We start from the raw sequence: 55,098 nt of genomic DNA, 5'->3' as shown, positions 1-55,098 counted from the left end.
CTCAATGCCCTAAGCTTTTGTCCCTGCCTAACCGAGCGTCCGTCGGAAAGCATTGCGGTCTGGCAAATTGCACGGCGCGGGCGCCAGGGGGCGACTGGCTGTCATGCCGTTGGCCGCCGCCGCTTCATACAGCACCGTGTGCCGTGTGAATCCGCTTCCCTAAAAGGCTATCGTGTTTACGTGGTCTGAGGCAATCGGGCTACGTGTGCTGCCGAACGTGGATTGCAGGCGAATGAGAGCGCGCAGAAACGGGTACGCTGCCGTCGCCGAGATCCTGCGGCGTTATCGATGGCGACGTGGGAAGCGCAGGCGCGACGAGAGCACTGAGGGAGGAGGTTAGCGCAACACCGCGTGCGTGGACGCGCCGGGGCAGTTGTGGCCGATGCACCCCCACTTGTGCAAGGGGCCGTATCGGGCTGGCACCTGCCGTGCCCGGGCAGAACGCCGCGCCGGCCGTTTGGCAGGCGGCTGACCGCCTCGCGCCGTGCGGGGTTGCCGCCGCAGAAGCGCACGCTGCGTGTCGTGCACTCGTCTACGCTGAACCATTCCAGCGCGGCGTTGGCCGCCTCACCCCTCGAGTAGGTGCGTCGCCGCACACGCGTGGGCGGGCAGCGCAGAAATGGGTACGCTCCCCGGGCCTGTGCGCTTGTCAGTCGCGCGGCAGCGGTGCGCTAAGACCGGCGGCACCCTGGCGCCCGGCTGGTCGCGGGCCGCGCAGCAGCTGCCACAGGCAAGTCGCGGTGTCATAGAAGGTGCCGGCGCCGCGCAGGCCGGCTGCGCGCAGATGGTGCGCAAGGTCGTGCGGCAGGGCCAACAGCAGGAACATTGCCGTCTTCAGCGGGTGCTGCGGGCCATGGTCATAGCGCCGGCAGGCCACATACAGCCGTGAGGCGTCGCTGGCGGGGCACGGCCGGTCGGCCGACACCGACGGCAAGCGCTGGTTGACTGCGCTCGGGACCATCTCGATGCGGTAGCCGAATTCCTGCACCGCGCGGCCGGCCAGTTCCAGATCGTCGTAGCCGACGGCAAGGTGCTCGTCGAACGACAGGTTCTCGAACAGCTCGCGCGGGAACACCGCGCTGTGCAACAGCACCGAGCACAGGCGCTCGCCGCGGCGGTAGTCCAGCGTCGGGTGGCCCAGGAACGCCGGCTTGCGCGGAACGCCGCGCCGCCCCTGGCAGACCTCGGTCCCGGTCAGGATGAGCGGCGTCGCGCAGCCGGCAGTGGCCCGCCGGAGATGGTCGTCGGCAACGGACTCGGTCATCTGCTGCAGGAAGGTTGCGCCCAGCAGCGTCTGGTCATCCATGAATAGTACGTGCGAGCCGGTGGCCGCGCGCAGGGCGCGGTTGCGGTTGGCGGCCCTGGAGCGGCGCGGGCCTTCCAGGTAGGTGATGTCCGGATAGTCCCGGCGCATCATCTCGCGCGTGTCGTAGCCGCTGCTGTCGTCGGTGATGATGAGCTGGTGCGCCGGCATGGTGGAATCAGCGACCGATTGCAGCGTGTGCCGCAGCTGCTCGGGATGGTCGCACGTGGAGATGCACACCGAAACGGTGGGCAGGAAAGAGCTTGCCGGCATGGTGACCCCTCCAATGTTCGGCAGTGGCAGACACCTGCGCCGGCCCGTCTGATGCGGGCGCGGCGCAGGGTCCTGAATTACAGCACCGGGCTGGCGGCCTGGAACGCGGCGTCGCTGGTGCGGGATGCAACCACCGGGCGCGCGGTGCTGCCGCGCGTGAAGCGTTCATCGCCGCTGACCCACTCGAGCGTCGCGCCACGTTGCAGGGCGGCATAGACGGCCTCGCCCTTGTTGCGTACCTTCAGGCGCTGGTACAGCGTGCAGGCGTGACTCTTGACCGTGGCCACCGAGATATTGAGCATGCGGCTGACGGTCTTGATCGGGTAGCCGCGTGCCAGCAGCACCAGCACCTCGTACTGGCGCGGCGTGATCTTCAGCATTTCGGCTTCGTCGTAGCTGGGCTCTTCCTCGACCAGCGGCGCTGCGCTGGTGGCAGCCGGGGCCGACAGCGGCTGCCCCGGCCGCAGGCAGGTGAGGTCGCGCACCGCCACGGTGGTGCGTGCGGCACCAGGCGTGCCGGCGCATGCCACCAGCGACAGTTGCTCGCCTGTGAGCGCGTGCGCAGTGCTCAGCGGCAGCGGCGCGGCCGAGGCCAGCGACTGCACCGCCGGCATGGCCGAGCGCGACGCCGACGGCATGGAGCCGGTCTCGGCCGAGAACAGCAGCCCCTGCACGCCTGACACTGCCAGCCGGATGGCCGCCTCGATCACCGCCAGCGAAGCGGATTTCGGCAGGCAGCCGCATACGCCGCGTGCGCTGTCCGCGTTGGGCACATGCAACGGCAATATGTCTGCCAGGATCAGGATGCGCTGTGGCGACAGCGCTTCGCGGGCCTGTTCGAGCTGCGGCCAGCCAGACCCCACATCGGCGGGCATGCCGAATACCAGCAGGTCTGCATTGTGGTGCCGGGTGTCCAGCCTGGCGATGTCCGCGGGCGCAATGGCGGCAACCTGGGCGGACCCCTGGATGTTCTCAAGCATCTGCAACAGCCCGAGCCGGAGCAGTGGATGCTCCTCGATCAGCAACGCATTCATTGTCTTCACTCCCCGTTACTCGGGAGCGGACTGCGGGGCGCTTTGCGTATGGAGGGGCATTGCAGGACAGCAGTCACCCGCGGCGACTGGCTGCTTGTCTGACCCCCATGCTTCCATGCTCCCGCAGTCCCGTTCTTCTGGATGGAACTTGTCGGCGGCTGGAAGGTTGACCCGAACCCGAACCCGAAAGATTCTCGCTCCTAAATCGGCTTAAATTCATCTTATGGGCTGATTGAATGGAATGCAAGCAGGCTGGTTTGGGACGAGTAGGGGTGGGAATGAAAGGACATACATAATCCTTTCAAAAATCACCCAAACGCGCCGGTCCAGGTTCCGCAAACGCCGCGCTGATGCGGGGTCCAAGAGGTTTCATGGATGTGACATCCGAATTTAATTTGGTTGCAGCATTGAAACAGATAGCATTATCGGCACCCCCTGGAAGTAGTGTTCTTAACCCCATCGTGGGGTATCGGTAATATATCTGCGGCCGATTGCTCCAATCATGAAACGCCGGTTTCATATGTGTTTTTGAAATAGGCCTGCCTGATTTTCAGGCAGGTCGGGCGCATGGCCTAGTGCTTCTGGATGAGAGGCGTCTCCCACCTCGGGATGAGCCCTGCGGCGCCGGCTGCACCGGCCTGCACCGGGCTTGCCACCGCCTGCCGGGAGGGCAGGCGGCAGGTCCGCCCGCGGAGGCGTCAGCGGGCCCAGTGGCCGGGGCGCATGACCCAGCCGTGCGGGCCGCGCACCCAGCGCTCGGGCACATAACGGTAGCCTGCACGCTGCGCCTTCCAGTCGCCGCCGCGCCAGTCGTAGCGCCCGCCGGTGGCGGCCCAGTGGCCCGGCACCCAGACCTGGCCGCGGCGCGCGGCGGGGTGCGGCTCATAGCGCGGCGGCGGGGGCGGATGGCCATAGCCGTGGGCGACCACCACCGGATGGGCCTCGGCGGGGGCGGTCAGTCCGAAGGCGCCGCCCGTGGCGAGGACGGCTGCGGCAAGCAGGAGCTGGCGTTTCATGTGGATTCTCCTTGGGGCGGTTGGAAGCGGTTGGATCGATCAATAGCGGTCGTAGTGGTGGTAGCGCGGCGGCGGGCCGCCGCGCGGTGGCACTACGATGCAGGCGGACAGCAGGGCGGCCGTGGTGGACAGCAGCACTACCAGCGAGAGGGCGCGTTTCATATTGGCTCCTGGCGGGTTCGCGTTGGACACGGCTTCAATGTAGCGAGCCGGCCCCGCACCGCGTGCTTGCACTTGTAAGGCTGTCTCACATGGGGTTGTCCTGCTGGCACAGGCCTGCGCCGGGCGCGCGGCATCCCGGAAGCCCTTGCGTATCAAGGCGTTGCGCGCATGGCGGCAGGCCCATGGCGTGGTGTGCGTGCGCCGGGTCGGAGGTAATGTGACGTTACACCGGAAATAATTCTCGCAAGGCAACAGGCCCCGGCGCGGGCGCTGCACCCTTTGTGGGCGGCTTGGCCGGGCACGCAGAAACGGGTACGCCGCGACGGTGCGCGATGCCTCGGCATGGCCCGGCGGGGGGCGCACTGGCAGCGTCACGGCGCCATCATGGTGCCGTCACGGGCCTTCAGGCGCGCAATTCTGTGGGGCGGAAATGGCATGAAGCTTGCGCCATGGGCTATACCAGTCGGAAGTGGCCTCGTGTGCTTGAAGGAGGCGTCATGCCGGTCATGCTCATCGTGCTTGCCCTGCAATGGCTGCAGGGTCTGTCGCCGCCCGCCGCGGCGTTGTTTGCGCTGCCGCAGGAGATGGCGCCCGCGGATGCCGCGGCCATCGTCGATACGGCCCTGACACGCTGACATGGGCTGACGCCGGGGTGGTATGACCACCCTGCCGCCGTGGCAGTCCGAGTGGTTCCATCCAACCTACCACTGTCATGGAGTCAGCATGAACCGCAGCGACGTCACCGACCTCATCATTGAAGCCAAGGTCACCCGCGGCATTACCTGGGCGCAGGTGGCCGAACGCGTCGGCCGCAGCAAGGAATGGACAACCGCGGCGTGCCTGGGCCAGATGGCATTCGACGCCGCCGGCGCGCGCGCGGTGGTGGAGGTGTTCGGGCTGCCGCCCGAGGCCGAGCCCTGGCTGCGCGAGGTGCCGTACAAGGGCTCGCTGCCGACGCAGGTGCCGGCCGATCCGCTGATCTACCGCTTCTACGAACTCATCAGCGTGTACGGCACCACGTTCAAGGCGCTGATCCATGAAGAGTTTGGCGACGGCATCATGAGCGCGATCGACTTCCGCATGGACCTGCAGCGCGAGCCCGATCCCAACGGGGACCGGGTGCGCATCGAGATGTCGGGCAAGTTCCTGCCCTACAAGACTTACTGAGGCGCGACTGCGCGCACGGGCGGCAGCGCAAGGGACACGCCATAGCGCGCCGGGTCCAGGCGCATGGTCAGCACGCCCACCAGCGCGGCGCAGGCCAGGTGGTACCACCAGCCGGCGGCGAAGTCGCCGGTGCGTTCGTGCAGCATGGCGGTGATCCAGGGCGCCAGCGACGCCAGCAGGAAGCCGCCGCCCTGCATCAGGGCGCTCAGCGCGCCGGCGCTGTCGGGGTCCGGCAGGTGGTCCAGCGCCACCACCAGGTACAAGGCAAAGCAGCCACCCAGGCCGGCGCCGCCGATCACGGCCCACGCGTGCGGCGCGGCATCGGGCCACAGCGCCAGTCCGCCGAAGCCCGCCACCTGCATGGCCAGCGCCAGCGCCATCCAGGCGCGGCGGTCCAGGGTGCGCGCGGCCAGCACCGGCAGCAGCAGCGCCGCGGCGGCCTGCGCCACCGCCATCAGCGCCACCAGCGACCCGCTGGCCGAAGCGCTCCAGCCGTGGTCCTGGTAGAACGGCGCGAGCCACGCCACCAGCGACGCATAGCCGCCGTTCATCACGCCAAAGCAGGCCATCAGCAGCCAGGTGCGCGGACGCCGCAACAGCGCGCGCGTTGCCCCCGCCGGGCGGCTTGCCGGCACCCCGGGGCCGCGCGCCGCGGCGCGCGGCAGCGCCACCCAGGCCAGCGCCAATGCTGCCAGCGCAGGCACGGCCCACAGCGCCAGCGCATCGCGCCAGCTGCCGGCCAGCGCCGTCACGTAGGGCGACAGCTGCGCGCCGAGCGCGCCGCCGCCCATCAGCGCGGCGGAGTACAGCCCCATCACCGGCGCCACGCGCCCCGGGAATTCCTGCTTGACCAGGCCCGGGCAGGCGGCCTGCACCACGGCCACGCCCAGCCCGCACAGCGCGGCCGAGGCGATCAGCCAGGTGCCGTCCGCCACGCCCAGCCGCAGCGCGCAGCCGGCGCCCAGCAAGGCCAGCGCGCCCAGCACCGCGGTGCGCGCACCCAGCCGCTCGCGGATGGCCGGCCCGAAGAACGCGCCCACGCCCATCAGCAGCATTGGCAGCAAGGTCAGCCAGGCCATGCCCTGGTAGCTGAGGCCGGTGCCGGTGCGGATGGCCGGGGCCAGCGGCCCCACCGCGGTCAGGAACGGCCGCAGGTTCAGGCCGATGCCGGCAACCGCGGCCAGCACCAGCCAGCGCGGGGTGGTGCTGGCCGCACTGCCGGTGGCGCCGCGCACACCCTCAGCCACGGGGCGTGCGCGGGCCGTAGAGCTGCGCGGCAGAGAGATCGACCGGCACCCGCGTGAGCGGCAGCGGCGGCGGGTTCAGCGACAGGCGCAGCGCCTGGTAGGCGGCCTCGCTCGACATGCCATAGGGCGCGGCATCGTGGTTGTCGAAGGCGTAGTACACCGCCTGCACGCCGGCCATGGTCATCGCCGCCAGGCACATTGGGCAGGGGTGCCCGCTGGCGTAGACCACGCTGCCGCGCAGGTCGGGGCGGCCCAGCTTGCGCGCGGCGGCGCGCACCGCCTCCATCTCGGCATGGGTGGTGGGGTCGTGGCTGTGGACGATGTCGTTGACGCCGGTGGCGACGGCCTCGCCATCGAGCACCAGCACGGCGCCGAAGGGGCGCGCGCCACGGTCACGGTTGGCCGCGGCAAGGCGAACCGCCTCGCGCATGAATTCCTGGTGAGTGGTCATGGTTGGCAAAAAAGTGAGTGCATGCTCGCGAGCAGGGCGGCATGGGTCTTTGAGGGGCGTTCCCGGCGGCTGTAGGGCGCGGGCCGGGGCAGCGTGCCAACTGTACGCCGGGGCTTGGTAATTGGGAAATTAAATGATGAAATCGCCGGCAGTGGAAAAACCAATGGATAACCGGCCATGCAGGACCCTCGCCTCGATCCCGTGCTGCTGCAGAGCTTTGTCGCCGTGGCGGAAAGCGGCAGTTTTACCCGCGCCGCGCAGCGCGTGCACCTGACCCAGTCAACGGTCAGCCAGCAGGTGCGCCGGCTGGAAGACCAGCTCGGCTGCGTGCTGCTGGACCGCGGCGGCCGCTATGTCACCACCACGCCCGAGGGCGAGCGCCTGCTGGGCTACGCGCGCCGCCTGCAGCAGCTGATGGCCGAGGCGGTGGGGCAGCTGCGCCAGAGCGCCGGCCAGGGCGAGATCCGTATCGGCGTGCCCGAGGACTTTGCCGCGCGGCCGCTGACGCCGGTGCTGGCCGGGTTTGCCGATGACTGGCCGGGCATGCGGCTGGAGGTGACCAGCGGCATGAGCCATGAGCTGTGGCAGCGTTTCCAGGACCGGGAACTGGACCTGGTGCTGGTCAAGCAGCGGGTCGGCCAAGCGCCGGGGCTGGCCAGCTGGCCCGAGCCCCTGTGCTGGATCGACAGCCGCAGCCGTCCGGCGGTGGCGCGCGACCCGGTGCCGCTGGTGGCGTTTCCGGTGGGCGGGCTGTACCGCGGCGAGATGACGCATGCGCTCGACGCCGGCGGACGGCGCTGGCGTGTGGCCTTTGTCAGTGCCAGCCTGGCCAGTATCCTGGCCGCGGTGGCCGACGGCCTGGGCGTGACGCTGCTGCCGCGGCGCCTGGCCACGGCCCAGCACCAGGTGCTGGAGGACGACGGCTGGCCCGCCGCGGTGCCCGACGTCGAGCTCAGCCTGCACGCGCAGCCGGACCTGCCGGCCGCGGCGCGCGACATGGCAGCGCGGCTGGCCGCGCTATGCGAGACCGTGATGGGGCCGGGCGAGCCGCCCGCGGATCAGCCGAAGAACTCGTTGTAGTAGCGGGTGCAGGTGCCGGCCGGGCGGAAGGTGTATGGCAGCTCGGCCATTGCCGCGGCTTCCAGCGAGCCGAACGGGATGTCGGGCGCGGCCAGGGGGCCGGCTTCGGGGGCGGATTGGTGGTCGGGGCGCGCAAGCTGGGCGCGGGTGTTGGATGGCGAAGTCATGTCAGGCTCATTCTCAAGGGCCGGGCACTGCACCCGGCAACTGCGGATCGGCGTTGTCAACGCGTGCAGCCATCCTAATGCTGCAGCGCGGCGCAGTCAGCCACCCCAGCCTGAACACACTGTTGCGCAATCGCGCCCAATCGAGGCGACTTGCCCGGTGTTGCCCGCGCCTGGGTGCCGCCGGCGACTTGCGCCAACGCCGTCCGCGGCAGGGTCTATATTGGCTGAGGGTTGCCTGCGCCGCTTGCCTTGCGGACAGCGCGGCCTGAGTGCCGCCTACTTTCCGGAGCGTGCCATGTCGTTGCCACCATGCTTTGCCGATCGCCGCGAGGCTGGCCTGTACCTGGGCCGCCGCCTGGCCGAGCTGGGTTTCAGCGCCGCACAGCTGGGCCAGCCCGCGCTGGTGCTGGCGCTGCCGCGCGGCGGGGTGCCGGTGGCGTTCGAGGTGGTGCGCGCGCTCGACGCGCAGCTGGACGTGCTGCTGGTGCGCAAGATCGGCGCTGCCGGCTATCCCGAGCTGGCGCTGGGCGCGGTGGTAGAGGGCGATGCCGGCGGCGGCGGCCCGCACACGGTGGTCAATGACGATCCTTGGGCGCGCCGCGCCGTGGAAAGCGGCAGCTTCGATGCCGAGCGCGGCCGCCAGCTCGACGAGATCGCGCGGCGCCAGCAGCGCTATCGCGGCGGTGCGCCGGTGCCGGCGTGCGCCGGGCGCACGGTGATCGTGGTCGATGACGGCGTGGCCACCGGCGCCACCATGCGCGCCGCGCTTGAAGGCGTGCGCATGGCCGGGGCGGCGCGTGTGGTGGCGGCCACGCCGGTGGGGTCGGAGGAGGGGCTGGCCAGCCTGTCGGCCGCGGCCGACGAGGTGATCTGCCTGAACACGCCACCCAGTTTCGGCGCGGTTGGCGCCTTCTACCTGGATTTCTCCCAGACCAGCGACGAAGAGGCGCTGGCCCTGCTGCGCGCGGCGGCGGCGCCGCCGCCGCGCTGAGGTTCGCTCAGCCCTTGTCCCGCCTGGCCCTTGCCCAGGCGTGCCTTCAGGTGCGGCACCAGCCCGCCGGCGGCCAGGATCGCGCGCAGGAAGTCGGGGATGGGCTCGCACGCGACCAGGCTGCCGTCGTCCAGGCGCAGCTGTGCCGTCGCCAGGTCCAGCACCGTGTGCGCGCCGTCGGCCAGGCGGCTGGTGTCGGCGCAGACCAGCACCGGCAGGCCCAGGTTGATGGCATTGCGATAGAACAGCCCGCCGAAGGACTGCGCCACCACGGCGCCCACGCCCAGCTCGCGCAGCGCCTGCGGCGCCTGCTCGCGCGAGGAGCCGATGCCGAAGTTAGCGCCCGCCACCAGCACGTCGCCGGGGCGCACGCTGCCGGGGAACTCCGGGCGCAGCGAGGCCAGGCAATGCCGGGCCAGCACCGGCAAGGGCGATTTCATCAGCACGGCTGGCGCCATGGCATCGGTGTCGACGTTGTCGCCGAAGCGCCAGAGGCGGCCGGCTGCGGCGGGGGCGGGGGCGGAAGGGGAAGTCATGCAAACAGTCTGGCCCGCCAGGCGGGCAATAGTCTGGCCCGCGGCGCTAGGCCAGCAGGGTGCGCGGATCGGTGATGCGGCCGGTGACGGCGCTGGCAGCCACGGTCATCGGCGAGCCCAGCCACACCGCGCTGCCGGCGTCGCCCATGCGGCCGGAGAAGTTGCGCGCCGTCGACGCAATCGCGCGGCTGCCCGCCGGGAAGCGCGCCGCGCCATAGCCGGCGCAGGCGCCGCAGGCGTTGGGCAGCAGCGTGGCGCCGGCGTCGGTCAGGATGCCAAGCGTGCCCTCCTGCTCGGCCAGCAGCTGGTCGCGGCGCGAGGCCGGCGCCACCTGCAGCGTCACGCCCGCTGCCACGTGGCGCCCGCGCAGCACGCGCGCGGCCATGCGCAGGTCTTCCAGCTTGGCGCCGGTGCAGGCACCCAGGTAGGCGATCTGCACGGGCTCGCCGGCGGCCTGCCCAACCGGCGCGCTGTTGGCCGGAGAGTGCGGCGCCGCCACCTGCGGCACCAGTGTCGCGGCGTCGAAGCGGTGGGTGGCCAGCACCGGCGCATCGGGGTTGGTGCACCAGTGGGCGAGGTCGATCGCGGCCAGCGTCTGCGCCGGCACGCCGGCCTCGGCCAGCCAGCCGAGCGTGACCGCGTCGGGCGCCACCAGGCCGGTCTGCGCGCCCAGCTCGGCGCTCATATTGGCCAGCGTCATGCGCTCCTGCATCGGCAGCGCGGCGACGGCGCTGCCGGTGTACTCCAGCGCCTCATAGCGGCCACCGCCCATGCCGAGCGTGGCACACAGGAACAGCATCATGTCCTTGGCGCAGACGCCCGGTGCAAGCTGGCCGTCCCATTGCAGCCGGATGGTATGGGGCACGCGCAGCCAGATCTCGCCGGTGGCCAGCACGCCGGCCATCTCGGTCGCGCCCACGCCGAACATATAGGCGCCGAAGGCGCCGCCGGTGGGGCTGTGGCTGTCGCCGCCGACAATCAGGCGGCCCGGCAGCACATGGCCGCGCTCGGGCAGCACCACATGGCAGATGCCTTCGGCGTCGATGAAGTGGGCGCCGGACTGGCGCGTCCAGTCGCGCGTGAAGCGCAGGATCGACTCGGCCTGGGCATCGCCGCCCGGCACGAAATGGTCGGTCACCACCACGTAGCGCGACGGGTCCCAGACCCCGGTGCCAAGCTCTTCCAATAGCGGCGCCACGCGGCGCGGGCCGCTGGAGTCGTGCGACATCGCCAGGTCGACCCGGCAGATCACCACCGTGCCGATCTCCGCATGCGCCAGCCCGGCGGCGCGCGCCACCAGCTTCTGCGCCAGCGTGGCGGGGGTGTGGCTCATTCCGGCGAGGCTCCCGAATACTTGACCACGGCGGCCCAGCGCCTGACGTCCTGCTTCACGAACGCGGCGAAGGCGTCGGGCGGCGTGCCCATCGGCTGCGCGCCGTCGTTCTCCAGGCGTTTGCGCACGGCGGGCGTTTCCAGCCCCTTGCGCGCGGCCTGGTACAGCGCCTGCGTGACTTCGTGCGGCATGCCGGCCGGACCGAACAGGCCGAACCATGCGCTCGACTCGAACCCCTTCACGGTGGCGCCGATCGGCGCCGCGCCCGGGAACTGCGGCAGCGGCGCGGGGCTGGTCACGCCCAGCACCTTGAGCTTGCCCGCGCGCACATGCGGCAGCACGTTGATGGTGCTGGCGAACATCAGGTCGCACTGGCCCGCCAGCACGTCGGTCAGCGCGGGCGAGGTGCCCTTGTACGGAATGTTGACGATGTAGGTGCCGGTCATCATCTTGAACATGTCGCCGGCCATGTGCAGCGACGAGCCCACCGAGCCGATGGCAAAGTTCAGCTTGCCCGGTTCGGAACGCGCCAGGCGGATCAGCTCGGGCACATTGCTGGCCGACAGCTTTGGCGTGGCCACCAGCACGCTCGGCACGGTGGCCACCAGCGTGATCGGGGTGAAGTCCTGCACCGGGTCGAACGGCAGCTTCTTGTACAGCGTGGCGTTGATGGTGTGGCTGGTGAAGCTCATCAGCAGCGTGCTGCCGTCCGGCGCGCTCTTGGCGACCAGGTCGGCGGCGATATTGCCGCCGGCGCCGGGGCGGTTCTCGACCACCACCGGCTGGCCGAGCTCCTGGGACATTTCCTGGGCGATGGTGCGTGCCAGCGTGTCGGTGGTGCCGCCGGCGGGCGCACCCACCAGGATCCGGATCGGCTTGCCGCCGGCCACCTGGGGTTGCCCCTGGGCGGCGGCGGACAGCGGCAGGGCCAGCGCGCACGCGGCCAGGCTGGCCATGGCCAGGCGCTGCACCGCGGCGCGGCGGGGGATCGAAGGTAAACGGGTCGGGCTGGACGGGACCAGGCGGAACACTGGCATGGCGACGGCTCCTCGCTTGATGTGATCAGAGATGCGCAGTATCGCCCGGAACGTTACGTGGCGCATCCCTGGCAGCGCCGCCTGCGGGAAGTTGGCGGCGGTCCGCGGGGTCAGTCGCGCAGGCCCGGGCGGGACTCGCTTTCCACCCAGACGTTGGCGCTGTCCACGCCGGCCGGCGACAACTCCATGCGGTACTCATAGCGGTCCGGGCGGTACTGGCCGAGCAGCAGCTGCACCGGGCGCCCGGCCTCGTCCTTGACCACGCGGCGCACCGCCAGCAGCGCGCCGCCTACCGGCACGTCCAGCAGCGGCGCCACCACCACGTCGGCCAGGCGCGCGGACAGCACCTGGCTGGCACGGCCCAGCTTTACGCCGCCGGCCTCCAGCAGCCGCAGCACCGGCCGCTCTTCCAGGGACTGGCGCGTGATCGGCCGGCCCAGGTCGGCGGGCAGGTAGACCGTGATATGCGACAGCGGGCGGTTGCGGTAGTGGCGCACGCGCACGATCTTCACCACCGGATCGCCCGGCTCGATCTGCAGCGATTCGGCCACGTCGGGCGTGGCATGGACTTCGTCGATCGAGATCACCTTCACCGACGTCTTCTGGCCCATGTCGATGATGTTGTCGAGCAGGCTGGTGCCGCGTTCCTCGCCGGCAACCGCCGCCGGACGCACCGGATGCGGATTGACGAAGGTGCCAAGCCCGCGGTGGCGGCGCACCAGGCCCTCTTGCACCAAGCGGTCGAACACGCGCCGCATGGTCACGCGCGAGGCGTGGAACTGCTTGGCCAGGTCGATCTCGCCCGGCAAGGGGCCCTGGCCGAAGCGGCCTTCCACGATCTGCTGGCGCAATACCACGTAAATCTGGTGATACAGGGGAACGACGGCTTCACTCATGGTTTCCCTTGTGGAGAGATGACAAGTCTGTAATGCCTCTAATGTACTTTAAATCAGACATAGAGCCTAGCATGGATAGCCGCAGTGGCGCTTGCGGGACAACGCCGCCGGCGCAGTGTTGCAGCGACGCATCCCGTTTCCGCCAAGGTTCCTTGGCCGATTGCGCCGTGCGGGTGAAGTCGGTTCGGCGCCGCTGCATGCATTGCAGGGGCGGACAACGCCGGTGCGGTGGAGCGGGTTTAGGCCGGGCGGCGAGAACATGACATCGGGGCGCCGCTGCAGCAATGTGGGATGCCCCGCACGGGCGGCGGTGACGGCACCCTCGGTGTCGTGTTTCAGTCCCGATACGTAAGGCCGCGCCTCGGGAAAATCGTGAGCGCCCGCATAAAGCACTGAAAACTAAGGCGTTTTCCGACCACTCCGGCCCCCCCCCAGGTGGGCTGGGAGTGGCCGTGTCACAGCCGTGTGACATGTCGCTTGCCGTGCACAGCGGCGACGGCAGCGATGATCACGCAAAGCTGCGGAAAGTTCCCGCCAGAGTGCCGGGCAGGCCTTGTAATACAAGGAGTTGGCGCCGCAGGTGGCGAAGCTGGCACCGATTATGCGCAGGGGGAGTCTGGTTTGGCAGGGTGCCGGACCTGAACCTCCAGCCGTCGTTCCGGACTTGAGCGCCGGCCGGAGGCTGAGCCGCTGTAAAAATCTCCTGGGAGCTTACTTATGAACAAGACTCTACTTGCATCCGCTGCGGTCCTCGCCTTCGGACTCAGCGGGCTCGCGATGGCGAACCCATGCGGTGACAGTGACAAATCATGCAACCAGAAGGCCAATGGCAGCAATTCGCTGACTGCCTCGGCGAGTTCCACCCAGAGCGGCAACTCCGGACCAACCGCGAACGAAGTTTCCAGCCACTCGAAGGTTTTCCAGAATTCCTTTAACACCAGCAAGGCAATTGCCATCAGCAAGCTGGAGGGCGCCGTCACCAATATCCGAATTCATGACATTGGCAACACCGTGAAGAACTGGGGCGATGCCAATGGTGGTAGCGGTGGCAAGGGCGGTGCCGGTTATGGCGGCAGAGGCGTAGGCGGAAACGGCGGCAACGGCGGTAACGGCGGCAGCGGCGGCAGCGCCACTAATGGCAGCGCAACCGCGGGCGCAGCCTCCAATGGCGGCTCCTGGGCCGGCGATGGCGGCAACGGCGGCAACGGCACGGGTAAGGGCGGCGGCGCCCTCAGCGCCAGCGTAGGCGTGGGCGGCTATGGTGGAAGCGCCAAGGGTATCGGCGGCGATCCGTATGCCAACAGCTACGCGTCGAAGGGCGGTGCGGGCGGCGGCGCTGCCAGCGCGGCCGGCGGTTCGCTTGGCGCCAGCGTCGGCGTGGGTGGCGGCACGAGTGCGACTGGCGGCAGCGCCAATGGCGGCGGTAACGACACTAGTGGCTCCACCACCGCAGGTGCGGGTGGCGCAGGCACCGGCGGTGCAGTCAGTACCGCTGGCGGCACCTCTGGTGCAACTGGTGGCACGGGCGGTAACAGCACTGCTGCCGCCGCTGCAGGCAACGGCGGCGCAGGCTCGGGCACAGGCGGTGCTGGCGGCGCGGGCACAGGCGGTACCTCGGTCGCAGCCGGCGGCGCAGGCACGGGTACCGGTGGCGCGGGAGGTGCTGGCGGCAGCGCGAGCAACGGCGGTTCCTCGACCTCTGCCAGCAATGGTAGCGCAACGGCTGGCAACGGCGCGGTTGGCGCAACCGGCGGTACCGGCGGCGTTGGCAATGGCGGTACCGGCAACGGTGCGGTTGGCGGTGCGGGTGGTGCGGGTGGCTCGAACACCCTGAATGCCGGCACTTTCGATATGCACAACGCCATGACTGGCACCGCCCAGAATGCAGCCGGCGTGATGGTCATCAGCCAGAACAGCGGCTTGGCCTCGCTGGTGCAACAGGCGGTCACCGTTCAGGCCAACCTGACCGTCGGCAAGTAAGCCAGGCGCGCCTGCAACGCGAGGCGGGAGGATGGCCCGCTTCGCGCCGCGCTGGCGCCACCGCTTCGAGCCGAAAGAGGGACATCGCGCAGCGTGCGCCGCGCGATGTCCGCTTGACGGACGTCCAGCCGTCTCTGATCACGCTCGCAGGATGGGAAGGGCGGCCAGAGACCAAAGGAGGCAATACCATGCGATCGGTCAGAACCGCTGTCGGGGCTGTGTCGACAGCAATCCTGCTTTGGCCAGGCTTGCAGGCCTTGGCCGAACCGCAACCCTCCGGCCCCCCCGCTGCGCCGGTTGCGTCCAACGCCGGAATCGCCGCGCCGACCAGCGCGACGGCACCGGACCTTGCTCCTGCAACAGGAGCGCTATCCAGTCAGCGCGGCGCTTTGGCCGGTTTCGGCAAGCCCGTCGCCAGCGACAAACTGGGAGAGATTCGAGGCGGCGCTGAAGTGGTGGTCAGCGACATGCGCCTGCATGGCACGGTCGCGGACAATGCCGCGACCAATACGCTGTCCGGCAGCAATATCGTGAATGGGGGTGCTTTCAGCAATGCCGCGGGCATACCGACCGCGATCCAGAATTCCGGCTCCAACGTGCTGATCCAGAACGCGACCATCGTCAACGTCCAGTTCAAGTGATGAAGATGCTTCGACGACTGCTGGGGGCCGTACCGTTTGTCCTGGCCTTGGCCGGGTTGTCGCCAGCCTTGGCCGACCAGGCCATCATCTACGGGCCCGTCGGCGAGTACTACAACGTACCGGTAACCAGCCTGCGCGAGGCACGCTTCAAGACCACGATCCGTCAGCAATACGATTTCAGCTGCGGTTCAGCCGCGGTGGCCACGCTGCTCTCTTACCAGTATGGCCATCCGATGAACGAGGCCACGGTGTTCCAGAACATGTACCTCAATGGCGACCAGGCCAAGATCCGCGCCGAGGGGTTCTCGCTGCTGGACATGAAGCAGTTCCTGGCCGCACTGGGCTACACGGCCGACGGCTTTGAACTGCCGCTTTCCAAGCTGGAGGAAACACAGGTTCCGGCCATCGTGCTGATCGTCGAAAACGGCTACCACCATTTCGTGGTGGTCAAGGGCGTGCGCGGCGACCGCGTGCTGATCGGCGATCCAGCGCGCGGCACGCGCTCCATTTCCCGTGAGCATTTCGAGCGCATCTGGGACAGCCAGTTGCTGTTCGTGATCCACAACCGCACCGAGCGCGCGCGCTTCAACCTTGCGGCCGACTGGCGCGTGGCGCCAATGGGCCCCTACTGGATGGGAGTCAACCGGGACAGCCTGTTCTTCACGGTCATGCCCAAGCATGGCCCAAGCGATTTTTGAGGAACCCATTATGGTTCAGACATCCGCCAAGACGCTGGCCCCCTGCCGAAGCAGGGCAGCGGGACCGGCGACCGCGGTTGTGCTGCTGGGGGCGGGCATGGCATGTGCCAGCGCCGCGCAAGCCAGCGAACAGCCGTTGCCCGATGCGCTCGACGCGGCTGCGCTGCCCACACAGGCGACAACACCCGCTCACGAGTCAATGCAAGACAAAGCACTGGCTGCCGTCACGCGCGGCAGCATGGCCGGCTGGAAACCGGTCTCGGAAGAACGCCTGGACAAGGAGCGCGGCGGCTTCGAAACCGGCGGGCTGCAGGTTTCGTTCGGTATCGAACGCGCGGTGTATGTGAACGGTGCCTTGGTGGTGGCAACGAGCATTACCATCCCGGATGTGGCGCGGATTACGACGGACCAGGCCACCAAGCTGGCCGCGACACTGGGGCCGGCCATTCTCGCCAACACGCAGGCCGGCAGCAATGGCACCAGCAGTAGCGCCAGCAGCACAGGCGCCTCTGCCTCCGCCAGCGGTACGCCAGGCGCGGCGGGTGCGTCCGGCTTGCCGGCGACCGTGGTTGCCACGCCCACCGGCCAGGTCGTGACCAACGGGCTGCTGGCCGTGATCCAGAATGGGCCGGGCAACGCGGCGGCGGTGGGCAATATGGCAGGCACGCCGATGACCGTCATCCAGAACACATTGAACGACCAGAGCATCCGGAGCCTGATGACAATCGACGCAAGCGTGAATACGTTACAGGCATTCCGGTCACAGGTGGCCAACGCAACGCTGAACAACGCGTTGCTGCAAGCCGCCAGCATGAGATAGAGGAGTCGTTGCCAAAGTAAAGGAGAGAGGCGCCGGAGGAAGCGGGTGCCTGCAAAACCAGTCTGCCGTCCCGGGGGAGGAAGACGTCATGAAAATGCGATCGATGCAGGGCATCCGCAACGCCGGGTGCTCGACGTTGCTGGTGCTTGGGGGGCTGGCACAGGCCCAGACCCCGCCCGACGCGGAGCCATCCGCCGCAAGGCTGGAGGCGTTGCAGAACCAGCTGGCCGGGCAGGCCAGCGAGCTCGATGCCATGAAGCGTGCGCTCGCCGAGCAGCAAGCAGTGATCCGCGAGCTGCGCAGCGTGATCGGGGCTGACGTGCTGGCCAGGAAGCGCGGCGGCGCAGGCCCGGGCGTGACGCCATCGGACAGTGCCACCAATGCCGCTGCCGCGGCGGCCGGTGCCAGCGCTGCGCAAGGCGTGCCCAACCCCGCTGTCGTGTCGCAAGCGGTCCAAGGCGACCAGCCGACGCAAACGGTGGCGCAGCCGCAGCAGGGCGAGTCGGCGAGCCCGCAGACCCTGGCTGCCGACGAGCCGGTGGGCAAGCCGCCCGAGCGCGAGACGCGCCCGCCCGAGATCGCGCCGATCACCGAGCAGCCTGGGGTGCTGACCGGCGAGGGCAAGCTCGTGGTCGAACCCGGCTTCCAGTATGGCTACTCCTCGGGCAACCGAGTGGCGCTGGTGGGCTACACGATCATCCCGGCTCTCCTGATCGGCCTGATCGATGTGCGTGAGGTCAAGACCTCCACCTACCTGGCATCGGTCGCCCTGCGCTATGGCATCACTAAGCGCCTGGAGATCGAAGCCAAGGTGCCCTACGTGCACAGCTCCGGCTCCACCGTCAGCCGCGAGATCTTCACCGGCACAGCTGTCGACAGGGCATTCAATGCCAGCGGCAGCGGGATTGGCGACGTGGAAGCCACGGTGCGCTACCAGCTCAACTACGGCAGCGAGAAGATGCCGTACTTCATCGGCTGGCTGCGCTACAAGTCCAATACCGGCAAGGATCCGTTCGAAGTGGTCACCGACTGCGTAACGCGCTGCGTGGGCAATGCCACCGGCACCGGGCTGCCGCTGGGCCTGCCGACAGGCACCGGCTTCCAGTCCATCCAGCCTGGTATCACCTGGCTGCTGCCGACCGATCCGGCGGTGTTCTTCGGCACTTTCAGCTACCTGCACAACTTCGCGCGCGACAACGTGAGCCGCACCGTGCTGAATGGCGAAAAGGAATCCCTGGGCAAGATCGCGCCGGGGGACATCTTCGAGTTCAGTTTCGGCATGGGCCTGGCGCTGAACGAGCGCGCCTCGTTCAGTATCGGCTATGACCAGAGCATCATCTGGCCGACCAAGCAGAACGGCCAGACCGTGCCGGGTTCGGTGCGCGTGACGCAGGGCACCCTGCTGGTGGGCTACTCGTACCGCTTCAGCAACCGCTACACGCTGAACCTGTCGGTGGGCGCGGGGCTGACGCGCGATACGCCCGACCTGCAGGTGAATGTGCGCCTGCCGATCACTTTCTGACGCGCTTTCCTGCGCCGCGTTTCTGCGCATTTCCGCACGCGTGCGCATCACATCCGCGGCCAGGGTGCGCAGGCACGGAAACGCGCCTTGCGCTGGCCCCTTGAACGGCGTACAAAGAAATAACCCCGCGCCGCCAGCGGTACTTTCTGACCAGGTTCAAACTCACCGGTGGTGCGGCCTGAAAAAGGAGAGAGACATGCGCAAACGCATCTTCTGGTTGTTGCCCGACCTGGCGAGTGCCCGACGCACCATGGACGACCTGCTGCTTGCCCGCCTCGAGAACCGCCGCATCCACTTTGTGGCGCGCGACGGCTCCGACATGACGGGCCTGCATGAAGCCAACCTGTTCCAGACCTCCGACATCGTGCATGCCGCCGAGATGGGCCTGATGGTGGGCGGCGGCGTGGGCGTCGTGGCCGGCGTGGTGGTGGCGATGTTCCCGATCGTCAGCGACACCCCGCAGTGGGGCCTCGTCGGCGTGCTGGCGGTGCTGGGCGCGGTGTTTGGCGCATGGGCCTCAAGCATGATCGGCAGCTCGGCACCCAACAGCCGGCTGCGTGCCTTCGAGATGGACATCGAGGCCGGCAAGATCCTGCTGATGGTCGACGTTCCGCGCAGCCGTGTCGAGGAAATCGAAACCCTGCTCGCGAACGCGCATCCGGAAGCCAGCTTTGCCGGGTTGGACCCGGCTGTGCCGGCTTTCCCCTGAGCCGTCGGCTTATCGCCGCTGGTTGTCGTTCAGCGCTGTCGCATCTCTTTCCGCGCGCCCTTGCGGCGCGCCCTGACGCGCATCCTTTCGCGCGCCCCGGCTCACACCGGAACTGCCTGCGCGGTTCCGGTGTGATGCTGCTGCAACACTCCGATCTTTCCCGGTTTGCCCCCATGAGACGCATGCGGTAACTTGCGTGACGGCACACGGCCGTGCATGCCGTGCCGCAATAAAACGATGAAGTCAGCCGGACAGGCGCAGGGGGTCGAGACAATGAAAGCGAAATGGATCGCGTGCGGCATGCTGGCCGCCACGCTGGGATGGGCCGCGCAGACGGCCCTGGCGGAACCGGGCGTGACCCGCAACACCATCCGCATCGGCCAGTCGGCCGGCGTCACCGGTCCGGTGGCCGGTTCGGTCAAGGAGCAGATCGCCGGCGCGCAGGTGTACCTGCGCACCATCAACGCCAGCGGCGGCGTGGCCGGGCGGCGCATCGAGCTGGTGACCCACGATGACGGCTTCGATGCCAAGCGCACGCCCGACAATGTGCGCAAGCTGCTCGACGAGGACAAGGTGTTCGCGCTCTTCATGGTGCGCGGCACGCCGCAGAACGAAAGCATCCTGCCCATCATCGCCGCACAGAAGGTGCCGCTGGTGGCGCCGCTGACCGGCGCCATCACGCTGCACCGGCCGGTGAACCGCTACGTGTTCAACGTGCGCGCCAAGTACCAGGACGAGGTGGCGCGTGCGATCAACCACCTGGCCACATCGGGCATGAGCCGCATCGGCATCTTCTACGCCAACGACGGCTTTGGCCGGGACGTGCTCGAAGGCTACAGCACCGCGTTGCAGGCGCGCGGCGTGCAGCCGGCGGCGACGGCAAGCTTTGCCCGGCCCATGGGCGATATCACCCAGAGCGTGGCCGCCATGAACAAGGCCAACCCGCAGGCGGTATTGGTGATCGGCTCGGGCTCCGAGGCGGCGCGCATCATCCGCGAGCTGCGCCGCGCCGGCAGCGAGGCACAGTTCGTCACGCTGTCCAACAATGCGGCCGATTCCTTTATCCGTGAACTGGGCGACGATGCGCGCGGGCTGATCATCACGCAGGTGGTGCCGGGCACCAACTCCAGCCAGATGACGCTGGCCAGCGAATACCGCAGCCTGGCCAAGCAGCAGGGCGTGGAGCCGTCCAACGCCGGCATGGAGGGCTTCATGTCGGCCAAGGTGCTGGTCGAAGGGCTGCGCCGCGCCGGCCCCGACCTGACGCGCGAGCGCCTGGTCACGGCGCTGGAAGGCATGCGCGACTACGACCTTGGCGGCATCCTGATCAGCTACAGCGCCGAGCGCCATACCGGCTCGTCGTTCGTGGAAATGTCGATCGTCTCGTCCACCGGCAAGCTGATCCGCTGAAGCCCGCGGGCAGGGGGGCTGCGGTATAGTCCCCCGCATGGCTACTACTACCCCCTCCCCCGATTCCCGTACCCCGTTCTCGCTGCACGGCCGCGTGGCGTTGGTGACCGGCGGCGCGCAGGGCCTGGGCCTGGCGATTGCCGCCGGGCTGGCCGATGCCGGGGCCCATGTGCTGGTGGTGGCGCGCAATGCGCAGCGCGTGCAAGAGGCCGTCGCCGCGCTGGCCGCGCGCGGCGGCAGCGCCGAGGCGCTGGTGCTCGATATCACCGATGAAGCCGCCGTGGCGGCCGCTTTCGACCGCATCGATGCCGCCCATGGCCGGCTCGATATCCTCGTCAACAACGCCGGCGCGCGCAACCGCAGCACCATGGCGCAGCTCGATGCCGGCGACCTGCGCGCCATGCTCGAGACCAACCTGGTGGCGCCCTACGCGCTGTGCCGGCTCGCCGCGCAGCGCATGCGCCGCGGCGACTACGGGCGCATCGTCAATGTGAGCTCGATCGCCGGCCAGGTCGCGCGCGCCGGCGACGTGCTCTACCCCGCCACCAAGGGCGCCCTGGATGCGCTCACGCGTGCCATGGCGGCCGACCTGGGGCGGCACGGCGTCACCGTCAACGCGATCGCCCCGGGCTACTTCGCCACCGAGCCCAACCAGGTCATGGTCGAGGACGAGAGCGTGGCCGAGTGGCTGCGCCAGCGCACCTCGCTGGGCCGCTGGGGCCAGCCAGAGGAAGTGGCGGGGGCGGTGGTATTCCTGGCGTCGCCGGCCGCGTCCTATGTCACCGGGCAGGTGCTGGCCGTCGACGGCGGCTATCTCGGGCACTTCTGAGGCGCTGCCGGCAGTAAAGCGTACCCAATTCTGCGTGCCGCTCTTGCCGGGTTTTCAGCGCCGCGCGGGCGGCTTGCCGCCGCGGTAGAACGCCTGCAGGCAGTCGATCATCGCGGCTGCCGCGGCCGAGTCGCCGCGGTCCTTGAGCCGCACCAGGCAGATATCGCGCACCAGCGACGGCAGCTGCAGCGGCCGGATCGCCAGCCCCTCGCGCCGGAACTGAAACAGCGCCAGCGACGGCACCGCGCTCACGCCCAGCCCCGCCTGCACCAGCGCCGCCACCGTCGCCAAGTGCTCCACCTCCATCACGCTGGTCAGGCGCAACGGATGCAGCGCGGCGTCCAGGTGCTGGCGCACGCTGGTCGTGCGCGACAGCTGGATAAACGGCAGGCCCGCCAGCATCTGCGGCGTGATGCGGCGCTTGCGCGCCAGCGGATGGTCCGCCGGGCACACCAGGTGGAAGGTGTCGCGCACCAGCGGCTCCACGCGCAGGTCTTCGTCCTGGGCCGGTGCCGGGGCCAGTGCAAAGTCGGCGCGGCCCTGGCGGACCAGTTCGATGCAGCCGTCGGCGAGCTGGTCGAACAGCTCCAGCACGATGCCCGGATAAAGCGCGCGGAACTGCGCCAGCAGCGGCGGCAAGTCGCCGGCGGCCAGCGACGGCAGCGCCGCGATCGACACGCGCCCCTTGCGCCGCTCGGCGTGCGCGCGCAGGTCCTCGAACGCGGTTTCGAAATCGGCCAGCAGCCGGCGCGCGGTCTGCTCGAAGCGCACGCCGTCGCTGCTCAGCTCCACGTGCCGCGTGGTGCGTTCGAACAGCCGGCTGCCGGCCTGTTCCTCCAGCGTCTGCACCAGCGCGCTGAAGGCCGACTGCGACAGGTGGCAGGCGCGCGCCGCGCGCGTGAAATTGCGGTAGGTGGCCAGCGCCACAAAGGCGCGCAGGTGCTTGACGGAGAGGTTCATGGGGCCTGGCGGATTTATCCAGCAAGTCGATAGATTAATCCAAATAATCCGTTTTTTGGCTGGACGCACCCGCCCTAGAATGGGATCGATCCCACCAACAACCTGCCCCCGACCATGACTGCTCCCTTGCTGATCGGCTCCGGCGCCGGCTTCTCCGGCGACCGCACCGATGCCGCGCTGCCGGTGGTGCGCACGCTGATTGCCTCCGGCCAGTCGGCCGCGCTGATCTTCGAGACCCTGGCCGAGCGCACGCTGGCGCTGGCGCAGCTGGCGCGGCGCAACGATCCCGCGCAGGGCTACGAGCCGCTGCTCGATGCGCTGCTGGTACCGGTGCTGGGCCTGTGCCTGCAACACCGCATTCCCATCGTCGGCAATTTCGGCGCCGCCAATCCGCGCGCCGCGGCGCGGCGCGTGCTGCAGCTGGCGAAGGATCTGGGTCTGCCCGCGCCGCGCGTTGCAGTCGTGGAGGGCGATGACCTGTCCGACGATGCGGGGCGCGCGCGCTTGCACGGCATTCTTGGCGATGCCTTCGACGCCGATCGCTTCGTCTGCGCCAACGCCTATATCGGCGCGCAAGGCATCGCCGAGGCGATCGCTGCCGGCGCCCAGGTGGTGGTGTGCGGGCGGGTGGCCGATCCGGCGCTGGCCGTGGGGCCGGCGATGGCGCACTTTGGCTGGTCGTGGGAAGACTGGGACCGCCTGGCCGCCGCCACCATGGCCGGCCACCTGCTGGAATGCGGGGCGCAGGTCACCGGCGGCTACTTTGCCGATCCCGGCATGAAGGACGTGCCCGACGTGCATGCGCTGGGCTTCCCGATCGCGCAGCTCGATGCCGACGGCGGCATCGAGATCTTCAAGGCCGCCAATACCGGCGGCTGCGTGGACTTGCGCACGGTCAAGGAACAGCTGCTGTATGAGGTCCACGATCCGGCCGCCTACCTGACGCCGGACGTGGTGGCCGACATCGGTGCCGTCACCGTGGCGCAGCCCGGCCCGGACCGGGTGGCGGTGCGCAATGTGCGCGGCCATCCCCGACCGGCGCAGCTCAAGGCCAATGTGTTCAGCCACGGCGGCTGGCTGGCCGAGGGCGAGATCTCGTACGCCGGCCCCAATGCCGCCGCCCGCGCGCGGCTGGCCGCCGACATCCTGCGCCGGCGCATGCAGCTGCTGGGCCATGACGCGCCCATCCGCTTCGACCTGATCGGCGTGCTCAGCGTGCTGGCGGACGATGGCGGCGCCATGTTCGCCCAGCGCCAGCCGCATGAGCAAGCGGCGCAGGACGTGCGCCTGCGCGCCGCGCTGGCGCACGACGACCTGGCGGTGGCGCAGGCCCTGCAGCGCGAGGTCAATGCGCTCTATACCTGCGGCCCGGCCGGCGGCGGCGGCGTGCGCACCGCGCAGCGCGCGCGCCTGAATGCCGTGTCGTGCCTGGTGCCGCGCGAGGCCGTGACGGCCACGCATACCTTCATCGCCTGAGGAGGTCCGACCATGACTGACACTGCTGCGCTCTACCAGTTCGCCCACGGCCGCACCGGCGACAAGGGCAACCGTTCCAACATCAGCGTGATCGCCTACGACGCGCGCGACTACGACCACCTGGTCGCGCACGTGACCGAGGACGCCGTGCGCGCACTGTTCCGCGAGCGCCGGCCCACGGCCGTCACGCGCTACCTGGTGCCGTCGCTGCAGGCGATGAACTTCGTCCTCGACGGCGTGCTCGATGGCGGCGTCAACGACGCGCTCAACCTCGACACGCACGGCAAGGCGCTGTCGTTCCGCCTGCTGCAGCTTGAGATCCCTGTGCCGCCGCGGCTCGCGTCCGGCACCGCGGCCAGCCACTGATCCATCGCTTCACACCGACAACGATTTCACCAGGAGACAACGATGTACCCATTTCTCAAGCCACTGGCTGTTGCCGCGCTTGCGCTGATCCTGCCCGCGGGGCAGGCCTGGGCCGAGTTCCCGGACAAGCCGATCCGCTTCGTGGTGCCGTTCGCCGCCGGCAGCGCCACTGACCAGCTGGCACGCGCCATCGGCCAGGCCATCACCGTGGACAGCAAGGCCACCGTGGTGGTCGACAACAAGCCGGGCGCCAATGGCTTCATCGCCGCGTCGGACGTGGCCAAGGCCGCGCCGGACGGCTACACCGTGCTGATCAGCACCAACACCACGCATGCGGCCAACGAGCACCTGTTCAAGAAGCTGCCCTACGACCCGGTCAAGGACTACGCGCCGATCACCGCGCTGGGCCGCGGCGGCCAGATCATGGTGGTCAACCCGCAGGTGCCGGCCAAGACCGTGGGCGAGTTCATCGCGCTGGCAAAGCAGCAGCCGGGCAAGCTCAGCTTCGGCAGCGGCAGCTCGTCGTCGCGCATTGCCGGCGAGCTGTTCCAGCAGATGGCGCATGTGGAGTTGCTGCACGTGCCGTACAAGAGCAACCCGCTGGCCATCACCGACCTGCTCGGCAACCAGATCCAGATGATGATCACCGACACGGCCACCGGCCTGCCGCAGGTCAAGAGCGGCAAGCTGCGCGCGCTGGGTGTATCGGGCAAGGTGCGCTCGCCGCTGGCGCCGGACGTGCCCACCATCGACGAAGCCGGCGTCAAGGGCTACGAGATGAGCTACTGGTTCGCGGCCTATGCGCCCGCCGGCACGCCGCAGCCGGTGGTGGCGAAGCTCAATGCGATGATGGTCAAGGCCGCGCGCGGCGATACCGCGGCCGGCTTCTACAAGTCGACCGGCACGGAGGTGTTCACCAGCACGCCCGCGGAGCTGGCGAAGTTCCAGTTGCAGGAGTCCGGCAAGTGGGGGCGCATCATCAAGGCGGCGAATATCCAGCCGGAGTGAACGCAGGGCAGCGCAAGCTCCCATGCATGGAAAACGGGGCCAAACGGCCCCGTTTTTTACGCAGAAGTAGGTACGCTTTGGTGCTTCCGGCCTTGATGGACAAGGGCCGGCTAAGATTAGGCCCTGGCCGCGCGCCTTGCGGCTCCGGCCTTCTCCTCGACAACACCAACCAAAACAGGATCACAGGATATGAAGCAGCAGTCCGTGGTGTGCCATGCAACCTTCCGGCCGGGCCAGCGCCCGGCGCTGCGCCGGGCCGTACTGGGTGCCGCCATCGCCGTCACCATGGGGGCCGCCGTGCTTCCCGCCATCGCCACTGCGCAGACCACCACGCCGCCGGCGCAGCAGAAGACCCAGGTGCCGGGCTACTACCGCATGATGGTCGGCAAGCTGGAGGTCACGGCGCTCTATGACGGCTACATCGACCTGGACCCGAAGATCCTCAAGTACACCAGCGCGCGCGAGGTGCAGAGCCTGCTGGCGCGGATGTTCGTCGAATCGACGCCGGGCATGCAGACCGCGGTCAACGCCTACCTGATCCATACCGGCAGCCACCTGGTGCTGGTCGATACGGGCGCGGCAGCCTGCTTCGGGCCCACCCTCGGGCGCATCGGCGAAAACCTGCGCGCGGCGGGCTACGCGCCGGAACAGATCGACACCGTGCTGCTGACCCACCTGCACGGCGACCACGCCTGCGGCCTGGCCACCAACGGCAAGGCGGCGTTCCCGAACGCAACCGTCCATGTGGACAAGGCCGATGCCGACTACTGGCTCAGCGAAGCCAATGCCGCCGCCGCGCCGAAGGAGGCGCAGGGCCTGTTCGCCATGGCGCGCGCCGCGGTCGCGCCATACCAGGCTGCGCAGCGCTTCCGACCCTTCAACGGCGGCGCCGGTGTCGAGCCCGTTCCCGGTGTGCGCGCGGTGCCGGCCAATGGCCATACTCCGGGCCACAGTGGCTACCTGTTCACCTCGGGCAAGGACAGCCTGCTGCTGTGGGGCGACATCATCCACAGCCATGCGGTGCAGTTCCGGCGCCCGCAGGTGGCGATCGAGTTTGACGTGGACAGCAACCAGGCCGTGATCACGCGCCAGCGCATCCTGGCCGATGCCGCCAAGGGCCGGCTGTGGGTGGGGGGCGCGCATATGCCCTTCCCGGGCCTTGGCCATGTGCGCCGCGATGCGGCCGGGTATGCGTGGGTGCCGGCCGAATTCGGGCCGATCCGCAACGACCGCTAGCCGCCCACGCAGGGACGGCGCTTTTCGCCTAGAGTCATCCCAGCGTCCCGTATGACGTACGGGGCCGATGGTTGTGTCCACTGCGGAGGATTTGCGATGAACGCCAATGCATCCCGCTTCGATCCTGCCCGCCGCCGCTGGCTTGGCGCCGGCGCCGCGGCCCTGGTGCTGGCCGTGCCCCTGCCGCGCGCCGTGCGCGCCCAGCCTGGCCCGGCGGCCAGCCGCGAGGCCGCCGCGCAGCGCATCGGCGTGATCGGCTCGGGCCGCATCGGCGGCACCGTGGGCGGGCTGTGGGTCAAGGCCGGACACCCGGTCCTGTTCTCGTCGCGGCACCCGGAGGCACTCAAGCCGCTGGTGGAAGAATTGGGTACGCTGGCGCGCGCCGGCACCGTGGCCGAGGCCATTGCGTTCTCTGACGTGCTGTTCCTGGCCACGCCCTACGGCGCGCTGCCACAGCTCAGCCGCGACCATGCCGATGCCTGGCGGGGCAAGATCGTGCTCGATGCCACCAACGCCTACGAGCACCGCGATGGCCCGATCACCGAGGAGGCCAGGCGTGACGGCATCGGCATCACCACTGCGCGCTACCTGCGCGGCGCGCGCGTGGTGCGGGCCTTCAACTTCATGGGGGCGGCACAGTTTGCCAGCGAGCATCACCGGGCGGGCGGCCTGGTGGCGGTGCCCATCGCCGGCGACGACAAGGCCGCGCTCGACGTGGCCGCGCAGCTGGTGCGCGATGCGGGATTCGAACCGGTGGTGGTGGGGCCGCTGGCGAGCGCGGATCGCTTCGCACCGGGCGGGCCGCTGTTCCGGCAGGTGGGTACGGCCGAGGAGTTCCGGCGCAAGATGGGCGCACGCTGACGCTGCGCCCGGGGGCGCTGGCGGATCAGGGCCGGCGCCGCTCCATTGCCACCATCGACGGCGTAAAGCCGAGCTGGCCGAAGAATGCGGCTTCGGAGGAACGCGCCGCGCGCAGCATCCAGGTGATGTCGGGGTCGTTGCCCACGATGTGCCGCACCAGGGCGCGGCCGATGCCGCGCCGGCGGTGGCTGGGCGCGACGGCAACCATCGACAGGAAGCCGTCGCAGACGTCGTCGCACAGCGCGCGGGCAAAGCCGACGATCTCGCCGTGCTCCACCGCCACGACCACCCGTTGGGAGTTGGCCACCAGCCGTGCGAATTTCTCCGGGCCGCCCACCCGGTGGGCCCAGCCGTTGGCGATCAGTAGTTGTCTGGCTGCCTCGATGTCGTCGGGCAACAGGTTACGGATTTCCATCGGCGGCTCTCCCAGTCAAGCGTGTACGGCCCCTCGCCGCCCCTGCCACTAGGGGCGCCGCGAGTCGAGAACGGCACGGGAACCCGTGCCGCGCAATTGGCGGAGTGTAGCGAGCGGGCGCGGGCGCGTCAATTTGGCTTCCGGCGGGGTCGGGTGCTGCTCACGCGGGCGCGCCGGCGCGGTATCATGGCCTCCATGAACGCCCCCGTCTTTTCCTCCGCTCATCCGGCCGACCAGCTTGCCGAGTTCACCGACGCGGATGCGGCGATCGCGCGCATCCGCGACATCTATGAAGCTTCGGTCGGCGCCGTGCGCGCGCGCTTCGATGCCTTCGCCAGCGGCAAGCCGCTGCCCTCGGCCGCGCATGCGTGCTATCCGTACCTGGGCATCTCGGTCAACATCGAGACCATGGTCACCGACAGCCGGCCGTCATGGGGCACGGTGGCCTACCCGGGCGTGTATGGCACCACCGTGACCCGCCCCGACCTGCTGGCGGACTACTACCGCGACCAGATCGAGCGGCTGATGCGCTATCACCGCGTGCCGGTGGTGGTGGGACTGAGCCGGCGCCCGATCCCGCTGCCGTTCGTGATCGAGGCTTCTACCACCGACATCAGCTACACCCAGGCGCGCGAGCTGGAGGCATCGTTCGTGCTGCCCGAGCTGAGCCGCATCGACGACGGCATCGCCAACGGCACCTATGAGCCGATTCCGGGCGAGGCTTGGCCGCTGTCGCTGTTCCCGGCCGAGCGCGTGGACCTGGCCCTGCAGCGGCTGTACCACTACACCGGCACGGCACCGCAGCATTTCCAGCGCTTCGTGCTGTTCACCAACTACCAGCGCTATGTCGACGAGTTTGTCGAGCTGGGCCGGGGCCTGATGGCCAGCAGCGACGGCGGCGGCTACACCCGCTTTGTCGAGCCCGGCGACGTGATGCAGGAACTGGGCGGCGCGGAGCCCGACGACGCCTCGCGCCCGCGCGCGCTGCCGCAGATGCCGGCCTATCACCTGGTGCGCGAAGACAAGCTGGGGGTGACGCTGGTCAATATCGGCGTGGGGCCGTCCAACGCCAAGACCATGACCGACCACCTGGCCGTGCTGCGCCCGCATTGCTGGCTGATGGTGGGCCACTGCGGCGGCCTGCGCCGCTCGCAGCAGCTGGGCGACTACGTGCTGGCGCACGCCTATGTGCGCGACGACCACGTGCTCGACCACGACCTGCCGCCGTGGGTGCCGGTGCCGCCGATCGCCGAGATCCAGGTGGCCCTGCAGGAGGCCGTGGCGCGCGTGACCGGGCTGTCCGGCAACGAGATGAAGACCCGCATGCGCACCGGCACGGTGGTCTCGACCGATGACCGCAACTGGGAGCTGAAGTCCAAGTCGCTGTATGCGCGCTTCAACCAGTCGCGCGCGATTGCGATCGATATGGAAAGCGCGGCGGTGGCGGCCAATGGCTTCCGGCTGCGCGTGCCGTATGGCACGTTGCTGTGCGTGTCAGACAAGCCGCTGCATGGCGAGCTCAAGCTGCGCGGCATGGCCAACGCGTTCTATCGCCAGCGCGTCAGCCAGCATATGACCATCGGGCTGGAGGCGATCCGCATCCTGCGTGAGAACGGGGTGGAGCAGCTGCATTCGCGCAAGCTGCGCAGCTTCGATGAGCCGGCGTTCCGGTAGGTCTGCACCCTCGCTCATCCGGAAAAGCAAAAGGCCGGCGCCTGATTGGCGCCGGCCTTTTGCATGGCACTGCAGGATCAGAAGCGATACCCCACACCCATGCTGAACAGCCACGGATCCAGGTTCACCTTGGATACCTTGACATCGCCGGCCTTCACATCGCTCGACAGCCAGATCTTCTTGATGTCGGCGTTCAGGAACCAGTTCTTGGTCAGCTTGTAGTCCATGCCGATCTGCAGCGCGGGACCGACGCTCCAGCTATCGAGCTGCAGCGAGTTGTTGGCGATGTCCGCGCCCCAGATACGGGTGAAGTTCAGGCCGGCGCCGACATACGGGCGGAAGGTGCCGTTGGGAATGAAGTGGTACTGCACCAGCAGCGTCGGCGGCAGATGCTTGAAGGTGCCGACCTTGTTGCCGTCCAGGTAGACGTCCTGCTTCTGCGGCACTGTCAGCACCAGTTCGGCGGCGATGTTCGGCGTGAAGAAGTAGGTGACGTCGAACTCGGGAATCCACTTGTTGTTGACCGTGATGCGGTCCGACGGGCCGACGCCGCCGACGGGGTCGGAGCTCTTGGCCATGTCGAGATAGGTGCCGCGCAGGCGCACCATCCAGTTGCCCTGTGCATCGTCCGCGGCGGCGGCAGCAGGGGTGGCGAAGGCGCCGAGCATGGCGCAGGCGGCGATGGCGGAACAGGTGACCCGGGTGCGAAGAGAGAGTGTTTTCATGAGGTTCTACTTGGTCTGGTATCAAATCCGGACCCAGTTTGGCCGAGCAGGCCGGGCTGGGCTTTGACCCAAAACAAGCAGAAGGGAACGGGGCTGGCTGCGTCGCGCAGGCGCTACAGCGAGGAAGGCGCCACGGTGCCAGCCGCGCCGTCGCTTCTAAACACATGCGGAATTATTCGTGGCGCGGTGCGATGCTGCCCCTTACGCTGTGCGAAAGATCCGAGCACGCAGGCAGCGTGTGCGGATCGGCACCGAGCATGTCGTGGGCGTCCGCAAGGGCGTCTTTCCGGGTGTGCCCCGTGGGGGCGGGGCACACCGGCTTTCTTGCCGCGGCTTGCGGTGTCAGGCCTCAGCGGCCTCTGCGGACTGCGGGGCCTGCGCCGCGCCAGAGCCGGCCTGCAGGTGCCGGTTCACGCCCGAGATCACCGCGCGCAGCGAGGCCGTGACCAGGTTGGCGTCGATGCCCGCGCCGAACCCTGTCGGCGAATCGCCCACACGCACTTCCACGTAGCAGGCCGCGCGCGCATCCGCGCCGGCGGTCATCGCATGCTCGTGGTAATCCATCACGCGTACCGGCAAGTCCAGCGCATTGACGAAGGCATCGATGGGCCCGTTGCCGGTGCCGCGCACGCTGCACGGCTTGCCGTCGCGCACCATCTGTACCTCGATCTCCGTGGCCCCGCCGCTGTCAGACACCAGCTGGTGCGATACATAGCGCAGCGGTGTCTGCTGCGCGAGGTACTCGCGCTGGAACAAACCATAAAGATCATCGGCACTCGCCTCGAGCCCGGTGTCGTCGGTCATGGCCTGCACCGCGCGGCTGAATTCGATCTGCAGGCGGCGCGGCATGTAGATGCCATGCACCTGCTCCAGCAGGTAGGCCATGCCGCCCTTGCCGGACTGGCTGTTGACGCGGATCACCGCGTCATAGCTGCGGCCCAGGTCGGCCGGGTCGATCGGCAGGTAGGGCACTTCCCAGATGCCGTCCGGCTGCTGCTGCGCAAAGCCCTTGCGGATCGCATCCTGGTGCGAGCCCGAGAACGCGGTGAACACCAGGTCGCCCACATACGGGTGGCGCGGATGCACCGGCAGCTGGTTGCAGTGCTCCACGCACTGGCGCACCGCGTCGATATCGGAGAAGTCCAGTTCGGGCGCCACGCCCTGCGTATAGAGGTTGAGCGCCAGCGTCACCAAGTCGACATTGCCGGTGCGCTCGCCGTTGCCGAACAGGCAACCTTCGACGCGGTCCGCGCCCGCCATCAGCGCCAGTTCCGCGGCGGCCACCGCGGTGCCGCGGTCGTTGTGCGGGTGCACTGACAGCGCGATGTGTTCGCGCCGTGCCAGGCGGCGGTGCATCCATTCGATCTGGTCGGCGAACACGTTGGGCGTGCTGCATTCAACCGTGGTTGGCAGGTTCAGGATCATCGGCCGGCCCGGGCCGGCCTGCCAGGCGGCAGAGACGGCGTCGCTGACTTCCAGCGAGAAGTCGAGCTCGGCCAGGCTGAAAGTCTCGGGCGAATACTCATAGGTCCATGCCGTCCCAGGCATGGCATCGGTCAGCGACTTGATCAGGCGCGTGCCCGAGACCGCGACCTCCTTGATCTCTTCACGCGAGGCGTTGAAGACGATGCGCCGCCATGCCGGCGCGATCGGGTTGTACAGGTGCACTGTGGCCCGCGCTGCGCCGCGCACGGACTCGACGGTGCGGCGGATCAGGTCTTCGCGCGATTGCGTCAGCACCACGATGTTGACGTCGTCGGGGACGCGCTGCTCTTCGATCAGCATGCGCACGAAGTCGAAATCGGTCTGCGAGGCCGCGGGGAACGCCACTTCGATTTCCTTCAGGCCGATCTTCACCAGCTGCTCGAAGAAGCGCAGCTTGCGTGCCGGGTTCATCGGCTCGATCAGGGCCTGGTTGCCGTCGCGCAGGTCAGTGCTCATCCAGCGCGGTGCGCGCGTGATGGTGCGGCCGGGCCAGCTGCGGTCAGGGATGTCGACGGTGGCGGCGGGCTGGTACTTGGTGGCGGGATTGCTGAGCATACGGGGTCTCCTTCCTCGCTAGTGGGCCAGGGAAAGTGAAAAAAGAAAAACGGAAAAAGGGTGGCGAAAGGCTGCCGAACTGCCACGGGGCACTAGGCCCGGCAACCGATCGATAGGCTTAGCAGTAGCGAGGAAGCGCGCAGGGCGCGGCCCGATGCCAGGGCAGCCAGCACGCGAGCGCGGGCAGCGATGCGGGACGCATCGGCAGCCTGGCTGAGTGTGCTGGTGTAACGGTTCATCGTGCCTGGAGGAGGAGGGCCGGGGGCCGCTCGTGGTTGGTGCGCATCCGGCAGGCGCCGGATGGCCTGCAAAGGTTAGTCGACAAGGCCGGCCCCGGTCAAGCGTGGGGGAGCGCCGGGTGCGGGCGTGGCCCGATCGGGGGACTGCCATGCGCGGGTTGCGCCAAACGGCTGGGCCCGGCTTTCGGGCGAAACCCTGCCGGTCATATTTGCCTCGCCCGAATGGCGGTGCCGCTGCGCTGAAAGGATGAACCACGCGCATGTTCTTTGCGCCGCACCTCAGTCCTCTGGCCGGTATTGCGCTGGCACCTTTGTGCCTAGGCTGGTAGCGCGGGAAAAAAACACATGACTGGGGGGAACATGATGAGACTGAGAACGTGGGCATCCTGGCTGGCAGGCTCTGCCATGACCTTGCTGTTGGCAGCGTGCGGCGGTGGCGGCGGCGGTTCGAGCACGCCCACCACGCCAAACGCAGGCGGCACCACGCCGCTGACCTATACGGTGAAGATGAGCGTGACCTCCGGCGAGGTCGGCGTCGGCCGCACTCTCACCATCAGCGCGCTGGCGGTGGACAGCAACGGCATCGACGTGTCCGGCAACACCACCTTCAACTGGACCAGTATCAACAGCGGCATTGCCACCGTGGAGCCGAGTGCCACCACGCCGGGCAGCGCCGTGGTCAAGGGCATTGCAACCGGGACGACCACCGTCCAGGTGGTGGCGAGCGTCAAGGGCGCCGACAACACGACGGTACAGCTGCCCGCGCAGTCCGCCACCATCACCGTGGTGCCGGCCTCGGCGCTGAGCTACAGCCTGTCGATCCCGAACAGCAGCCTGTCGATGAGCGACGGGCAGGCGCTGCCGGTCAAGGTATCGCTGGTCGACAGCAACGGCGCCGATGTGTCCGCCAGCGTCAACAGCTGGGCATGGTCCAGCAGCGGCACCGCGGTCCAGGTCACGGCCAGCCAGAACAGCGCCACGCTGAAGGCGAGCAACAGCTCACCCACCGCCGTGGCCACGGCCAGTGTCTCGGTGTCGGTGACCGCGCCGGACGGGCATGCCATTGCCGGGGTGATCGCGGTGACGGTGCAGAAGAACGGCGCCGCCGCCTATCGCGTGGTGACGACCAAGGGCGGCCGCGAGGTGAATGCGCTGCAGGTCTTCAGCAACCGTCCGGAAACCTTCACCTCGCGTGTGCTGCGCCACGATGGCCAGGACGTGACCGCGGAGTTCGACGGCGCCTGGACCTACACGGCGACCTCGGCCACGCTGTCCGCGTCGGAAGCGGCGGGTACGCATGACGCCACGGTCAGCACCAGCCTGGCCAACGACAAAGGTCCGGTCCAGAGCAGCCTGACGGTGACTGCTGTCAGCACCAAGCTGGGCGAGCGCCGCAGCGCCACGCTGACGGTGACCGAGAACCCGGTCTGGGCGCTGGTTGGCGACAACCAGGATCCGATGACGCTGCTGCTGATGCCGCCGACGACGGTCGAGGTGACCGCACGCATGAAGCACCTGGGCGATGATGCGCAGTACACCGCGTGCAACAACTGGGATTGGTCCAGCATCGGTCCGGTGACACTGAGCCCAAGCATGGTCATGCTGCCGAACCAGGTGCGCGCCACCGGCACCGCAGCTGGCGACTTCACCATTACCGCGACCTGCACTGCGGCTGCTGACAATACGCCGCTGAAGCTGGTCTTCTACGGTACGGTCAAGTAAGCCGCAGGTTGCCGCGCCTGGCGAACGCCCTCCATCCGGAGGGCGTTTTGCTTTGGGGCATACAAGCGGCCGTCGGGACGGATGCCGTCAAAGCGTACCCGTTTCTGCGTGACCGGCGCCAAGTGTTCCAGGCGCTGCCGGGGCCTGCCGACAAAGGCGTCCGGACAAGGCTGGGCCTGCCTTTGCGGGACGTCCCCGAGATGCGTGCCAAGCCGGCCAGCGCGCAAAGCGTACCCGTTTCTGCGTGCCACGGCGCAAGCCATTCCAGGCGGGTTTTATCGCCGCCAGAGCGTCAACAGGCGAGCGCAAAGCGCTGCTTCCGCGCCGGGCGGAAGCAGCGGGCGTACCCGTTTCTGCGTGGATCTGTTGAGGCGGAAAGCGCGCCGCTCAGCGCTTGCGCACGAAGCGAATCACCTGTTCGGCAGGCTTGTCCTGCGCGCCGGAGGTGGTGTTGGCGGTGTTGGATCCGCAGGTATTGCAGCCACCGTCGTCGCAGCCGCTGGCGCAGCCCGCGGCGGCTTGCGGGGCCAGCCAGCGCACCAGTCGGGCGCGCCAGCCGGCGGCGGCGGCGCTGCCGCCCAGGCGCGCGGCCAGCGCCGCCTTGACGCGCTCGCGCGTGCGCGGCGCGTAGCGCGCGATCACCGACACCGCGCACGCCAGCACGATCAGCGGGACCAGCAGCGTTTCGATGGCGTGGTAGAGGGTCATGGCGGCGTGGTGCCTCAGCTGAACATCAGCGCGACGCGGTAGGTCACGAAGGCCGCCAGGTAGGCCAGGCCGGTCAGGTAGGCCGCCGACAGCGCCATCACCTTCCACGAGTCGGTCTCGCGCCGGATCACTGCCAGCGTGGAGATGCACTGCGGTGCGAACACGTACCAGGCCAGCAGCGACAGCGCCGTGGCCAAGGACCATTGCGCCGCGATCATCGGCGCCAGCTGCGTGGCCACGGTCTCTTCACTGCCCGACAGCGCATAGACGGTTGCCAGCGCGCCCACGGCCACCTCGCGCGCGGCCAGGCCCGGCACCAGCGCGATGCAGATCTGCCAGTTGAAGCCCACCGGTGCGAACACCTTCTGCAGCGCATGGCCGATCATGCCGGCAAAGCTGTAGTCGATGGCCGGCGCGGTCGCGCCCACGGGCGCGGATGGGAAGGTCGACAAGAACCACAGCAGCACCGTCAGCGTCAGGATCACCTTGCCCACCCGCGACAGGAAGATGCGGGCACGCTCCCACAGGCCGATCGCCACATCGCGCGGATTGGGAATGCGGTACGACGGCAGCTCCATCAGCAGCGGATGGTCGGTGCGGTCGCGGCGGAAGAACTTGAGCGCGTAGGCCACCACCAGCGCGCTGACGATGCCCGCCACGTACAGCGCGAACAGCACCAGCCCCTGCAGGTTGAACAGGCCCAGCACGGTGCGCTCGGGGATGAAGGCGCCGATCAGCAGCGCATACACTGGCAGCCGTGCCGAGCAGGTCATCAGCGGCGCCACCAGGATGGTGGTGAGCCGGTCGCGCGGATCCTGGATGGTACGCGTGGCCATGATGCCGGGGATGGCGCAGGCAAAGCTGGACAGCAGCGGGATGAACGAGCGCCCCGACAGCCCCGCGCCCATCATCAGTCGGTCCAGCAGGAAGGCCGCGCGCGGCAGGTAGCCGGATTCCTCCAGCGTCAGGATGAACAGAAACAGGATCAGGATCTGCGGCAGGAACACCACCACGCTGCCCAGGCCCGCGACCAGGCCGTCGACCAGCAGGCTCTTGAGCATGCCGTCGGGCAGGTACGCGCCCAGCATCTCGCCGGCCCAGTGCACGCCGCCCTCGATGCCGTCCATCAGCGGTTCCGCCCAAGAGAACACCGCCTGGAACATCAGGAACAGCAGCACCGCCAGCAGCAGCAGGCCGATCACCGGATGCAGCACGATGCGGTCGATGCGGTCATCCAGCGCGGCGGTGCGCGCCGGCATGCTCACCGCGGCCGCCAGCAGGCGGTTGACCTCGGCGTGCACGTCAATGTCGTTGGCGGGTTCCGGGGTGGCCAGCGGGGCCGGCGGCAGGGTGTCGTCAAGCAGGCTGACCAGCGCCGCGGCGCCGTCGTGCTTCACCGCCACGGTGCTGACCACCGGCACGCCGAGCGCGGCCGACAGCTTGTCGCGGTCGATCTGGATGCCGCGCCGCGCGGCGGCGTCGCTCATATTGAGCACCACCACCATCGGCAGGCCCAGGCGGCGCAGTTCCAGCACGAATCGCAGGTGCAGGCGCAGGTTGGTCGCATCGACCACCGACACCAGCAGGTCCGGGCGCTGCTCGCCGGCGCGCATGCCCAGGCAGACATCGCGCGTGATGGCTTCATCGAGGCTGGCCGCGTGCAGGCTGTAGGCGCCCGGCAGGTCCAGGATGCGCACCTGGCGCCCGGCCGGCGACACAAAGTGGCCTTCCTTGCGCTCGACGGTCACGCCCGCATAGTTGGCCACCTTCTGGCGGCTGCCGGTCAGGCGGTTGAACAGTGCGGTCTTGCCGCAATTGGGATTGCCGACCAGCGCAATGCGCAGGGCCGAAGTGGAAGGAGCTGCAGACATAATCCGGGGGAAGGCTCAGGCAGTCCGTTTTGCGGACGGTTTGGCGGTCTGGTCGCCGCCCTGCGTGGCGGGGGCGATGCTGGTGACCGAGGCGCTGGCGACCTCTACGCCGATGCGCGCCGCTTCCGAGCGGCGCAGCGCAAAGCGGGTGAAGCCTACCTGTGCCACCAGCGGGTCCATGCCGAAGGGGCCGTAGGCGATGATCTGCACGGCTTCACCGGGGACGAAGCCCAGTTCGCGCAGGCGGCGCGCGACCGGGTCTCCCGGGGTGGCGTCGTCCACCGATTGCACAACGGCGGGCGTGCGCCGTGGAAGTTCAGACAACCGCATCATGCTTCCAGTCCGTGGCGCGGTCTGCCGCCAAGCGGTCAGCGCGACCACGCCGGGGTGTGTAAATGAAAATCGTTTTCATTGTATCGCAAATGAGGCATGGCGTTGCCCCCTCAAAGGGCGGGCACGCCAGCCTGCTGCCGCGTCATTGCGCCGCAGGAGGCAAATGATAACCGCTCGGGGTGTGGGTGATCGGGGGTGCGCAGGCGGGTTATGCTGCCCAGGTAACGGGGGGCGTTTTTCTTGTTTTGCACAGCTAGCTCCATGGTCAGTGGCCAGCAAGGGGGGGCGGGCCTCTCAAGTCACTTCTGCGTTGCCGTGCAGATTAAATGCTAAAAGTGTTAAGCGCCACGCCGTTATACGAGCGTGTGGCAATGTGTGGACATTTGGCGACAATATTGGGCAGAAGTGGAGAAGGCTGCGCATGAATTCAGCCCGATGCAGCACAGTTCGGCTGTGCGAAGCCGAATGCAACCAGCTTCATGCAGCGCCGATCAATTACTGCATTTGCGTTATTGGATGCCGTAAGCGGGCAGGGTTAAGCTCCAAGCACGCTGAACACCCCGTTCCACGCGTACTTCACAAGCCATCGGTCTATGGACCGGTGGCTTTTTCTTTGGGGCTGCCCTGGGCGGCGGCTGTCATCTCCCGCACCATGCCGACGAAATGGTCGCGCGCCGGATGGTCCGGCGCCGTCTTCCACGCGCAGTAGACTTCCGAGCGCACCGCCGCGTCTGCCAGCGGCCGGAACGCGGCCCCGGCCATGCCGGAGCGCGCTAGCGCCGCCGGCACCACCGCCACGCCCATCCCCTGCGACACCAGCGACACCACCGACAGCCAGTGCCGGACTTCATGCCGGATCTGCGGGTAGAAGCCCTGCGCCGCGCACATGTCGAAGATACGGCTGTAGTAGTCCGGCGAGGCCTTGCGCGAGAACAGCACGAACGGCTCGCCGCGCAATGCCGCCAGCGGCAACTCCGGGAGCGCGGCCAGCGCATGGTCGGCCGGCAGGCAGCAGACAAAGGGCTCGCTGTGCACCAGCGTTGCCTGCAGCGTGTCCGGCACGCGGCCGGTGTGGATAAAGGCGGCGTCGAGCTCGTCGTGCAGCAGCGCGTCGATCTGCTCCTGTGAGTTGAGCTCGGTCAGCGCCACCTGGATGCCGGGATAGGCCGCCTGGAACGCGCGCAACGTCTGCGGCAAGCCGCGATACAGCATCGAGCCGACAAAGCCCACCCGCAGCCGCCCGACCGCGCCCGCCTCGATCTCGCGTGCCAGCACCCGCGCCGCCTCGGCCTGCGCCAGCAGCGCCGTGGCCGATTCGCGGAAGGCCCGCCCGGCCGCGGTCAGCCGCACGCCGCGGCTGTCGCGGTCGAACAGCCGCGCCCCGACCGAGGCCTCCAGCTGCTGGATATTGAGCGACAGCGGCGGCTGGGAAATGGCAAGCCGGCGCGCGGCCCGGCCGAAGTGCAGTTCCTCGGCCAGCACGAGGAAGTAACGCAGGTGGCGGAATTCCATGGCGATACAGAAATTATATGGATCAAGCCAATTTTAGAATTAGACGCGAATCTTTGGGGTTCCAATAATGGAGGCCAAAGGGGCCGCAAGTCGGCACCAGCCCATTCCAGGAGACCAGCCATGCCGTCCAGCGCCGTGCGCGACACCACACTTCAAGCCCACCCCGCCGCACCGGCCGCTGCCCACCCGGTACCGGACCGCCAGGGCGGCAGCCTGTTTGCTGCCGACCCGGACCTGCGCGCGCTGCTGCCGCTCTACCTGCCGTCCGACCTGTTCAACCACCTGCTGCCGCACTTGGAGCGCATGGGTGCGCTGGCCGGCGGCGTGCTCGACGAACTGGCCGGCGTGGCCGACCGCCATCCTCCCGAACTCACCTACCGTACCCGCGCGGGCGTGGATGCGCAGCGCATCGACAAGCATCCGGCCTATGTGGAGATGGAGCGCGTGGCCTTTGCCGAATTCGGCCTGGCGGCGGCGTCGCACCGCGGTGGGGTGCTGGGCTGGGACAAGCCCATGCCGCCAGCGGCTAAGTATGCACTCACATATCTGTTTGTGCAGGCCGAGTTCGGCCTGTGCTGCCCGCTGTCGATGACCGATTCGCTGACGCGCACCCTGCGCAAGTTCGGCGACCCGGCGCTGGTCGAGCGCTACCTGTCCAACCTGACCACGCAGGTCTTCGACGACCTCTACCAGGGCGCGATGTTCATGACCGAGCAGGGCGCCGGTTCCGACGTCGCCGCCACCGCCACCCGCGCGGTGCGCGACGCTTCGGCCGAGGGCGGCTGGCGCCTGCTGGGCGACAAGTGGTTCTGCTCCAACCCCGATGCCGCGCTGGCGATGGTGCTGGCACGCGTGGAGGATGAGGCCGGCAACGCCGTGCCGGGCCACAAGGGCGTGTCGCTGTTCCTGCTGCCGCGCAAGCTGGCCGATGGCAGCGACAACCACTACCGCATCATCCGCCTGAAGGACAAGCTGGGCACGCGCTCGATGGCCAGCGGCGAGATCCGGCTGGAAGGCGCGCATGCCTGGCTGGTCGGCGAACCCGGCCGCGGCTTCGTGCAGATGGCTGACATGATCAACAACTCGCGCCTGTCCAACGGCGTGCGCGCCGCCGGCCTGATGCGCCGCGCGCTGACCGAGGGCCTGTTCATCGCGCGCGAGCGCCAGGCGTTCGGCAAGCGCCTGCAGGACATGCCGCTGATGCGCCGCCAGCTGCTCAAGCTGACCCTGCCCACCGAGCAGGCGCGCACCATGGTGTTCCAGACCGCCGAAGCACTGCGCCGCGCCGATGCCGGCGAGGCCGACGCCTACCCGCTGATGCGCATCCTGACGCCGCTGATCAAGTTCCGCGCCTGCCGCGATGCGCGCAAGGTCACCGGCGACGCCATGGAGATCCGCGGCGGCTGTGGCTATATCGAGGAATGGAGCGATCCGCGCCTGGTGCGCGATGCCCATCTCGGTTCGATCTGGGAAGGCACCAGCAATATCGTCGCGCTCGACGTGCTGCGCGCGGTCCGCCGTGAAGGCGCGCTGCCGGTGCTGCAGGCGCACCTGGCCGGCCTGCTGGCCGATACGCCGATACATGCGGCGGCGCGTGCCGTGTTCGAAGGCGCCATCGCCGCCGCGGCGAAGCTGGCCGCGCAAGCCGCTGAGGCCGGCGCGGACGGCGAACTGCTGGCGCGCCAGGCGGCCTCGGCGCTGTACCACGTCACCAGCGCGGTGGCGATGGCCTGGGAGGCCGGGCGTATCGGCTCGGTGCGCCGCATGCGGCTGGCGCAACTGGTGTTGCGCCACCGCGTGCTGCCGCAGGACCCGCTGGCCGCGCAGGCCGAGCCCGAGTGGCTGGCCGAAACCGTCGCGCCGGCTGACGGCACGGTGCGTGCCGCTGGCGCGGTCGACCAGGTCAACGTGTTCTGACCGGATCCACGTCCGGCACCAATCCCCCGCAACACCATCCCGCCACCAGCGGGAGACGTCCTATACCCAGGAGACAACGCCATGAAACTCTGGCACCGCGTAGCGGCCATCGCCGCCTGCTCGCTCTGTATCGCCCCCGCCTTCGCGCAGAAGGACTTTCCGTCCAAGCCGATCATGATGGTCGTCACCTACCCGCCAGGCGGCCCCACCGATGCCATGGCGCGCACGCTTGCCGCCGCGCTCAAGACCAGCCTGGGCCAGCCGGTGGTGGTGGAGAACCGCGCCGGCGCCGGCGGCAATATCGGCGCCGAGGTGGTAGCGCGCGCCGAGCCCGACGGCTACACGCTGATGTTCGGCACCTCGGCGCCGCTGGCGATCAACGTCAGCCTGTACCGCAAGATCAACTACGACCCGGTCAAGAGCTTCGCGCCGGTGATCCAGATCGGCCAGCTGCCCAATGTGCTGGTGGTCAACCCGTCCGTGCCGGCCAGGAACGTCACGGAGCTGATCGCCTATGGCAAGGCGCACCCGGGCAAGCTGACCTATGCCTCGTCCGGCAATGGCGCGTCGTCGCACCTGGCCGGGGTGCTGTTCAACAACGTCACCGGCACCGATTTCCAGCACATCCCGTACAAGGGCACCGGTCCCGCGCTGAACGACCTGCTGGGCGGGCAGGTCAGCATGACCTTCACCGACGTGCTCACCGCGATGCCCTTCATCAAGAGCGGCAAGGTGCGCGCGCTGGGCGTCACCACCAAGGCGCGCTCGCAGGCACTGCCGGACGTGCCGACTGTGGCCGAGCAGGGCGTGCCAGGTTTCGATGTATCGGTGTTCTTCGGCGTGGTCGCACCCGCCGGCACGCCGCCCGAAGTGATCGGCAAGCTCAACCGCGCCTTTGCCGATGCGCTCAAGCAGCCCGAGGTGCGCAAGACCCTGCAGGCGCAGGGCCTGGAGTTCGCGCCGTCGACCACGCCCGAGCAGCTTGGCGGCTTCGTCAAGGCCGAGGTCGGCAAGTGGCGCGCCGTGGTGCAGAAGTCCGGCGCCCAGCTTGACTGAACCCACAGGAAAACCAGCCATGACCCAAACCAGCCCCGGCGCGCTCGCCGGCATCCGCGTGGTCGACCTGTCGCGCATCCTGGGCGGCCCGTACTGCGGCCAGATCCTGGGCGACCACGGTGCCGACGTGCTCAAGATCGAACCGCCGCAAGGCGACGACACCCGCACCTGGGGGCCGCCGTTCAAGGACGGCGTGGCCTCTTACTACTTTGGCCTGAACCGCAACAAGCGCGTGATGCGGCTGGACCTGACCGCCGACGCGGATCGTGAGGTCCTGCTTGCGCTGCTGGCCGAGGCCGACGTGCTGGTCGAGAACTTCAAGACCGGCACCATGGAGAAGTGGGGGCTGGGCTATGAAACGCTGTCCGCGCGCTTCCCGCGGCTGGTCCATTGCCGCGTGTCCGGCTTCGGCGCCGATGGCCCGCTGGGCGGCCTGCCCGGCTACGACGCCGCCATCCAGGCCATGTCCGGCATCATGAGCATCAACGGCGAGGCCGATGGCGATCCGCTGCGCGTGGGTTTGCCGGTGGTGGACATGGTGACCGGCCTGAACGCCGTGATCGGCGTGCTGCTGGCACTGCAGGAGCGCGCGCACAGCGGGCGCGGCCAGTTCGTCGAGGCCGCGCTCTACGACTCCGGCCTGTCGCTGCTGCATCCGCATGCGGCCAACTGGTTCATGAGCGGCAAGACGCCGCAGCGCACCGGCAATGCGCATCCCAACATCTACCCGTACGACACCGTCGCCACCGCCACGGACCCGATCTTCCTGGCGGTGGGCAACGACCGGCAGTTCCGCATCCTGTGCGAGCACCTGCGGCTGCCTGCGCTGGCCGATGACGAGCGCTATGCCACGGCGGGCGCGCGCTCGGTGAACCGCGTGGCGCTGAAGGCGGAACTGGAAGCCAGGCTGTGCGAGTTCGATGGCAAGGTGCTGGCCGACGAGCTGGTGGCCGCAGGCGTGCCCTGCGCGCCGGTGCTGTCCGTGGCCGATGCCTTGCAGCATCCGCATACGCAGCACCGCCAGATGGTGGTGGAGATGGAGGGTGGCTACAAGGGGCTGGGTGCGCCGGTCAAGCTGAGCCGGACGCCGGCGACGTACAGGTATGCGCCGCTCACCGCAGGGGACGAGTTCCTGGATTAGACGCGACGTTGCCGCGCAGCAAACGAGAAAGGCGGCCATATGGCCGCCTTTCTTCATTGATTTCGACTATCCCATCACCCCGGAATCATCCCCGGCAACAGGTAAGCCTGCACCACCGTCATGATGCCGATGATCACGGCAAACAGCAGGCTGTGCTTGACCGTGAAGCGGAACAGCTCCGACTCCTTGCCCACCAGCCCGGTCGCCGCGCAGGCCACGGCGATGGATTGCGGCGAGATCATCTTGGCCGTGACCCCGCCGGTGGTGTTGGCGGCGACCAGCAGCGTGTCCGACACGCCGATCTGATGCGCCGTGGTGTTCTGCAGCGCGCAGAACAGCGCATTGGACGAAGTGTCCGAACCGGTCAGGAACACCCCCAGCCAGCCCAGGAACGGCGAGAAGAACGGGAACGCCGCGCCGGTGCCGGCCAGCAGCAGCGCCAGTGTCGACGACATGCCGGAGTAGTTGGCGACAAAGGCGAACGCCAGCACCAGGCCGATCGACAGCACCGGGCGCGCCAGTTCCACCAGGGTCTCGGCAAAGGTGGCCAGCAGCGCGCGCGGCTTCATGCGCAGCAGCACCGCCGAGATCAGCGCGGTCAGCAGGATGGCGGTGCCGACGGCGGAGAGCAGGTCGAGCTTCAGCACCGCGTCATAGGCCTTGGGCGTGGCCACGATCGGCGCGGCCTTGATCACCATCTGGTCCAGCCCCGGGATCTTGAACTTCAGCACCGTGCCGGCCAGCGCACCGTTGGCGGCGAACAGCGCCTTGAACGGCTGCAGGCTCCACACCGTGACGATGGCGGTCAGGATGCCGAACGGCGCCCACGCGCGCAGCGTCTGCGCCAGGGTGTAGGGCGACGCCTTGCGCCCGGACATCGCACCGCCGAAGCCGCCGCCGAAGCCGGCCAGTGCGACGGTGCCACCGCTGACATTGCCGCCGGCACGCTGCGACGCGCTGCGCGGCTGCCATACCTTCAGGAACGCGGCCAGCGACACCAGGCTGACCAGCGCCGAAGTGATGTCCGGCAGCTCGGGCCCGATATGGTTGGACGTGAAGTACTGGGTCACGGCAAAGCTGCCGCCGCAGACCAGCGCCGCCGGCCACGTCTCGCGCACGCCCTTGGCGCCGTCCATCATGAACACCAGCCAGAACGGCACCAGCAGCGACAGCAGCGGCAGCTGGCGGCCGGCCATCGCGCCGATATGGAAGGGATCGATGCCCGTTACCTGCCCGGCCACGATGATGGGGATGCCCATCGCGCCAAACGCCACCGGCGCGGTATTGGCGATCAGGCACAGGCCCGCCGCATACAGCGGATTAAAGCCCAGGCCCACCAGCAGCGCCGCGGTGATCGCCACCGGCGCGCCGAAGCCCGCCGCGCCTTCCAGGAAGGCGCCGAAGGCAAAGCCGATCAGCAGCATCTGCAGGCGCTGGTCGTCGGTGATCGACAGCACCGAGGCGCGGATCACGTCGAACTGGCCGGTCTTGACCACGATCTTGTAGAGGAACACCGCGGTCACGATGATCCACGCGATCGGCCACAGGCCATAGGCAAAGCCGAAGCCGGCCGAGGCCAGCGCCTGTTGCGCGGGCATGCCGTAGGCGAAAATCGCCACGGCCAGCGCCAATAGCAGCGTCACGGCCGCGGCGACATGGCCCTTCATGCGCCAGACGGCCAGCGCAATGAAGAAGAACAGGATGGGGATGGCTGCCGCCAGCGACGACAGCCACAGGCTGCCCAGCGGTGTATAGAGTTGGGTCCAGGGTTGCACGGTTTAGTCTCCTGCTTCGGTGGTGTTTCGGGAAATCTTTGTTTTGTTGGTGAACACAGTCGCGAGCGGAACCGCTCGCGCCCTTGATGACGGATTACTCCGGCTGCCCCTTCTCCTTCAGCAAATCCGCCAGGCTCTTCGCCGCCGGCTTCAGCGGCGTGCGGTGCTGCGTCCAGCCCATCTGCTTCGACGGCGTCAGCGCGCGCAGCCGCGTGGCGGCCCAGCGGAACAACCGGTACGTCACCGGGTGCGAATACGCGCCGCTCCAGAAGCGCCACACCAGGTGCTCGCCGCGGCTGTACTTGGCGCCCTGGCCGCGCAGCGGGTGGATGACCTGCTCTTCCGGATCGCGGTTGGCCTCGGTGCGCAGGCGCACCAGCAATTGCGGAATCGGGATGCGCACCGGGCACACTTCGCCGCAGGCGCCGCACAGGCTCGACGCGGTGGCCAGGTCGGCGGTGGCCTCCAGCCCCAGCAGGTGCGGCGAGATGATCTTGCCGATGGGGCCGGGATAGGTCGTGCCGTAGGCGTGGCCGCCGATGCGCGTGTAGACCGGGCAGTGGTTCATGCACGCGCCGCAGCGGATGCATTGCAGCGTGGCGCGCAGCTGCGTGTCGGCATAGGCCTGGGTGCGGCCGTTGTCGAGCAGCACCAGGTGGACCTCGCGCGGGCCGTCGCGCTCGCCCGCGCGGCGCGGCCCGGAGATCAGGTTGAAGTAGGTGGTGATGGCCTGCCCGGTGGCCGAGCGCGTCAGCAGCGTGGACAGCGGCACGATGTGCTCCAGCCGGGCCACCACCTTCTCCATGCCCATGATGGCGATATGCACGTCGGGCACGGTGGTGGAAAGCCGGCCGTTGCCCTCGTTCTCCACCAGCCACAGCGTGCCGGTATCGGCGGCGGCGAAGTTCACGCCGGACAAGCCGATATCCGCTTCGACAAAGGCCTGGCGCAGCGCACGGCGGCCGGTCTGGATCAGCGCGTCGACATCCTCGGTATAGGGCGTGTCGGGGATATGCGCCTGGAACAGCTGCGCGATATCGCCCTTGGTCTTGTGGATCGCCGGCATCACGATATGCGAGGGCTTCTCGCCGGCCAGCTGGACGATGTACTCGCCCATGTCCGACTCGATGCAGTCCACGCCGCGCTCGGCCAGGTAATGGTTCAGCTCGATCTCCTCGCTGGCCATCGACTTGCCCTTGATCACGCGCTTCGCCTGCTTCGATGCCGCGATGCGGTGGATGATCGCGTTGGCCTCGTCGGCGGTCTCGGCCCAGTGCACCTGCACGCCGGCAGCTGTGAGCTTTGCCTCCAGCTGCACCAGCAGGTCCGGCAGGTTGGCCAGCGCGTGCTGGCGCACGGCCTCGCCCAGGTCGCGCAGGCGTTCCAGCTCATCCGCGTCGGGGAACTGCGCCAGGCGCTTGCCCTGCAGGAAGTCCATCGCGCCGCGGAAGCTCTGGCGCAGCTTGGGGTCGTCCAGCGCCTCGCGGGCGCGTGCCTTGAAGTCCTGCGGCGGAACAAAATTCAGTGTCTGCTGGCTCATTGCCCGGCCTCCGCAGTGTCGGTCTCGATGACGACCCACAGCCGGCGCGGACCATGCGCGCCGTAGGCCAGCGTCTGCTGAATGTCGGAGGTCTTGGACGGGCCGGAGATCAGCACCAGGTTGGTCGGCATGCCGTCGGACCAGCGTTCGTCGCGTGCGGCCATATGCAGGTCGGCGTGCAGCGTCGAGGCACGCACCAGTGCGACATGCAGCGGCGGCACCAGCGACACCGTGCGCGGCGAGCCCGCGTCGGGCGCGACCACCAGCGTGCCGGTGGCGGCAATGCCGGAGCGCGCCACGGTGAAGCCGGCATCGATGGTGTCGAACAGCTCCGCCTTCCAGGCTTCGATGGGGCGGTCGTAGCCGATGGCTTCGATATGGGCGGGCAAGGCGGCCGCCAGCGCGGCACCGGCCGTGCTGGCGGGATCAAGCAGCAGGCGCTTCACGCCGGCATTGGCCAGCTCAGTGGCCAGCAATGCCGGCCAGGCCGCCTCGCTGGCGCACCAGACCTCGGCATGCAGGCCTTGCAGTGCCGCCTGCATCGCGCCGACCAGTTCGCCAACGGCTGGCGTGCCGTGGCGGCGTGCCTCGAAATGGCCGTCGATGCGGCGGTCGAGTTCCGCGGTGCTTGGGGAAGGCGCAGGCGCGGTGGCGCGCAGCCGGCCGAGCATGCGTTCGCGGGCGCCGGGCGTGCTCATGCGGCACCTCCGGTACGGCGCCACAGGAAGGTGGCCAGGTGCTCCACCTGCAGCGGGGCGCGGTCATGCGCAGCGGTATGGCCGATATTGAGCAGGCAGCCGCAGTCGGCCGAGACCAGCCGGTCGCAGCCGGTGGCGCAGGCCGAGGCCACCTTGTCGCGCACCATGGCGCCGGAGATATCGGGATGCTTGAGCGAGAAGGTGCCGCCGAAGCCACAGCATTCGGACTCGCGTTCATGCTCCACGCGGGTCACGCCCGGCAGCGCATCGACCAGGGCCACGCCGTGCTGGCGCGTACCCATTTCTCGACGGGCGCCGCATGAGGTATGCAGCACGATGCGCTCCTGCGGCTGGCCCGCCGGTGCGGCATCGCCAAAGTCCACCTTCAGCACATGCAGCAGGAACTCTCCCAGCTCATAGATGCGTCCGGCTAGTTCCAAGGCCTTGGGGCCGGCCACCGGATCGTCGGCAAAGAGCTGCGGCCAGTGGTGGCGCATCATGCCCGCGCACGAGCCCGACGGCACGATCACCGGCCAAGGCTGGCTGAACAGGTCGAGTTGGGCGCGCGCCACCGAACGGGCCGCGTCGGGGTTGCCGCTGCTGTAGGCGGGCTGGCCGCAGCAACTCTGGTCGCGCGGGAAGTGCACGGTGAGCCCTTCGCGTTCAAGCAGCCGCACGGCGTCGAGGCCGGCCTGCGGCACGAACATGTCGACCAGGCAGGTGGCAAACAGGTAGGCCTGCGCGGGGGCAGGGCCGGTGGGGTACTGACGATCCTTCATGTCTCGCTCCGGACGTGCTGGGGTCGCACGTTTCGGCGCATAATTCCCGCTTCCGCGCGGCGGTACAAATTGGTTGGACCAATCTGCCCGACGACCCGCGCAAGCTCAGGAGCGAGGACACACGGCATGACGGCAGCGGCAGCAAGGCACGGGCGCACCCGCGGACGCGTGGAGTCGGTCATGCGCCGGATCGAGACCGCGCTGCTAGACGGCACCTGGCCGCCCGGCACGCGGCTGCCGGCCGAGCGGGTGCTGGCCGAGCAATACGAGGTGGCGCGCAACACCGTGCGCGAGGCGATCCAGCGCCTGGCCGCGCGCGGCCTGCTGCAGAGCCGGCGCGGTGCCGGGGTCTACGCCACCGACCAGCTGCGCGCCGGCATTGCCTCGCCCTGGGGCCAACTGGTGGCCGACCACCCCGCGCTGCGCGACGACATCCTGGAGTTCCGCCGCGTGCTGGAGGGCGCGACCGCGTATTTTGCGGCGCTGCGCGCGGATACTGCCGATGTGAAGCGGATCCGCACCCTGATGGCTGAGCTGGAACGCGCGCGTGCCGCCGACGACAAGCAGTCAGAGGCCGATGCCGATGCGCAGTTGCATGACGCCATCGCCCAGGCCTCGCACAACACCATGTTCCTGCATCTGCATACCAGCGTGATCGGCATGCTGCGCGAGCACATCACCATCAACGGCACCGGCCTGCGCGAACAGGACGACGGCGCGTCAGACCTGCTGTTGCTGCAGCACCGCACGCTGTGCGATGCGATTTGCGCGCGCCGCCCGGAAGAGGCGCGCACCGCCATGCAGACCCATATCGACTTCGTGCGCAGCCGGGTGGAGCAGGACGGCGCCTGAACAGGCATTGGTCCTACCACCGCTGCGGCATGCCGGCCGCGGCACTCAGATCAGCCCGGCGCCGGCCAGCTCCCGCTTCAGGTAGGCATAGAAGATCGGCCCGGCGATCACGCCCGGGATGCCGAACAGCGTTTCCATCAGCAGCATCACCATCAGCAGTTCCCACGCCGCGGCCTGGATGCGCGCACCGATGATGCGCGCGTTCAGGAAGTACTCCAGCTTGTGGATCACCACCAGGAACACCAGCGACGCCACCGCGATCGGCAGCGACACCGACAGCGAGGCCACCACGATGGCCGTGTTCGAGATCAGGTTGCCCAGCACCGGCAGCAGCCCGGCCACGAAGGTGATCACCACCAGCGTCTTGGTCAGCGGCAGGTGCACGCCAAAGAGCGGCAGCACCAGCAGCAGGTAGATCGCCGTCAGCATGGTGTTGATGGTGGAGATCTGGATCTGCGCGAAGATGAACTGCGAGAACGCCTGCTGCAGCGTGCGTGCGCGCGCCACCAGCGCCGCGGCCAGCGGCCGGCGGTTGGGCCGCGCCACCGCGCGGTACAGCGCCACCATCGCGCCGATCACCAGCCCGATCAGGATATGCACCAGCGTGCGCAGCAACTCGGCGCCCAGCTTCTGCGCCATCGCGGCATGCTCGCGCAGCGTCTCGATCAGCGTGTTGGCCAGTTCGTCCACGCCCTTGGGCAGCGCATCGCTGAGCCACGGCGGCATCTGCCCGCGCGAGCGGTCGATGATGTCGGCCACATGGTTGAGCAGCCCGTCCAGGGTATTGCCCTCGCCACTGACAAAGCGCACCAGCAGCCAGCCCGCCAGCGTCAGCCCCAGCAGGATCAGCGCCGACAGGATGGCCACGGCCAGGGCGTCGTGGCGCTGGTGCAGGCGCTTCAGGCGCGGCGCCAGCACGTCCACCAGCGAGTACAGCAGCAGCCCGGACAGCAATGCCGCCACCAGGTTGGCGTGGAGCACGGTCCAGAGCGCGAGGGCGGTCAGCAGGTAGGCGACGGTGCCGACGCTGTACCACGCGGCCGGCAGCAGGCGCGGGGTGGTGGTCGGGTCGGGGTCTTTCATCGGGGTCTCCGGCATGCAATTTGCTCAAATTTATTCTGAATTCTCGCTGATCCAGATGTTGTTCCTGAGTCAGGCCGTGTGCGCTGACGCGATGTTGGCATAACGGCACACGCAAAGGCTGTCTATATTAGGGGGAATCGTGCCCGGCAAGACGCCCGGCGCACCGCTGTCATCGTTTTCCCCAGAGCCCAGGAACGGAACGCATGGCCTACACCCACACCATCGGCACCCACCGCCACGTCTTTGCCGACCTGCGCACGCTGCTGGCCCGGGCCAGCCCGGCGCGCTCCGGCGACGCGCTGGCGGGCGTTGCCGCGGCCAGCGAGCAGGAGCGGATGGCCGCGCGGCTGGCGCTGGCAGAGGTGCCGCTCAAGCAGTTCCTGACCGAGGCGCTGGTGCCGTACGAGGAAGACGAGGTCACGCGCCTGATCCTGGACCGGCACGATGGGGCAGCCTTTGCCGCCATCGGCGCCACCACCGTGGGCGACCTGCGCAACTGGCTGCTGCTGCATGAAACCGACAGCGCCACGCTGGCGCGGGTGGCGCCGGGCATCACCCCGGAGATGGCCGCCGCGGTCAGCAAGCTGATGCGCAACCAGGACCTGGTGGCGGTGGCGCGCAAGTGCCAGGTGGTCACGCGCTTTCGCAGCACGGTGGGGCTGCCGGGCCGGCTTTCGGTGCGGCTGCAGCCCAACCACCCGACCGACGATCCCAAGGGCATTGCCGCGTCGATCATCGACGGGCTGCTCTATGGCTGCGGCGATGCCACCATCGGCGTCAACCCGGCTTCGGACAACCTGGGCACCATCGTCTCCCTGCTGCGCATGATCGACGAGCTGCGCAGCCGCTTCGACATTCCCACGCAGTCCTGCGTGCTGACCCACGTCACCAACACCCTGCGCGCGATCGGGCAGGGCGCGCCGGTGGACCTGGTGTTCCAGTCGGTGGCCGGCAGCGAGCGCGCCAATGCGGCCTTCGGCATCAGCCTGTCGCTGCTGGCCGAGGCGCACGACGCCGCGCAGGCGCTGGCGCGCGGCACCGTTGGCGACAACCTGATGTACTTCGAGACCGGGCAGGGCAGCGCGCTGTCGGCCAATGCGCACCACGGCGTCGACCAGCAGACCATGGAGGCGCGCGCCTACGCGGTGGCGCGCGCGTTCTCGCCGCTGCTGGTCAATACGGTGGTGGGCTTTATCGGTCCCGAATACCTGTACGACGGCAAGCAGATCATCCGCGCCGGGCTGGAAGACCACTTCTGCGGCAAGCTGATGGGTGTGCCGATGGGCTGCGACGTCTGCTACACCAACCATGCCGAGGCCGACCAGGACGACATGGACACGCTGCTGACGCTGTTCGGCGTGGCCGGCATCAATTTCATCATGGGCGTGCCCGGCGCCGACGACATCATGCTGAACTATCAGAGCACCTCGTTCCACGATGCGCTGTACCTGCGCGAGGTGCTGGGGCTGCGCCCCGCGCCGGAGTTCGAGGCCTGGCTGCAGCGCATGGGCATTGCCGATGCCAGCGGCAGGCTGCTCGAGCCCGCCGCGCGCCAGCCGCTGCTGCAGATGGCCCACAGCCTGTAAGGTGCAGCCGATGACGGCCAGACGCCCACCTCCCGCGGACCCGCAAGCCGACGCCGACCCGTGGCAACGCCTGCGCCAGTTCACGCGCGCGCGCGTAGCGCTGGGCCGTACCGGTCACAGCCAGACCACCGATGCGGTACTGGCCTTCGGGCTGGCCCATGCGCAGGCGCGCGATGCGGTGCACCTGCCGCTGGACGTGGGCGCGGTCACCGCGGCGCTGGATGCGGCGGGGGTACAGAACCTCGCCGTGCACAGCGCGGCGCCGGACCGCGCGCACTACCTGCGGCGCCCCGACCTGGGCCGGTGCCTGGACGATGCCAGCCGCGCGCGGCTGGCCGCGGCACGGCCGGGCGAGGCGCCGGATGTGGTGTTCGTGGTTGCCGACGGCCTGTCCGCGCTGGCCACGCAGACGCACGCGCTGCCGTTGCTCGATGCCACCCGCCCGCGCTTGCCGCAGACATGGCGCATCGGCCCGGTGGTGGTGGCCGAGCAGTCGCGGGTGGCGCTGGGCGACGAGATCGGCGAGCTGCTTGGCGCGCGCCAGGTGGTGATGCTGATCGGCGAACGGCCGGGCCTGAGCTCGCCCGACAGCCTTGGCATCTACCTGACCCATGCGCCGCGCACGGGCCGCACCGATGCCGAGCGCAACTGCATCTCCAACGTGCGCCCCGAAGGCCTGCCGTATGCGCAGGCCGCCGACCGGCTGGCCTTCCTGCTGCGCGGCGCGGCGGCATTGGGCCGCTCGGGCGTGGACCTGAAGGACGACAGCGTGCCGGCATTGCCTGAAGGCTGAATCGTCTGCATCACCCGCCCGCCAGCATGCAAAACGGCCACCGCGCAGGTTCGCAACCCGCGTGGCGGCCGTTTAGTGGCCAATAAAAAGCGCCGCTTACATCATGCGGCGCGAGAACTGCCCGTGCCCAGCGTCCGACATCAACTTCGAGAACTGCTCGCCGCTCATGTGCACCAGTTCCTGGTGGTCGCCGCCTTCGAAATACACGTCGGGCTGCTCCATCAGGCTGTCGTCCACATAGGTCTGCATGCCGTAGGCCATCGCCACCGGCGGGATCGCGCCGAGGTCGCAATCCTTGAAGATCTCGCGGATTTCGTCCTCGTGCGCCAGCACCAGGTTGCGCCCGGTCTGTTCGCAGATGGCGGCCATGTGCAGATGGTGGCTTGAAGGAATCACGGCGGCGACATAGCCGCGGTCATCCTCCAGCAACAGCGTCTTGGCCAGCCGGTCCCCGGGAACATGCGCGGCCTCGGCAGTGGCCATGCTGCTGAGGGTGTAGGGGTGGCGGATGATGTCGTACTGGGTGTTCTTGCTGCTCAGGCAGCTTGCAAGCGTGCTAGCCAGGGCCATGGTAGCTCCTCAGGTGCGGATGCGCCGACGGTTATCCTTGTGCTCCTACTATAGTCCGTGGCGCCGCTGCTGAAGACGCCGCGCCTAGGGTCTGTTCCCATATGGAACGTGCGCGCGCAAGGGGGATACGCGGCGCAGGGCTAGGCGCCAGTCGCGCCGCTTGGTCATTCCAAGCAAGCGGCTGGCAACGACGCCATGCGCCGCGTATCCCCCTTGCCCTTCGGGTTGGCCCGATCCGGGGCCATCTACTTTGTCGGGCGCCTTGCAAAGGGAATGACCCTTTGCGGCGACGCCCTTCGCGTAGCTGACCCCGGCTCGGGCCAACGCGCGTACGTTCCATATGGGAACAGACCCTAGCGGTGCAGCCGCGGCCACACTGCCTGCAGCTCGGTCTTCAGGAAGTTCAGCAGGTAGCGCGTGGCCAGCGTCTGGTAGCGGTTGGGCATGGTCAGCATGTAGAGCTTGCTGCCGAACACGCTGATGCGGTAGTCGCAGAGCAGCGGCACCAGCGCGCCGCTTTCCAGTTCGGCGCCGATCGCATAGATCGGGAGAATGCCGATCCCCAGGCCTGCCAGCACCGATTCCTTCAGGAAGGCAAAGTTTTCCGAGGTGAGCGTCGGTTCGAGCACCACCTGCTCGCGGGTTTCTTTCGCGTCATGGCCTTCATCGCCATCCAGCCGCGTGCCCGATGCCTTGAGCTTCTGGCCCACCGGCGACGCGCAGACCATCGCATGTCCTTGCAGCCCGGTGAGTGCCTTCGGCGCGGGATGCGCGGCGAGATACCCCGGCGACGCGCACACGATCCAGTCGACTTCGCCAATCTCCGTGGCGACCACCGAATCGGGTGGGGTGGAGATAATGCGCAGCGCCACGTCCACGTCTTCGGACACCAGGTTGTGCACGCGGTTGTCGAACATGACGTCAAGCGTGATGTCGGGATAGCGCTGCTTGAACAGCACCAGCAGCGGCGACAGCAGCGTATGCCCCAGCCCTGTGGGCACCGAGAGCCGCACATGGCCCTGCAAGCTCTTGCCCATATTGCTGATCAGCGCATTGGCGGCGGCCACCTCGCCCAGGATGTTGCGGCCGTGCTCATACAGGCCGGCGCCGACCGGGGTCGGCTCGACATGGCGCGTGGTCCGGCGCAGCAGCTGCACGCCCAGCTCTTCTTCGAGCGCCTTGAGCCGGTAGCTGACATTGGCGCGCGTCATCTTGAGCTTGCGCGCGGCCGCGCTCAGGTTGCCCGCATCGACGATGTCGACGAACAGGCGCAGGGCGTTCAGGTCCATGGGGTGATCAATGAAAGACGGGGCAATTGCGGCCCCCGTATATTGCCATGCTCGTGGCGGCGTCCCGCGGCATTGGAGATTGGTCATGTCCTTTGTGTTGCAGTCAGGGCGGCGCGGGGCAGCCGCGCTGCAGCATGGACCGGCCGGTCGACGCAGCCATCAGGGTTTGCGGGCGATTGTCCATGTGGCTGAACACTGAATCCGGCTGCGGCCCGTCTGGCGCCCGGCCGCAACAGGGTGTTGCGTGCGCTGCGGCTTGCACTGTGCGCGGGTCTGGGCAATGATGCGAGCCGGACCCTCAACTGGCCTACTGCGCCCCCCGTTTGCCATGCACCGCTCGTTGCGTCGATGGCTGTGCCTGCCTTTGCTCTTTGCCGGCGCCAGCGCCCCTGCCCAGGACCTGGTCGAATGCAAGCGGATCGAGCACGACCAACTGATCACAGCCTCGCAGGAAACGCTGCTGTTCCTGCGCTGCCGTGCGCGCCAGGTCGCGTATGAAGCGCCGCGCCTGAAGGGCGTTTCGCAGCGCGTAAAGGACGACCTGGTGTTCGCCTGCCTGGACCAGGCCGACGCCGTGGAGCACCAGCTGCGCGTGCGCCACGGCTACTCGCGCGACGCGCTGGCGCGCCAGCGCTGCGATCTGTCCTTGCCGACCCCCGGGGGCTGACTTCTGGCCCGGCGGGCAACTGCTCAGGCAAAGCCCCCGTTCACGCGCACCACCTGCGCATTGACCCACGCCCCATCCGGCCCGGCCAGGAACGACACCGCCGCGGCAATGTCCTCGGGCGTGCCCAGCTGCTCCAGCGGCGCCACTTTGGACAGCTGCGCCACTTGCTCTTCCGATTTGCCATCGAGGAACAGCTCGGTCGCCACCGGCCCCGGCGCCACCGCGTTGGCGGTGATGCCGCGCCCGCGCAGCTCGTTGGCCAATACCCGCACCAGCCCTTCCACGCCTGCCTTGGCCGCGATATAGGGACCGTAACCGGGGAAGGAGCGCGCGATCACGCTGGTCGACAGCGCGATGATGCGTCCGCCCCGGCCCAGCCGTGCGGCCGCCTCGCCCAGCACCAGGAAGGCGCCGCGCAGGTTGGTGGCGATGGTCTGGTCGAAGGCGTCCAGGCTGGCCGGCGCGACCGGCGCCATCGGCATGATGCCGGCACTGTTGACCACCACGTCGAGCCGGCCGAAGGCCTGCTGCGCGGCGTCGAACAGGCGCGCCACGTCCGCTGCCTGCGACACGTCGCCCTGGATGGCGATGGCATTGGCGCCGGCCTCGCGCGCGGCGGCCGCCGTCTCTTCGGCCCGGCCGGCGCTGCCGGCATAGCCGATAGCCACATCGAAGCCGTCGGCGGCCAGCCGCAGCGCAATGGCGCGGCCGATGCCGCGGGAGGCGCCGGTGACGAGCGCGGCGCGGCGGGAGATAGCTGGGGTGGAGGTCATGGCAGTTTCCTTGGGAGCAAAGGGAAGATGACCTCATGATGGATGTTGGCTGTCTTTGGATAAATGCGCGGAAAGCAATTTGATTAGCCATAATTTCTCAACAATATCGGGCGTGCTGCATGCGCCGCACT

Annotated in this window: 52 protein-coding genes and 1 pseudogene; 26 read left to right on the top strand and 27 right to left on the bottom strand. The window is 68.6% G+C overall.

Annotation, left to right across the window (positions count from 1 at the left end; genetic code table 11):
• Window positions 1-649: 649 nt before the first annotated feature.
• From ACW4E8_RS28880 to ACW4E8_RS28865, 4 genes are all read right to left on the bottom strand, one after another.
• Entirely contained in the window at window positions 650-1,576 is a 927-nt protein-coding gene (locus ACW4E8_RS28880) for a glycosyltransferase family 2 protein (protein WP_456807631.1), read from the bottom strand.
• Window positions 1,577-1,653: 77 nt separating this feature from the next.
• Entirely contained in the window at window positions 1,654-2,610 is a 957-nt protein-coding gene (locus tag ACW4E8_RS28875) for a response regulator transcription factor (protein ID WP_456807630.1), read from the bottom strand.
• A gap of 698 nt (window positions 2,611-3,308) precedes the next feature.
• A complete protein-coding gene (locus tag ACW4E8_RS28870) occupies window positions 3,309-3,626 on the bottom strand; it encodes a hypothetical protein (RefSeq protein ID WP_456807629.1) in 318 nt (105 codons plus the stop codon).
• Window positions 3,627-3,665: 39 nt separating this feature from the next.
• Entirely contained in the window at window positions 3,666-3,788 is a 123-nt protein-coding gene (locus ACW4E8_RS28865; protein WP_013951761.1) for a hypothetical protein, read from the bottom strand.
• 497 nt (window positions 3,789-4,285) lie between these two features.
• Here ACW4E8_RS28865 and ACW4E8_RS28860 point away from each other — a divergent pair, with 497 nt between their 5' ends.
• Window positions 4,286-4,423 (top strand): hypothetical protein, encoded by a 138-nt coding sequence (locus ACW4E8_RS28860; protein WP_456807628.1) that lies wholly within the window; start codon window positions 4,286-4,288, stop codon window positions 4,421-4,423.
• Window positions 4,424-4,511: 88 nt separating this feature from the next.
• A complete protein-coding gene (gene cynS / locus ACW4E8_RS28855; protein WP_456807627.1) occupies window positions 4,512-4,955 on the top strand; it encodes a cyanase in 444 nt (147 codons plus the stop codon).
• Here cynS and ACW4E8_RS28850 read toward each other — a convergent pair.
• Together ACW4E8_RS28850 and ACW4E8_RS28845 are read right to left on the bottom strand one after the other, a co-directional pair.
• Window positions 4,949-6,202, bottom strand: coding sequence for a cyanate transporter (locus ACW4E8_RS28850; protein ID WP_456807626.1), 1,254 nt, complete (start codon window positions 6,200-6,202; stop codon window positions 4,949-4,951). The genes cynS and ACW4E8_RS28850 overlap by 7 nt on opposite strands.
• A complete protein-coding gene (locus tag ACW4E8_RS28845) occupies window positions 6,195-6,653 on the bottom strand; it encodes a nucleoside deaminase (protein ID WP_456807625.1) in 459 nt (152 codons plus the stop codon). Before ACW4E8_RS28845 ends, ACW4E8_RS28850 begins: the two co-directional genes overlap by 8 nt.
• A 177-nt stretch (window positions 6,654-6,830) precedes the next feature.
• Between ACW4E8_RS28845 and ACW4E8_RS28840 the strand changes: the two genes are divergently transcribed.
• A complete protein-coding gene (locus ACW4E8_RS28840; protein ID WP_456807624.1) occupies window positions 6,831-7,733 on the top strand; it encodes a LysR family transcriptional regulator in 903 nt (300 codons plus the stop codon).
• Here the strand turns inward: ACW4E8_RS28840 and ACW4E8_RS28835 are convergent.
• A complete protein-coding gene (locus ACW4E8_RS28835) occupies window positions 7,712-7,900 on the bottom strand; it encodes a hypothetical protein (protein WP_035819233.1) in 189 nt (62 codons plus the stop codon). The two genes, ACW4E8_RS28840 and ACW4E8_RS28835, sit on opposite strands and share 22 nt — an antisense overlap.
• A 295-nt stretch (window positions 7,901-8,195) precedes the next feature.
• On the opposite strand from ACW4E8_RS28835, the gene ACW4E8_RS28830 reads away from it, so the two are divergent.
• Window positions 8,196-8,891: a phosphoribosyltransferase gene (locus ACW4E8_RS28830; RefSeq protein WP_456807623.1), complete on the top strand. Its 696-nt coding sequence runs from the start codon at window positions 8,196-8,198 to the stop codon at window positions 8,889-8,891.
• A gap of 26 nt (window positions 8,892-8,917) precedes the next feature.
• Here the strand turns inward: ACW4E8_RS28830 and ACW4E8_RS28825 are convergent.
• The 4 genes and pseudogenes from ACW4E8_RS28825 to ACW4E8_RS28810 form a co-directional block, all read right to left on the bottom strand.
• Window positions 8,918-9,427 (bottom strand): annotated as a pseudogene (locus tag ACW4E8_RS28825) (LeuD/DmdB family oxidoreductase small subunit); the annotation flags it as partial.
• A gap of 46 nt (window positions 9,428-9,473) precedes the next feature.
• Window positions 9,474-10,760, bottom strand: a complete 1,287-nt coding sequence (locus ACW4E8_RS28820) for a 3-isopropylmalate dehydratase large subunit (protein WP_456807622.1) — start codon at window positions 10,758-10,760, stop codon at window positions 9,474-9,476.
• Window positions 10,757-11,797, bottom strand: a complete 1,041-nt coding sequence (locus tag ACW4E8_RS28815; RefSeq protein ID WP_456807621.1) for a tripartite tricarboxylate transporter substrate binding protein — start codon at window positions 11,795-11,797, stop codon at window positions 10,757-10,759. Before ACW4E8_RS28815 ends, ACW4E8_RS28820 begins: the two co-directional genes overlap by 4 nt.
• Window positions 11,798-11,907: 110 nt before the next feature.
• The gene (locus tag ACW4E8_RS28810; RefSeq protein WP_456807620.1) at window positions 11,908-12,693 is read right to left on the bottom strand and encodes a GntR family transcriptional regulator; all 786 of its coding nucleotides are present in this window, start codon (window positions 12,691-12,693) and stop codon (window positions 11,908-11,910) included.
• 717 nt (window positions 12,694-13,410) lie between these two features.
• Here ACW4E8_RS28810 and ACW4E8_RS28805 point away from each other — a divergent pair.
• The 8 genes from ACW4E8_RS28805 (at window position 13,411) to ACW4E8_RS28770 (ending at window position 21,302) form a co-directional block, all read left to right on the top strand.
• Window positions 13,411-14,673: a hypothetical protein gene (locus ACW4E8_RS28805; protein WP_456807619.1), complete on the top strand. Its 1,263-nt coding sequence runs from the start codon at window positions 13,411-13,413 to the stop codon at window positions 14,671-14,673.
• 188 nt (window positions 14,674-14,861) lie between these two features.
• Window positions 14,862-15,314: a hypothetical protein gene (locus tag ACW4E8_RS28800; RefSeq protein WP_456807618.1), complete on the top strand. Its 453-nt coding sequence runs from the start codon at window positions 14,862-14,864 to the stop codon at window positions 15,312-15,314.
• Window positions 15,314-16,012 carry a C39 family peptidase gene (locus ACW4E8_RS28795; RefSeq protein WP_456807617.1) on the top strand — a complete coding sequence of 233 codons (699 nt, stop codon included), beginning with the start codon at window positions 15,314-15,316 and terminating at the stop codon, window positions 16,010-16,012. The genes ACW4E8_RS28800 and ACW4E8_RS28795 overlap by 1 nt, the downstream gene beginning before the upstream one ends.
• A gap of 10 nt (window positions 16,013-16,022) precedes the next feature.
• Complete coding sequence (locus ACW4E8_RS28790) at window positions 16,023-16,832, top strand: flagellin (RefSeq protein ID WP_456807643.1); 810 nt, start codon at window positions 16,023-16,025, stop codon at window positions 16,830-16,832.
• 88 nt (window positions 16,833-16,920) lie between these two features.
• Entirely contained in the window at window positions 16,921-18,354 is a 1,434-nt protein-coding gene (locus ACW4E8_RS28785; protein WP_456807616.1) for an acetate kinase, read from the top strand.
• A 196-nt stretch (window positions 18,355-18,550) separates the two neighbouring features.
• Window positions 18,551-19,063 carry a DUF1269 domain-containing protein gene (locus ACW4E8_RS28780; protein WP_456807615.1) on the top strand — a complete coding sequence of 171 codons (513 nt, stop codon included), beginning with the start codon at window positions 18,551-18,553 and terminating at the stop codon, window positions 19,061-19,063.
• A 273-nt stretch (window positions 19,064-19,336) separates the two neighbouring features.
• Complete coding sequence (locus tag ACW4E8_RS28775) at window positions 19,337-20,473, top strand: ABC transporter substrate-binding protein (RefSeq protein WP_456807614.1); 1,137 nt, start codon at window positions 19,337-19,339, stop codon at window positions 20,471-20,473.
• A gap of 37 nt (window positions 20,474-20,510) precedes the next feature.
• Complete coding sequence (locus ACW4E8_RS28770) at window positions 20,511-21,302, top strand: SDR family oxidoreductase (protein WP_456807613.1); 792 nt, start codon at window positions 20,511-20,513, stop codon at window positions 21,300-21,302.
• A 54-nt stretch (window positions 21,303-21,356) separates the two neighbouring features.
• On the opposite strand, the gene ACW4E8_RS28765 is transcribed toward ACW4E8_RS28770, so the two are convergent.
• A complete protein-coding gene (locus ACW4E8_RS28765; protein WP_456807612.1) occupies window positions 21,357-22,262 on the bottom strand; it encodes a LysR substrate-binding domain-containing protein in 906 nt (301 codons plus the stop codon).
• Between the two features lie 114 nt (window positions 22,263-22,376).
• On the opposite strand from ACW4E8_RS28765, the gene ACW4E8_RS28760 reads away from it, so the two are divergent.
• The 5 genes from ACW4E8_RS28760 to ACW4E8_RS28740 all read left to right on the top strand — a co-directional run bounded on the left by ACW4E8_RS28760 (window position 22,377) and on the right by ACW4E8_RS28740 (window position 27,209).
• Window positions 22,377-23,738 (top strand): acyclic terpene utilization AtuA family protein, encoded by a 1,362-nt coding sequence (locus tag ACW4E8_RS28760; protein WP_456807611.1) that lies wholly within the window; start codon window positions 22,377-22,379, stop codon window positions 23,736-23,738.
• Window positions 23,739-23,750: 12 nt separating this feature from the next.
• Window positions 23,751-24,104 (top strand): AtuA-related protein, encoded by a 354-nt coding sequence (locus ACW4E8_RS28755; protein WP_456807610.1) that lies wholly within the window; start codon window positions 23,751-23,753, stop codon window positions 24,102-24,104.
• Between the two features lie 42 nt (window positions 24,105-24,146).
• Window positions 24,147-25,112 carry a Bug family tripartite tricarboxylate transporter substrate binding protein gene (locus ACW4E8_RS28750; protein WP_456807609.1) on the top strand — a complete coding sequence of 322 codons (966 nt, stop codon included), beginning with the start codon at window positions 24,147-24,149 and terminating at the stop codon, window positions 25,110-25,112.
• A 189-nt stretch (window positions 25,113-25,301) separates the two neighbouring features.
• Window positions 25,302-26,348 carry an MBL fold metallo-hydrolase gene (locus ACW4E8_RS28745; RefSeq protein WP_456807608.1) on the top strand — a complete coding sequence of 349 codons (1,047 nt, stop codon included), beginning with the start codon at window positions 25,302-25,304 and terminating at the stop codon, window positions 26,346-26,348.
• Between the two features lie 96 nt (window positions 26,349-26,444).
• Entirely contained in the window at window positions 26,445-27,209 is a 765-nt protein-coding gene (locus ACW4E8_RS28740; RefSeq protein ID WP_456807607.1) for an NADPH-dependent F420 reductase, read from the top strand.
• A 25-nt stretch (window positions 27,210-27,234) separates the two neighbouring features.
• Here the strand turns inward: ACW4E8_RS28740 and ACW4E8_RS28735 are convergent, their stop codons facing one another.
• Window positions 27,235-27,624 (bottom strand): GNAT family N-acetyltransferase, encoded by a 390-nt coding sequence (locus ACW4E8_RS28735; RefSeq protein WP_010814084.1) that lies wholly within the window; start codon window positions 27,622-27,624, stop codon window positions 27,235-27,237.
• A gap of 186 nt (window positions 27,625-27,810) precedes the next feature.
• Between ACW4E8_RS28735 and ACW4E8_RS28730 the strand changes: the two genes are divergently transcribed.
• Window positions 27,811-29,298: an AMP nucleosidase gene (locus tag ACW4E8_RS28730; protein ID WP_011616336.1), complete on the top strand. Its 1,488-nt coding sequence runs from the start codon at window positions 27,811-27,813 to the stop codon at window positions 29,296-29,298.
• Window positions 29,299-29,375: 77 nt separating this feature from the next.
• Here the strand turns inward: ACW4E8_RS28730 and ACW4E8_RS28725 are convergent, their stop codons facing one another.
• Entirely contained in the window at window positions 29,376-30,023 is a 648-nt protein-coding gene (locus ACW4E8_RS28725) for an OmpW/AlkL family protein (protein ID WP_456807606.1), read from the bottom strand.
• A gap of 342 nt (window positions 30,024-30,365) precedes the next feature.
• Complete coding sequence (leuA, locus tag ACW4E8_RS28720) at window positions 30,366-32,063, bottom strand: 2-isopropylmalate synthase (RefSeq protein WP_456807605.1); 1,698 nt, start codon at window positions 32,061-32,063, stop codon at window positions 30,366-30,368.
• Window positions 32,064-32,707: 644 nt separating this feature from the next.
• Between leuA and ACW4E8_RS28715 the strand changes: the two genes are divergently transcribed.
• Entirely contained in the window at window positions 32,708-34,024 is a 1,317-nt protein-coding gene (locus ACW4E8_RS28715; RefSeq protein ID WP_456807604.1) for a hypothetical protein, read from the top strand.
• 387 nt (window positions 34,025-34,411) lie between these two features.
• On the opposite strand, the gene ACW4E8_RS28710 is transcribed toward ACW4E8_RS28715, so the two are convergent.
• The 4 genes from ACW4E8_RS28710 to ACW4E8_RS28695 form a co-directional block, all read right to left on the bottom strand.
• Window positions 34,412-34,732 (bottom strand): DUF6587 family protein, encoded by a 321-nt coding sequence (locus ACW4E8_RS28710; RefSeq protein ID WP_456807603.1) that lies wholly within the window; start codon window positions 34,730-34,732, stop codon window positions 34,412-34,414.
• 14 nt (window positions 34,733-34,746) lie between these two features.
• Window positions 34,747-36,603 (bottom strand): ferrous iron transport protein B, encoded by a 1,857-nt coding sequence (gene feoB / locus ACW4E8_RS28705; protein ID WP_456807602.1) that lies wholly within the window; start codon window positions 36,601-36,603, stop codon window positions 34,747-34,749.
• A gap of 15 nt (window positions 36,604-36,618) precedes the next feature.
• On the bottom strand, window positions 36,619-36,933 hold the full coding sequence (locus ACW4E8_RS28700) for a FeoA family protein (protein WP_035820831.1): 315 nt from the start codon (window positions 36,931-36,933) through the stop codon (window positions 36,619-36,621).
• A 594-nt stretch (window positions 36,934-37,527) separates the two neighbouring features.
• Window positions 37,528-38,448, bottom strand: coding sequence for a LysR substrate-binding domain-containing protein (locus ACW4E8_RS28695; RefSeq protein WP_456807601.1), 921 nt, complete (start codon window positions 38,446-38,448; stop codon window positions 37,528-37,530).
• A 120-nt stretch (window positions 38,449-38,568) separates the two neighbouring features.
• On the opposite strand from ACW4E8_RS28695, the gene ACW4E8_RS28690 reads away from it, so the two are divergent.
• The 3 genes from ACW4E8_RS28690 (at window position 38,569) to ACW4E8_RS28680 (ending at window position 42,562) form a co-directional block, all read left to right on the top strand.
• Window positions 38,569-40,365, top strand: a complete 1,797-nt coding sequence (locus ACW4E8_RS28690; RefSeq protein ID WP_456807600.1) for an acyl-CoA dehydrogenase family protein — start codon at window positions 38,569-38,571, stop codon at window positions 40,363-40,365.
• 81 nt (window positions 40,366-40,446) lie between these two features.
• Window positions 40,447-41,421, top strand: coding sequence for a Bug family tripartite tricarboxylate transporter substrate binding protein (locus ACW4E8_RS28685; protein ID WP_456807599.1), 975 nt, complete (start codon window positions 40,447-40,449; stop codon window positions 41,419-41,421).
• A gap of 19 nt (window positions 41,422-41,440) precedes the next feature.
• A complete protein-coding gene (locus ACW4E8_RS28680; protein ID WP_456807598.1) occupies window positions 41,441-42,562 on the top strand; it encodes a CaiB/BaiF CoA transferase family protein in 1,122 nt (373 codons plus the stop codon).
• 74 nt (window positions 42,563-42,636) lie between these two features.
• On the opposite strand, the gene ACW4E8_RS28675 is transcribed toward ACW4E8_RS28680, so the two are convergent.
• The 4 genes from ACW4E8_RS28675 to ACW4E8_RS28660 all read right to left on the bottom strand — a co-directional run bounded on the left by ACW4E8_RS28675 (window position 42,637) and on the right by ACW4E8_RS28660 (window position 47,354).
• Complete coding sequence (locus ACW4E8_RS28675) at window positions 42,637-44,337, bottom strand: lactate permease LctP family transporter (protein WP_456807597.1); 1,701 nt, start codon at window positions 44,335-44,337, stop codon at window positions 42,637-42,639.
• Between the two features lie 94 nt (window positions 44,338-44,431).
• Entirely contained in the window at window positions 44,432-45,877 is a 1,446-nt protein-coding gene (locus ACW4E8_RS28670) for a LutB/LldF family L-lactate oxidation iron-sulfur protein (RefSeq protein WP_456807596.1), read from the bottom strand.
• Complete coding sequence (locus ACW4E8_RS28665; protein WP_456807595.1) at window positions 45,874-46,575, bottom strand: LutC/YkgG family protein; 702 nt, start codon at window positions 46,573-46,575, stop codon at window positions 45,874-45,876. Before ACW4E8_RS28665 ends, ACW4E8_RS28670 begins: the two co-directional genes overlap by 4 nt.
• Window positions 46,572-47,354: a (Fe-S)-binding protein gene (locus ACW4E8_RS28660; RefSeq protein WP_456807594.1), complete on the bottom strand. Its 783-nt coding sequence runs from the start codon at window positions 47,352-47,354 to the stop codon at window positions 46,572-46,574. Before ACW4E8_RS28660 ends, ACW4E8_RS28665 begins: the two co-directional genes overlap by 4 nt.
• A gap of 126 nt (window positions 47,355-47,480) precedes the next feature.
• On the opposite strand from ACW4E8_RS28660, the gene ACW4E8_RS28655 reads away from it, so the two are divergent.
• Complete coding sequence (locus ACW4E8_RS28655) at window positions 47,481-48,206, top strand: FadR/GntR family transcriptional regulator (RefSeq protein ID WP_456807593.1); 726 nt, start codon at window positions 47,481-47,483, stop codon at window positions 48,204-48,206.
• Between the two features lie 45 nt (window positions 48,207-48,251).
• Here the strand turns inward: ACW4E8_RS28655 and ACW4E8_RS28650 are convergent, their stop codons facing one another.
• Entirely contained in the window at window positions 48,252-49,289 is a 1,038-nt protein-coding gene (locus ACW4E8_RS28650; protein ID WP_456807592.1) for an AI-2E family transporter, read from the bottom strand.
• Between the two features lie 203 nt (window positions 49,290-49,492).
• Here ACW4E8_RS28650 and ACW4E8_RS28645 point away from each other — a divergent pair, with 203 nt between their 5' ends.
• Both ACW4E8_RS28645 and eutC read left to right on the top strand, forming a co-directional pair.
• Window positions 49,493-50,875: an ethanolamine ammonia-lyase subunit EutB gene (locus ACW4E8_RS28645; protein ID WP_456807591.1), complete on the top strand. Its 1,383-nt coding sequence runs from the start codon at window positions 49,493-49,495 to the stop codon at window positions 50,873-50,875.
• A 10-nt stretch (window positions 50,876-50,885) separates the two neighbouring features.
• Window positions 50,886-51,668, top strand: a complete 783-nt coding sequence (eutC, locus tag ACW4E8_RS28640) for an ethanolamine ammonia-lyase subunit EutC (protein WP_456807590.1) — start codon at window positions 50,886-50,888, stop codon at window positions 51,666-51,668.
• Between the two features lie 96 nt (window positions 51,669-51,764).
• Here the strand turns inward: eutC and ACW4E8_RS28635 are convergent, their stop codons facing one another.
• Both ACW4E8_RS28635 and ACW4E8_RS28630 read right to left on the bottom strand, forming a co-directional pair.
• A complete protein-coding gene (locus ACW4E8_RS28635; protein ID WP_035820810.1) occupies window positions 51,765-52,238 on the bottom strand; it encodes an aminoacyl-tRNA deacylase in 474 nt (157 codons plus the stop codon).
• 353 nt (window positions 52,239-52,591) lie between these two features.
• Window positions 52,592-53,527, bottom strand: a complete 936-nt coding sequence (locus tag ACW4E8_RS28630) for a LysR family transcriptional regulator (RefSeq protein WP_456807589.1) — start codon at window positions 53,525-53,527, stop codon at window positions 52,592-52,594.
• 328 nt (window positions 53,528-53,855) lie between these two features.
• Between ACW4E8_RS28630 and ACW4E8_RS28625 the strand changes: the two genes are divergently transcribed.
• The gene (locus tag ACW4E8_RS28625; protein WP_456807588.1) at window positions 53,856-54,194 is read left to right on the top strand and encodes a hypothetical protein; all 339 of its coding nucleotides are present in this window, start codon (window positions 53,856-53,858) and stop codon (window positions 54,192-54,194) included.
• 23 nt (window positions 54,195-54,217) lie between these two features.
• Here the strand turns inward: ACW4E8_RS28625 and ACW4E8_RS28620 are convergent, their stop codons facing one another.
• Window positions 54,218-54,967 carry an SDR family oxidoreductase gene (locus ACW4E8_RS28620; protein ID WP_456807587.1) on the bottom strand — a complete coding sequence of 250 codons (750 nt, stop codon included), beginning with the start codon at window positions 54,965-54,967 and terminating at the stop codon, window positions 54,218-54,220.
• Between the last annotated feature and the right edge of the window lie 131 nt (window positions 54,968-55,098).

The sequence above is a fragment of the Cupriavidus sp. CP313 genome (genome assembly GCF_054072015.1).
This window is presented reverse-complemented; position numbering and strand designations above follow the sequence as displayed.

What these genes read in the sequence shown, in the direction of transcription:
- ACW4E8_RS28880 (WP_456807631.1), bottom strand. Translation starts at nt 1,576, where the DNA reads ATGCCGGCAAGCTCTTTCCTGCCCACCGTTTCGGTGTGCATCTCCACG.
- ACW4E8_RS28875 (WP_456807630.1), bottom strand. Translation starts at nt 2,610, where the DNA reads ATGAATGCGTTGCTGATCGAGGAGCATCCACTGCTCCGGCTCGGGCTG.
- ACW4E8_RS28870 (WP_456807629.1), bottom strand. Translation starts at nt 3,626, where the DNA reads ATGAAACGCCAGCTCCTGCTTGCCGCAGCCGTCCTCGCCACGGGCGGC.
- ACW4E8_RS28865 (WP_013951761.1), bottom strand. Translation starts at nt 3,788, where the DNA reads ATGAAACGCGCCCTCTCGCTGGTAGTGCTGCTGTCCACCACGGCCGCC.
- ACW4E8_RS28860 (WP_456807628.1), top strand. Translation starts at nt 4,286, where the DNA reads ATGCCGGTCATGCTCATCGTGCTTGCCCTGCAATGGCTGCAGGGTCTG.
- cynS (WP_456807627.1), top strand. Translation starts at nt 4,512, where the DNA reads ATGAACCGCAGCGACGTCACCGACCTCATCATTGAAGCCAAGGTCACC.
- ACW4E8_RS28845 (WP_456807625.1), bottom strand. Translation starts at nt 6,653, where the DNA reads ATGACCACTCACCAGGAATTCATGCGCGAGGCGGTTCGCCTTGCCGCG.
- ACW4E8_RS28840 (WP_456807624.1), top strand. Translation starts at nt 6,831, where the DNA reads ATGCAGGACCCTCGCCTCGATCCCGTGCTGCTGCAGAGCTTTGTCGCC.
- ACW4E8_RS28835 (WP_035819233.1), bottom strand. Translation starts at nt 7,900, where the DNA reads ATGACTTCGCCATCCAACACCCGCGCCCAGCTTGCGCGCCCCGACCAC.
- ACW4E8_RS28830 (WP_456807623.1), top strand. Translation starts at nt 8,196, where the DNA reads ATGTCGTTGCCACCATGCTTTGCCGATCGCCGCGAGGCTGGCCTGTAC.
- ACW4E8_RS28820 (WP_456807622.1), bottom strand. Translation starts at nt 10,760, where the DNA reads ATGAGCCACACCCCCGCCACGCTGGCGCAGAAGCTGGTGGCGCGCGCC.
- ACW4E8_RS28815 (WP_456807621.1), bottom strand. Translation starts at nt 11,797, where the DNA reads ATGCCAGTGTTCCGCCTGGTCCCGTCCAGCCCGACCCGTTTACCTTCG.
- ACW4E8_RS28810 (WP_456807620.1), bottom strand. Translation starts at nt 12,693, where the DNA reads ATGAGTGAAGCCGTCGTTCCCCTGTATCACCAGATTTACGTGGTATTG.
- ACW4E8_RS28805 (WP_456807619.1), top strand. Translation starts at nt 13,411, where the DNA reads ATGAACAAGACTCTACTTGCATCCGCTGCGGTCCTCGCCTTCGGACTC.
- ACW4E8_RS28800 (WP_456807618.1), top strand. Translation starts at nt 14,862, where the DNA reads ATGCGATCGGTCAGAACCGCTGTCGGGGCTGTGTCGACAGCAATCCTG.
- ACW4E8_RS28795 (WP_456807617.1), top strand. Translation starts at nt 15,314, where the DNA reads ATGAAGATGCTTCGACGACTGCTGGGGGCCGTACCGTTTGTCCTGGCC.
- ACW4E8_RS28790 (WP_456807643.1), top strand. Translation starts at nt 16,023, where the DNA reads ATGGTTCAGACATCCGCCAAGACGCTGGCCCCCTGCCGAAGCAGGGCA.
- ACW4E8_RS28785 (WP_456807616.1), top strand. Translation starts at nt 16,921, where the DNA reads ATGAAAATGCGATCGATGCAGGGCATCCGCAACGCCGGGTGCTCGACG.
- ACW4E8_RS28780 (WP_456807615.1), top strand. Translation starts at nt 18,551, where the DNA reads ATGCGCAAACGCATCTTCTGGTTGTTGCCCGACCTGGCGAGTGCCCGA.
- ACW4E8_RS28775 (WP_456807614.1), top strand. Translation starts at nt 19,337, where the DNA reads ATGAAAGCGAAATGGATCGCGTGCGGCATGCTGGCCGCCACGCTGGGA.
- ACW4E8_RS28770 (WP_456807613.1), top strand. Translation starts at nt 20,511, where the DNA reads ATGGCTACTACTACCCCCTCCCCCGATTCCCGTACCCCGTTCTCGCTG.
- ACW4E8_RS28765 (WP_456807612.1), bottom strand. Translation starts at nt 22,262, where the DNA reads ATGAACCTCTCCGTCAAGCACCTGCGCGCCTTTGTGGCGCTGGCCACC.
- ACW4E8_RS28760 (WP_456807611.1), top strand. Translation starts at nt 22,377, where the DNA reads ATGACTGCTCCCTTGCTGATCGGCTCCGGCGCCGGCTTCTCCGGCGAC.
- ACW4E8_RS28755 (WP_456807610.1), top strand. Translation starts at nt 23,751, where the DNA reads ATGACTGACACTGCTGCGCTCTACCAGTTCGCCCACGGCCGCACCGGC.
- ACW4E8_RS28750 (WP_456807609.1), top strand. Translation starts at nt 24,147, where the DNA reads ATGTACCCATTTCTCAAGCCACTGGCTGTTGCCGCGCTTGCGCTGATC.
- ACW4E8_RS28745 (WP_456807608.1), top strand. Translation starts at nt 25,302, where the DNA reads ATGAAGCAGCAGTCCGTGGTGTGCCATGCAACCTTCCGGCCGGGCCAG.
- ACW4E8_RS28740 (WP_456807607.1), top strand. Translation starts at nt 26,445, where the DNA reads ATGAACGCCAATGCATCCCGCTTCGATCCTGCCCGCCGCCGCTGGCTT.
- ACW4E8_RS28735 (WP_010814084.1), bottom strand. Translation starts at nt 27,624, where the DNA reads ATGGAAATCCGTAACCTGTTGCCCGACGACATCGAGGCAGCCAGACAA.
- ACW4E8_RS28730 (WP_011616336.1), top strand. Translation starts at nt 27,811, where the DNA reads ATGGCCTCCATGAACGCCCCCGTCTTTTCCTCCGCTCATCCGGCCGAC.
- ACW4E8_RS28725 (WP_456807606.1), bottom strand. Translation starts at nt 30,023, where the DNA reads ATGAAAACACTCTCTCTTCGCACCCGGGTCACCTGTTCCGCCATCGCC.
- leuA (WP_456807605.1), bottom strand. Translation starts at nt 32,063, where the DNA reads ATGCTCAGCAATCCCGCCACCAAGTACCAGCCCGCCGCCACCGTCGAC.
- ACW4E8_RS28715 (WP_456807604.1), top strand. Translation starts at nt 32,708, where the DNA reads ATGACCTTGCTGTTGGCAGCGTGCGGCGGTGGCGGCGGCGGTTCGAGC.
- ACW4E8_RS28710 (WP_456807603.1), bottom strand. Translation starts at nt 34,732, where the DNA reads ATGACCCTCTACCACGCCATCGAAACGCTGCTGGTCCCGCTGATCGTG.
- feoB (WP_456807602.1), bottom strand. Translation starts at nt 36,603, where the DNA reads ATGTCTGCAGCTCCTTCCACTTCGGCCCTGCGCATTGCGCTGGTCGGC.
- ACW4E8_RS28700 (WP_035820831.1), bottom strand. Translation starts at nt 36,933, where the DNA reads ATGCGGTTGTCTGAACTTCCACGGCGCACGCCCGCCGTTGTGCAATCG.
- ACW4E8_RS28695 (WP_456807601.1), bottom strand. Translation starts at nt 38,448, where the DNA reads ATGGAATTCCGCCACCTGCGTTACTTCCTCGTGCTGGCCGAGGAACTG.
- ACW4E8_RS28690 (WP_456807600.1), top strand. Translation starts at nt 38,569, where the DNA reads ATGCCGTCCAGCGCCGTGCGCGACACCACACTTCAAGCCCACCCCGCC.
- ACW4E8_RS28685 (WP_456807599.1), top strand. Translation starts at nt 40,447, where the DNA reads ATGAAACTCTGGCACCGCGTAGCGGCCATCGCCGCCTGCTCGCTCTGT.
- ACW4E8_RS28680 (WP_456807598.1), top strand. Translation starts at nt 41,441, where the DNA reads ATGACCCAAACCAGCCCCGGCGCGCTCGCCGGCATCCGCGTGGTCGAC.
- ACW4E8_RS28670 (WP_456807596.1), bottom strand. Translation starts at nt 45,877, where the DNA reads ATGAGCCAGCAGACACTGAATTTTGTTCCGCCGCAGGACTTCAAGGCA.
- ACW4E8_RS28665 (WP_456807595.1), bottom strand. Translation starts at nt 46,575, where the DNA reads ATGAGCACGCCCGGCGCCCGCGAACGCATGCTCGGCCGGCTGCGCGCC.
- ACW4E8_RS28660 (WP_456807594.1), bottom strand. Translation starts at nt 47,354, where the DNA reads ATGAAGGATCGTCAGTACCCCACCGGCCCTGCCCCCGCGCAGGCCTAC.
- ACW4E8_RS28655 (WP_456807593.1), top strand. Translation starts at nt 47,481, where the DNA reads ATGACGGCAGCGGCAGCAAGGCACGGGCGCACCCGCGGACGCGTGGAG.
- ACW4E8_RS28650 (WP_456807592.1), bottom strand. Translation starts at nt 49,289, where the DNA reads ATGAAAGACCCCGACCCGACCACCACCCCGCGCCTGCTGCCGGCCGCG.
- ACW4E8_RS28645 (WP_456807591.1), top strand. Translation starts at nt 49,493, where the DNA reads ATGGCCTACACCCACACCATCGGCACCCACCGCCACGTCTTTGCCGAC.
- eutC (WP_456807590.1), top strand. Translation starts at nt 50,886, where the DNA reads ATGACGGCCAGACGCCCACCTCCCGCGGACCCGCAAGCCGACGCCGAC.
- ACW4E8_RS28635 (WP_035820810.1), bottom strand. Translation starts at nt 52,238, where the DNA reads ATGGCCCTGGCTAGCACGCTTGCAAGCTGCCTGAGCAGCAAGAACACC.
- ACW4E8_RS28630 (WP_456807589.1), bottom strand. Translation starts at nt 53,527, where the DNA reads ATGGACCTGAACGCCCTGCGCCTGTTCGTCGACATCGTCGATGCGGGC.
- ACW4E8_RS28625 (WP_456807588.1), top strand. Translation starts at nt 53,856, where the DNA reads ATGCACCGCTCGTTGCGTCGATGGCTGTGCCTGCCTTTGCTCTTTGCC.
- ACW4E8_RS28620 (WP_456807587.1), bottom strand. Translation starts at nt 54,967, where the DNA reads ATGACCTCCACCCCAGCTATCTCCCGCCGCGCCGCGCTCGTCACCGGC.